Source organism: Pseudorhizobium halotolerans (genome assembly GCF_902153235.2).
GTDB lineage: Bacteria > Pseudomonadota > Alphaproteobacteria > Rhizobiales > Rhizobiaceae > Neorhizobium > Neorhizobium flavum.
This window is the reverse complement of sequence record NZ_CABFWE030000005.1, coordinates 1,335,165-1,389,865: the sequence shown is the minus strand read 5'-3', so window position 1 is coordinate 1,389,865 and position 54,701 is coordinate 1,335,165. Positions and strand designations below refer to the sequence as shown.

At 63.5% G+C, this 54,701-nt stretch carries 58 protein-coding genes and 1 tRNA gene (1 of these 59 only partly in view); 33 read left to right on the top strand and 26 right to left on the bottom strand.

Going from position 1 to position 54,701, the window contains the following annotated elements:
* The first annotated feature begins 13 nt into the window (after positions 1-13).
* Positions 14-1,576 (top strand): RNA polymerase factor sigma-54, encoded by a 1,563-nt coding sequence (rpoN, locus tag FN060_RS11790; RefSeq protein ID WP_142588183.1) that lies wholly within the window; start codon positions 14-16, stop codon positions 1,574-1,576.
* Positions 1,577-1,581: 5 nt separating this feature from the next.
* On the opposite strand, the gene FN060_RS11785 is transcribed toward rpoN, so the two are convergent.
* The 3 genes from FN060_RS11785 to FN060_RS11775 all read right to left on the bottom strand — a co-directional run bounded on the left by FN060_RS11785 (position 1,582) and on the right by FN060_RS11775 (position 3,914).
* On the bottom strand, positions 1,582-2,226 hold the full coding sequence (locus FN060_RS11785; protein WP_142588182.1) for a YitT family protein: 645 nt from the start codon (positions 2,224-2,226) through the stop codon (positions 1,582-1,584).
* On the bottom strand, positions 2,226-2,876 hold the full coding sequence (locus tag FN060_RS11780) for a YitT family protein (protein ID WP_142588181.1): 651 nt from the start codon (positions 2,874-2,876) through the stop codon (positions 2,226-2,228). The genes FN060_RS11785 and FN060_RS11780 overlap by 1 nt, the downstream gene beginning before the upstream one ends.
* A 108-nt stretch (positions 2,877-2,984) precedes the next feature.
* Complete coding sequence (locus tag FN060_RS11775) at positions 2,985-3,914, bottom strand: class I SAM-dependent DNA methyltransferase (protein WP_142588180.1); 930 nt, start codon at positions 3,912-3,914, stop codon at positions 2,985-2,987.
* Between the two features lie 146 nt (positions 3,915-4,060).
* Between FN060_RS11775 and FN060_RS11770 the strand changes: the two genes are divergently transcribed.
* The 3 genes from FN060_RS11770 to FN060_RS11760 are packed head-to-tail and all read left to right on the top strand — an operon-like array spanning position 4,061 to position 6,169.
* Positions 4,061-4,327, top strand: a complete 267-nt coding sequence (locus tag FN060_RS11770; protein WP_052641623.1) for a DUF6460 domain-containing protein — start codon at positions 4,061-4,063, stop codon at positions 4,325-4,327.
* Position 4,328: 1 nt separating this feature from the next.
* Positions 4,329-4,814, top strand: coding sequence for a CAP domain-containing protein (locus FN060_RS11765; RefSeq protein ID WP_142588179.1), 486 nt, complete (start codon positions 4,329-4,331; stop codon positions 4,812-4,814).
* Positions 4,814-6,169 (top strand): MATE family efflux transporter, encoded by a 1,356-nt coding sequence (locus FN060_RS11760; RefSeq protein ID WP_142588178.1) that lies wholly within the window; start codon positions 4,814-4,816, stop codon positions 6,167-6,169. Before FN060_RS11765 ends, FN060_RS11760 begins: the two co-directional genes overlap by 1 nt.
* On the opposite strand, the gene FN060_RS11755 is transcribed toward FN060_RS11760, so the two are convergent.
* Together FN060_RS11755 and FN060_RS11750 are read right to left on the bottom strand one after the other, a co-directional pair.
* Positions 6,145-7,236 (bottom strand): quinone-dependent dihydroorotate dehydrogenase, encoded by a 1,092-nt coding sequence (locus tag FN060_RS11755; protein WP_142588177.1) that lies wholly within the window; start codon positions 7,234-7,236, stop codon positions 6,145-6,147. The genes FN060_RS11760 and FN060_RS11755 overlap by 25 nt on opposite strands.
* Complete coding sequence (locus FN060_RS11750) at positions 7,236-7,649, bottom strand: DUF952 domain-containing protein (protein ID WP_244665758.1); 414 nt, start codon at positions 7,647-7,649, stop codon at positions 7,236-7,238. The genes FN060_RS11755 and FN060_RS11750 overlap by 1 nt, the downstream gene beginning before the upstream one ends.
* Positions 7,650-7,668: 19 nt before the next feature.
* Between FN060_RS11750 and FN060_RS11745 the strand changes: the two genes are divergently transcribed.
* The 3 genes from FN060_RS11745 (at position 7,669) to FN060_RS11735 (ending at position 9,683) form a co-directional block, all read left to right on the top strand.
* Positions 7,669-8,079: a hypothetical protein gene (locus FN060_RS11745; protein ID WP_142588176.1), complete on the top strand. Its 411-nt coding sequence runs from the start codon at positions 7,669-7,671 to the stop codon at positions 8,077-8,079.
* Positions 8,080-8,187: 108 nt separating this feature from the next.
* Positions 8,188-8,835: a response regulator transcription factor gene (locus FN060_RS11740; RefSeq protein ID WP_142588175.1), complete on the top strand. Its 648-nt coding sequence runs from the start codon at positions 8,188-8,190 to the stop codon at positions 8,833-8,835.
* Positions 8,836-9,020: 185 nt separating this feature from the next.
* Positions 9,021-9,683: a S24 family peptidase gene (locus tag FN060_RS11735; RefSeq protein ID WP_142588174.1), complete on the top strand. Its 663-nt coding sequence runs from the start codon at positions 9,021-9,023 to the stop codon at positions 9,681-9,683.
* A 16-nt stretch (positions 9,684-9,699) separates the two neighbouring features.
* Here the strand turns inward: FN060_RS11735 and FN060_RS11730 are convergent, their stop codons facing one another.
* Positions 9,700-10,575, bottom strand: coding sequence for a transporter substrate-binding domain-containing protein (locus FN060_RS11730; protein WP_142588173.1), 876 nt, complete (start codon positions 10,573-10,575; stop codon positions 9,700-9,702).
* A gap of 48 nt (positions 10,576-10,623) precedes the next feature.
* Between FN060_RS11730 and FN060_RS11725 the strand changes: the two genes are divergently transcribed.
* Complete coding sequence (locus tag FN060_RS11725) at positions 10,624-12,537, top strand: glycosyltransferase family 2 protein (RefSeq protein WP_142588172.1); 1,914 nt, start codon at positions 10,624-10,626, stop codon at positions 12,535-12,537.
* A 98-nt stretch (positions 12,538-12,635) separates the two neighbouring features.
* Here FN060_RS11725 and FN060_RS11720 read toward each other — a convergent pair whose 3' ends face one another.
* Together FN060_RS11720 and FN060_RS11715 are read right to left on the bottom strand one after the other, a co-directional pair.
* Positions 12,636-13,067: a hypothetical protein gene (locus FN060_RS11720; RefSeq protein WP_142588171.1), complete on the bottom strand. Its 432-nt coding sequence runs from the start codon at positions 13,065-13,067 to the stop codon at positions 12,636-12,638.
* A gap of 372 nt (positions 13,068-13,439) precedes the next feature.
* A complete protein-coding gene (locus FN060_RS11715; protein WP_183949864.1) occupies positions 13,440-14,111 on the bottom strand; it encodes a class I SAM-dependent methyltransferase in 672 nt (223 codons plus the stop codon).
* 326 nt (positions 14,112-14,437) lie between these two features.
* On the opposite strand from FN060_RS11715, the gene FN060_RS11710 reads away from it, so the two are divergent.
* A complete protein-coding gene (locus FN060_RS11710) occupies positions 14,438-15,625 on the top strand; it encodes an IS481 family transposase (protein ID WP_142588169.1) in 1,188 nt (395 codons plus the stop codon).
* Positions 15,626-15,668: 43 nt separating this feature from the next.
* On the opposite strand, the gene FN060_RS11705 is transcribed toward FN060_RS11710, so the two are convergent.
* A tRNA-Arg gene (locus FN060_RS11705) sits at positions 15,669-15,745 on the bottom strand.
* Between the two features lie 195 nt (positions 15,746-15,940).
* On the opposite strand from FN060_RS11705, the gene FN060_RS11700 reads away from it, so the two are divergent.
* Positions 15,941-16,651, top strand: coding sequence for an SDR family NAD(P)-dependent oxidoreductase (locus FN060_RS11700; protein WP_142588168.1), 711 nt, complete (start codon positions 15,941-15,943; stop codon positions 16,649-16,651).
* A gap of 43 nt (positions 16,652-16,694) precedes the next feature.
* Here the strand turns inward: FN060_RS11700 and FN060_RS11695 are convergent, their stop codons facing one another.
* The 3 genes from FN060_RS11695 to xylF form a co-directional block, all read right to left on the bottom strand.
* Entirely contained in the window at positions 16,695-17,480 is a 786-nt protein-coding gene (locus FN060_RS11695; protein ID WP_077546865.1) for an ATP-binding cassette domain-containing protein, read from the bottom strand.
* A 14-nt stretch (positions 17,481-17,494) separates the two neighbouring features.
* Positions 17,495-18,808, bottom strand: coding sequence for a sugar ABC transporter permease (locus FN060_RS11690; protein WP_077546864.1), 1,314 nt, complete (start codon positions 18,806-18,808; stop codon positions 17,495-17,497).
* 162 nt (positions 18,809-18,970) lie between these two features.
* Complete coding sequence (xylF, locus tag FN060_RS11685) at positions 18,971-20,011, bottom strand: D-xylose ABC transporter substrate-binding protein (protein ID WP_077546863.1); 1,041 nt, start codon at positions 20,009-20,011, stop codon at positions 18,971-18,973.
* Positions 20,012-20,215: 204 nt separating this feature from the next.
* Between xylF and FN060_RS11680 the strand changes: the two genes are divergently transcribed.
* Complete coding sequence (locus FN060_RS11680) at positions 20,216-21,436, top strand: ROK family transcriptional regulator (RefSeq protein WP_077546862.1); 1,221 nt, start codon at positions 20,216-20,218, stop codon at positions 21,434-21,436.
* Positions 21,437-21,440: 4 nt separating this feature from the next.
* Positions 21,441-21,665: a hypothetical protein gene (locus FN060_RS11675; protein ID WP_077546861.1), complete on the top strand. Its 225-nt coding sequence runs from the start codon at positions 21,441-21,443 to the stop codon at positions 21,663-21,665.
* Here FN060_RS11675 and FN060_RS11670 read toward each other — a convergent pair.
* Positions 21,647-22,141: a hypothetical protein gene (locus FN060_RS11670; protein ID WP_077546860.1), complete on the bottom strand. Its 495-nt coding sequence runs from the start codon at positions 22,139-22,141 to the stop codon at positions 21,647-21,649. The two genes, FN060_RS11675 and FN060_RS11670, sit on opposite strands and share 19 nt — an antisense overlap.
* A 170-nt stretch (positions 22,142-22,311) precedes the next feature.
* Here FN060_RS11670 and FN060_RS11665 point away from each other — a divergent pair, with 170 nt between their 5' ends.
* From FN060_RS11665 to FN060_RS11655, 3 genes are all read left to right on the top strand, one after another.
* Positions 22,312-22,638, top strand: a complete 327-nt coding sequence (locus FN060_RS11665) for a hypothetical protein (RefSeq protein WP_052639029.1) — start codon at positions 22,312-22,314, stop codon at positions 22,636-22,638.
* A 147-nt stretch (positions 22,639-22,785) separates the two neighbouring features.
* Positions 22,786-23,658 (top strand): DMT family transporter, encoded by an 873-nt coding sequence (locus FN060_RS11660; RefSeq protein WP_077546859.1) that lies wholly within the window; start codon positions 22,786-22,788, stop codon positions 23,656-23,658.
* Positions 23,659-23,737: 79 nt separating this feature from the next.
* A complete protein-coding gene (locus FN060_RS11655; RefSeq protein ID WP_142588167.1) occupies positions 23,738-24,487 on the top strand; it encodes an SDR family oxidoreductase in 750 nt (249 codons plus the stop codon).
* Positions 24,488-24,549: 62 nt separating this feature from the next.
* Here FN060_RS11655 and FN060_RS11650 read toward each other — a convergent pair whose 3' ends face one another.
* Positions 24,550-26,052 (bottom strand): DEAD/DEAH box helicase, encoded by a 1,503-nt coding sequence (locus tag FN060_RS11650; RefSeq protein ID WP_142588166.1) that lies wholly within the window; start codon positions 26,050-26,052, stop codon positions 24,550-24,552.
* A gap of 343 nt (positions 26,053-26,395) precedes the next feature.
* Positions 26,396-26,722, bottom strand: coding sequence for a hypothetical protein (locus FN060_RS11645; protein WP_052639025.1), 327 nt, complete (start codon positions 26,720-26,722; stop codon positions 26,396-26,398).
* Between the two features lie 278 nt (positions 26,723-27,000).
* On the opposite strand from FN060_RS11645, the gene FN060_RS11640 reads away from it, so the two are divergent.
* Positions 27,001-30,672: a response regulator gene (locus FN060_RS11640; protein WP_244665757.1), complete on the top strand. Its 3,672-nt coding sequence runs from the start codon at positions 27,001-27,003 to the stop codon at positions 30,670-30,672.
* Positions 30,673-31,040: 368 nt separating this feature from the next.
* Here the strand turns inward: FN060_RS11640 and mnmC2 are convergent, their stop codons facing one another.
* The gene (mnmC2, locus tag FN060_RS11635) at positions 31,041-31,745 is read right to left on the bottom strand and encodes a tRNA (5-methylaminomethyl-2-thiouridine)(34)-methyltransferase MnmC2 (protein ID WP_142588165.1); all 705 of its coding nucleotides are present in this window, start codon (positions 31,743-31,745) and stop codon (positions 31,041-31,043) included.
* On the opposite strand from mnmC2, the gene FN060_RS11630 reads away from it, so the two are divergent.
* The 10 genes from FN060_RS11630 (at position 31,744) to FN060_RS11585 (ending at position 37,685) form a co-directional block, all read left to right on the top strand.
* Entirely contained in the window at positions 31,744-32,934 is a 1,191-nt protein-coding gene (locus FN060_RS11630; protein ID WP_142588164.1) for an NAD(P)/FAD-dependent oxidoreductase, read from the top strand. The genes mnmC2 and FN060_RS11630 overlap by 2 nt on opposite strands.
* Positions 32,935-33,009: 75 nt before the next feature.
* Positions 33,010-33,936 (top strand): allantoinase PuuE, encoded by a 927-nt coding sequence (gene puuE / locus FN060_RS11625; RefSeq protein WP_077546855.1) that lies wholly within the window; start codon positions 33,010-33,012, stop codon positions 33,934-33,936.
* Positions 33,933-34,430 (top strand): 2-oxo-4-hydroxy-4-carboxy-5-ureidoimidazoline decarboxylase, encoded by a 498-nt coding sequence (gene uraD, locus FN060_RS11620; protein ID WP_142588163.1) that lies wholly within the window; start codon positions 33,933-33,935, stop codon positions 34,428-34,430. Before puuE ends, uraD begins: the two co-directional genes overlap by 4 nt.
* 58 nt (positions 34,431-34,488) lie before the next feature.
* Positions 34,489-34,782 carry a nucleotidyltransferase family protein gene (locus FN060_RS11615; protein ID WP_142588162.1) on the top strand — a complete coding sequence of 98 codons (294 nt, stop codon included), beginning with the start codon at positions 34,489-34,491 and terminating at the stop codon, positions 34,780-34,782.
* Positions 34,783-34,903: 121 nt separating this feature from the next.
* A complete protein-coding gene (locus tag FN060_RS11610; RefSeq protein ID WP_244665756.1) occupies positions 34,904-35,137 on the top strand; it encodes a HepT-like ribonuclease domain-containing protein in 234 nt (77 codons plus the stop codon).
* Positions 35,138-35,139: 2 nt separating this feature from the next.
* Complete coding sequence (locus FN060_RS11605; RefSeq protein ID WP_142588160.1) at positions 35,140-35,634, top strand: ureidoglycolate lyase; 495 nt, start codon at positions 35,140-35,142, stop codon at positions 35,632-35,634.
* Positions 35,631-35,987: a hydroxyisourate hydrolase gene (gene uraH, locus FN060_RS11600; protein ID WP_077546850.1), complete on the top strand. Its 357-nt coding sequence runs from the start codon at positions 35,631-35,633 to the stop codon at positions 35,985-35,987. Before FN060_RS11605 ends, uraH begins: the two co-directional genes overlap by 4 nt.
* Before the next feature lie 76 nt (positions 35,988-36,063).
* On the top strand, positions 36,064-36,858 hold the full coding sequence (locus FN060_RS11595; RefSeq protein WP_142588159.1) for a thermonuclease family protein: 795 nt from the start codon (positions 36,064-36,066) through the stop codon (positions 36,856-36,858).
* A gap of 123 nt (positions 36,859-36,981) precedes the next feature.
* The gene (locus FN060_RS11590) at positions 36,982-37,380 is read left to right on the top strand and encodes a DUF1622 domain-containing protein (RefSeq protein ID WP_142588158.1); all 399 of its coding nucleotides are present in this window, start codon (positions 36,982-36,984) and stop codon (positions 37,378-37,380) included.
* Between the two features lie 125 nt (positions 37,381-37,505).
* Complete coding sequence (locus FN060_RS11585; protein ID WP_142588157.1) at positions 37,506-37,685, top strand: DUF3606 domain-containing protein; 180 nt, start codon at positions 37,506-37,508, stop codon at positions 37,683-37,685.
* Positions 37,686-37,719: 34 nt separating this feature from the next.
* On the opposite strand, the gene FN060_RS11580 is transcribed toward FN060_RS11585, so the two are convergent.
* Positions 37,720-38,865 carry an alpha-hydroxy acid oxidase gene (locus tag FN060_RS11580; RefSeq protein WP_142588156.1) on the bottom strand — a complete coding sequence of 382 codons (1,146 nt, stop codon included), beginning with the start codon at positions 38,863-38,865 and terminating at the stop codon, positions 37,720-37,722.
* 203 nt (positions 38,866-39,068) lie between these two features.
* Here FN060_RS11580 and FN060_RS11575 point away from each other — a divergent pair, with 203 nt between their 5' ends.
* Together FN060_RS11575 and FN060_RS11570 are read left to right on the top strand one after the other, a co-directional pair.
* Positions 39,069-39,680, top strand: coding sequence for an RNA polymerase sigma factor (locus tag FN060_RS11575; RefSeq protein WP_244665754.1), 612 nt, complete (start codon positions 39,069-39,071; stop codon positions 39,678-39,680).
* Positions 39,655-40,263: a hypothetical protein gene (locus FN060_RS11570; protein WP_244665753.1), complete on the top strand. Its 609-nt coding sequence runs from the start codon at positions 39,655-39,657 to the stop codon at positions 40,261-40,263. Before FN060_RS11575 ends, FN060_RS11570 begins: the two co-directional genes overlap by 26 nt.
* 194 nt (positions 40,264-40,457) lie before the next feature.
* Here FN060_RS11570 and guaD read toward each other — a convergent pair whose 3' ends face one another.
* Both guaD and puuD read right to left on the bottom strand, forming a co-directional pair.
* A complete protein-coding gene (gene guaD / locus FN060_RS11565) occupies positions 40,458-41,783 on the bottom strand; it encodes a guanine deaminase (RefSeq protein WP_142588155.1) in 1,326 nt (441 codons plus the stop codon).
* Positions 41,780-43,009 (bottom strand): urate hydroxylase PuuD, encoded by a 1,230-nt coding sequence (gene puuD / locus FN060_RS11560; protein ID WP_142588154.1) that lies wholly within the window; start codon positions 43,007-43,009, stop codon positions 41,780-41,782. Before puuD ends, guaD begins: the two co-directional genes overlap by 4 nt.
* A 267-nt stretch (positions 43,010-43,276) precedes the next feature.
* On the opposite strand from puuD, the gene FN060_RS11555 reads away from it, so the two are divergent.
* Positions 43,277-43,615, top strand: coding sequence for a hypothetical protein (locus tag FN060_RS11555; protein ID WP_142588153.1), 339 nt, complete (start codon positions 43,277-43,279; stop codon positions 43,613-43,615).
* A gap of 9 nt (positions 43,616-43,624) precedes the next feature.
* Here the strand turns inward: FN060_RS11555 and FN060_RS11550 are convergent, their stop codons facing one another.
* The 3 genes from FN060_RS11550 to xdhC form a co-directional block, all read right to left on the bottom strand.
* On the bottom strand, positions 43,625-44,521 hold the full coding sequence (locus FN060_RS11550) for a LysR substrate-binding domain-containing protein (RefSeq protein WP_183949618.1): 897 nt from the start codon (positions 44,519-44,521) through the stop codon (positions 43,625-43,627).
* Positions 44,522-44,643: 122 nt separating this feature from the next.
* Complete coding sequence (locus tag FN060_RS11545) at positions 44,644-44,805, bottom strand: hypothetical protein (protein WP_183949619.1); 162 nt, start codon at positions 44,803-44,805, stop codon at positions 44,644-44,646.
* Between the two features lie 44 nt (positions 44,806-44,849).
* Positions 44,850-45,671, bottom strand: coding sequence for a xanthine dehydrogenase accessory protein XdhC (gene xdhC / locus FN060_RS11540; protein WP_142588151.1), 822 nt, complete (start codon positions 45,669-45,671; stop codon positions 44,850-44,852).
* 170 nt (positions 45,672-45,841) lie between these two features.
* Between xdhC and FN060_RS11535 the strand changes: the two genes are divergently transcribed.
* The 3 genes from FN060_RS11535 (at position 45,842) to FN060_RS11525 (ending at position 49,085) form a co-directional block, all read left to right on the top strand.
* Complete coding sequence (locus FN060_RS11535; RefSeq protein WP_142588150.1) at positions 45,842-46,789, top strand: GGDEF domain-containing protein; 948 nt, start codon at positions 45,842-45,844, stop codon at positions 46,787-46,789.
* A gap of 65 nt (positions 46,790-46,854) precedes the next feature.
* Positions 46,855-47,778 carry a hypothetical protein gene (locus tag FN060_RS11530; RefSeq protein WP_142588149.1) on the top strand — a complete coding sequence of 308 codons (924 nt, stop codon included), beginning with the start codon at positions 46,855-46,857 and terminating at the stop codon, positions 47,776-47,778.
* A 140-nt stretch (positions 47,779-47,918) separates the two neighbouring features.
* Complete coding sequence (locus FN060_RS11525) at positions 47,919-49,085, top strand: GAF domain-containing sensor histidine kinase (protein WP_244665752.1); 1,167 nt, start codon at positions 47,919-47,921, stop codon at positions 49,083-49,085.
* 9 nt (positions 49,086-49,094) lie between these two features.
* Here FN060_RS11525 and FN060_RS11520 read toward each other — a convergent pair whose 3' ends face one another.
* Genes FN060_RS11520 through FN060_RS11505 form a run of 4 tightly spaced genes read right to left on the bottom strand, consistent with a single transcriptional unit; the run spans position 49,095 to position 54,207 of the window.
* On the bottom strand, positions 49,095-49,607 hold the full coding sequence (locus tag FN060_RS11520; RefSeq protein WP_425312155.1) for a GNAT family N-acetyltransferase: 513 nt from the start codon (positions 49,605-49,607) through the stop codon (positions 49,095-49,097).
* Positions 49,607-51,943 (bottom strand): xanthine dehydrogenase molybdopterin binding subunit, encoded by a 2,337-nt coding sequence (gene xdhB, locus FN060_RS11515; RefSeq protein WP_142588147.1) that lies wholly within the window; start codon positions 51,941-51,943, stop codon positions 49,607-49,609. The genes FN060_RS11520 and xdhB overlap by 1 nt, the downstream gene beginning before the upstream one ends.
* Position 51,944: 1 nt before the next feature.
* Entirely contained in the window at positions 51,945-53,417 is a 1,473-nt protein-coding gene (gene xdhA / locus FN060_RS11510; protein WP_142588146.1) for a xanthine dehydrogenase small subunit, read from the bottom strand.
* A 13-nt stretch (positions 53,418-53,430) separates the two neighbouring features.
* Entirely contained in the window at positions 53,431-54,207 is a 777-nt protein-coding gene (locus FN060_RS11505; RefSeq protein WP_142588145.1) for a 3-hydroxybutyrate dehydrogenase, read from the bottom strand.
* A 158-nt stretch (positions 54,208-54,365) separates the two neighbouring features.
* On the opposite strand from FN060_RS11505, the gene FN060_RS11500 reads away from it, so the two are divergent.
* Positions 54,366-54,701: the 5' portion of a DUF2380 domain-containing protein gene (locus FN060_RS11500; protein WP_142588144.1), read on the top strand. It continues 204 nt past the right edge of the window; 336 of the gene's 540 nt are visible here — the first part of the coding sequence; the start codon lies at positions 54,366-54,368; the stop codon falls past the right edge of the window.

Sequence of the window (54,701 nt, the reverse complement as noted above, 5' to 3'; positions counted from 1 at the left end):
AGTTTGCGTCCGCATGGCCTTGTCCGCCAGCCTTCTTATGCGCCAGAGCCAGTCACTGGTCATGACGCCGCAATTGCTGCAGTCCATCCAACTGCTGCAGATGACGCATCTCGAACTCAACCAGTTCATCGCTACTGAAATCGAAAAGAACCCGCTCCTCGATCTCGCCTCCTCGGAGACAGATGAAACCGGCGACGCGCGATCGGCCGAACAGCGGGCTACGCGCAACGAGCAGGACGGGGCGGACGACGAGAGACCCGCAAGCTCCGACGCGGCCGATGACTGGTACGAAAGCCGGCCCGAGGTTGCTGCTGCGCGACTGCAGGAAATCGATCAGGGCTTTGAGAACGTCTTCCCAGACGACCGGCCTGCAGAGAAGGCCGATGTGCCCGAACTGCTCGGCCAGTGGAAATCGATGACGGGAGCGCAGTCCGGCGGCGACTACGACCTGGAGGATTTCGCCTCCGCTCCGGTGACGCTTGCTGAGCACCTGGGTCAGCAGGTTCCGTTCCTGCTGAAGAGCGCGACCGAGCGCCTGATTGCGGAACATCTCATCGACGCCGTCGATCAGGCGGGATATTTTGCCGGGTCCACCGCGGACATTGCCGAGCGCCTGGGCGTGGACCGGCAACAGGCGGAAGCCGTGCTGACGGCGCTGCAGACGCTCGATCCGCCCGGCGTGATGGCGCGGTCACTGCGCGAATGCCTGGCTATCCAACTGAAGCAGCGCGATCGTCTCGATCCTGCCATGAAGCTGCTTGTCGACAATCTCGATTTGCTCGCCCGCCGAGATTTCACCTCGCTCCGCCGGCTTTGCGGTGTCAGTGAGGAAGACCTTCTCGACATGCTGGCGGAGATCCGCACGCTGAACCCGAAGCCCGGCGACAGCTTCGAGCGACACGCCGCCGAACCCGTTGCACCCGACGTTGTCGTTCGACCCGGCTCGACCGGAGGCTGGATGGTCGAACTTAATCCGGACACCCTGCCCCGCGTACTGGTCAACCGGCAGTACTTCCAGTCGGTCTCGAAATCTTGCGCCAAGCACGGACAAGAGCAGGACTTCCTCGCCGAATGCCTGCAGAATGCGAACTGGCTGACCCGTAGCCTCGACCAGCGGGCAAAGACCATCCTGAAGGTGGCAACGGAAATCGTGCGGCAGCAGGACGCCTTCCTCGTGCATGGCGTGGACCACCTGCGACCGCTCACCCTCAAGGCGGTCGCAGAGGCGATCAAGATGCACGAGTCCACAGTCAGCCGGGTGACCTCGAACAAATACATGCTGACGCCGCGAGGCATGTTCGAGCTGAAGTATTTCTTCTCCGTATCGATCGGCTCCACCGAGGATGGCGGCGACGCCCATTCCGCGGAGGCTGTGCGCCACCGCATCCGGGCGCTGATCGATCAGGAGAGCGCCGATGCCATTCTCTCGGACGACGACATCGTGATTTCCCTCAAGAAGGGTGGCGTCGACCTCGCACGGCGCACCGTCGCCAAGTACAGGGAGGCGATGAACATTCCCTCCTCAGTACAGCGGCGGCGCGAAAAGCGGGCAATGGCGAGGCTGGCTGCCATCTAGGCAGATCACCGGACGATGTAGCGGTCCGTGCGATGGTTGATCGCCAGCGTAAGATTCAGGGTCGCGGCCGCCACGATGGAGCAGACGATCACGAAGGGCGTGGCGACGAAGAAGGAGAGTGCCAGAACCAGAAGGTCGAGCGCCAGCTGCACGAACCCTGCCCTCCACCCGGCACGCTCCTGCAGGTAGAGAGCGAGTATGCCGAAGCCGCCGAGCGACGCCCGATGGCGAAACAGCGCCAGCATCCCTGTCCCGATCAGAAGACCGCCGAACAAGGCCGCGACCACGGGATGCAGGGTCTCGAAGGTGATGAAGGCCGGCAGCACTTCCGTGAGAACCGATGTGAGGGCAACCGCCGAGAACGTCTTGACCGTAAAGGCGAGACCCAGCCGGCGATAGGCAAGCCAGTAGAAGGGAAGGTTGAGCGAGAAGAAGACGAGGCCGAAGCTCAAGCCCGTGGAATAGCGCAGGAGGAACCCGAGCCCGGCCGTGCCGCCGATCAGCAGTTGCGCCGACGCGAGCATGGTGACGCCGAGGGCCGCCAGCATCGAACCGGCTGCGATCCCCTGGATGTCCTCCGCTATCGAGTGGCGATCGGAGGCCGATGCCCAGAACCCCACCGGTGTCTTCTGCCCGTCAGCATTTGCCATCAGCGCACCACGATATACCGGTCGGAGCGATGGTTGATCGTCAGGAAGACGTTGAGCACCACCGCACCAAGGATCGACCATGCCACGGTTGCAGGGGAAACGACAGCAAAGGCACAGATCATGACGCAGAGATCGAAGGCGAGTTGCACCAGCCCGGCCTGAATGCCGAAACGATCCTGAATGTAGATCGCCAGGATTCCGACCCCACCGAGCGAGGCCCGGTGCCTGTAAAGGGCGAGCAGTCCGTATCCTAACAGGAGCCCTCCAAGCATGGCTGCCCAGCCGGGATGGAGGTATTCGATCAGCAGGAAGCGATGCTCGATCTCCGTGACCACCGAGACGAGGCCAATGGCGATGAAGGTCTTCAACGAGAAGCCGAGGCCGAGACGCCGGAAGGAGAGATAATAGAACGGCAGGTTGACGATGAAGAACAGCAGGCCGAACGAGATGCCGAACGCATAGTGGAGCAGGAAGGCCACTCCCGCCGTACCTCCCGTCAGCAGGCCGACATGATTGAGCAGATAGAAGCCAAGGCCGGCGACGAGGGCGCCGGTGGCCAAGCCCTGGCTATCCTCCAGCAGCGTATGCTGCGAAGGGTCTGCGCTGTAGAAGCCGAGGCTTCGCCTCTGCGCCTGCTTCTGCTGAGCCAATCCTGGACCTCTGGAATGCGTGGATGCTGCAATGCAATAAATCGTTGGCGCACCCTGTTCAACGGCTGCAGCAGTGAACACCGCAAAACGAAAGAAAATGTTGGTTCGTTACTGCTTCTGCGACAGAAACAGCATGCCGCCCACCGGCTTGCCGCGATCGTGACGAAGGTCGATGCGCTGGATCTCAAGCAGGCGGAGGTGATGGAGGTCCAAAAGCTGACGGATGTAGTCTTCCGAATGCGCATAGCGAAGGGAGTCGCGCAGCACGAAGCCTTCATCGACTCCGGCGTCTTCGATCGAGAAGGCAAAGAGGCCCCCCGGAGCAAGCAATTCCGTAACGAGCGGAAAGACAGTCTGGAGCGAGCCCAGATAGATGAGGACATCGGCCGCCATGACGAGATCGGCGCGATGACGGGCGAGAACATCCGAAAAGAGTGTCGTCCGGTCCGCCAGGAGGCTGATATCTGCCTGGGCGAGGTGGTCGTATATGTGCTTCTGCCGCGCCTTCTCGATCATGTTAAGGGACAGATCAAAGCCTTCCAGACGCCTGGTCATGGGGCGAGCCTCAAGGCCCATCAGGCCGGTGCCGCAGCCAAGGTCCACGGCCAGCCGATAGGGCGCCGCAGTCACCAGCATCTCCGCAAGCCTTGCCGGGACGCTGTAACCGAGCTTTTCCACAAGAGCGGTCTCGAAGCGGTCCGCATACCCGTCGAACAGGCTTTCGACATAGCGGCTGGGCGGATGTTCAGGAACCTCCTCGGCCCCCAGAAGTGCCAGCTTCAGGCGTGCGCCAAAGATATCCTGCGGCTCGATCGCGAGGACCTTCCGGAAGGCCTCCACCGCATGTTCGACGAGGCTTGCCTTCTCCCGGTACTCACCAAGACGAAACCAGCCAGCAGCCCAGGCAGGCACCAGTTCGACAGCCTGCTCCACCAGTTCGAGCGCCGCCTGCAGGTCGCCACCGTCGAATAGCATCCGGGCATAGTCCATGCGCCGATCTGCGATGGCATCACCGGAAGAAAGCTGGGCGGGCGGCATGGGTGCTCCTGGAGGGGTGCGGGTTATTGGCCGAAGTCACAAAAAAACTCAAGTTCTATTTGAAGGGGCGGCATCGGGCGGTGGAGAACGGGCTTGCGACGCGCGTCGATGCCGCCTATTCCTGCCGCCAAACGGAGACTGAAAGCATGTCGGACGGGGTCAACCGGCTTCTCGGCGATACGCCGGGGCGCACGATCGTCAAACTCATCGTCGTATCACTCATCGTGGGTTTCGTGATGGCCATATTCGGCGTCGACCCGTGGGATATCGTCTACGGAATCCGCAATTTCGTGCTCGACCTCTGGTACCAGGGCTTCCATGCGCTCGGGCGCGTCGGCGACTACCTGATCCTCGGTGCCACGATCGTCATCCCGGCCTTCATCATCCTGCGGCTCCTCAGCTACAGGCGCTGACATGACACTGGAAAATTCGCTTCCGAGACGGAGCTTCCTGGTGCTCGCGGGCTGCGGCCTCCTCGCAACCGGATGCTCCAGCGTTCTGAAACCCGACTCAGTCGCCGGCGTCGAGGACGAGACAGATGCGGCCCTGCCGCTGGTCAACCGCGTGCGCGCCCAGCAGGGGCTTCCGGCGCTATCTGCCAAGGCGCCTGCGCGCGCCGCCGCCGCCGAGCAGGCCGTGCGCATGGCGAAGGCAGAGCAGATGACGCACCTGATCGGCATGGGCGACAACTTCGCCAGCCGGATGAAGCGCCGCAACGTGCCGCTTCCTGCGGCAGAGAACATCGCAAGCGGCCAGAGGTCGGTGGATGACGCCGTGCAGGCCTGGATCGATTCCCAGCGCCACCTGAAGAACATGCTGGGCTCCTTCAGCGGCGTCGGTGTCGCGGTCGCGCAATCCCCCTCATCCCGGCCCTATTGGGCAATGGTGTTGTCGGCCTGATGGAGCCGGCCTCGAGGCCTCAGCCCGCCGTGTCGCGACCCTTCGAGGTCACGCATGGGCTGGTGCTTTCGATCGCGGTGCCGATGACGCTCGGCTTCCTGACCACGCCGCTGCTCGGGCTGACCGATACCGCAGTCGTCGGCCGCCTTGGCCAGGCTGAAGCGCTGGCCGGCCTCGCGATCGGCGCGATCCTCTTCGATCTCATCTATGGCAGCCTCAGCTTCTTCCGGACCGCGACGACGGGACTGGCCGCACAGGCGTTCGGACGCGCCGACGAGCGCGAACTGCAGGCGGTGTTCTGGCGGGCCACACTCAGCGCGCTTTCGCTCGGCGCCCTGATGCTGGCGCTTGCGCCGGTTATCCTCTGGGCAGCGCCCGACCTAATGACGGACGATCGGTCAGTCCAGGCGGTCGTCCGGGACTATTTCGCCATCCGCGTCATCTCCAGCCCGGCGACCTTTCTCAACTACGCCATCCTCGGCTTCGTCTTCGGCCGCGGCCAGCCAAAGTTCGGCCTGGCGCTGCAGATCCTGTTGAACGGCACGAACATCCTGCTTTCGATCATCCTGGGCCTGTGGCTTGGCTGGGGCGTTGCGGGGGTGGCATGGGGAACGGCTGCGGCCGAAGTGCTGGCGGCCGCCGTCGGCCTGGCGCTGGTAATACGCAGGTTCTCGCCTGGTTCGCGGCCGACCAAGGCAGACCTCCTCGACCGGTACAAGCTGAAGCAGCTCTTCCAGCTCAATGCCGACATCCTGATCCGCTCGCTGGTCCTCAACGGCGCCTTCGCGCTCCTGACGAAGGTCGGTTCAAGCTTCGGTGCGGTGACGCTCGCCGCCAACGCCGTGCTGATGAACATCTTCATGCTCTCGTCATTCTTCCTGGACGGGCTCGCGGGCGCTGCAGAGCAACTGTCCGGGCGGGCCGTCGGCGCCAATTATCGCCCGTCGTTCCGCCGTGCCATCAAGCTCACGGCCGTCTGGTCCTTCGCCATGGCAGGCGTCCTTGCTGCCTTCTTCCTGCTGTTCGGCCAGCCGATCATCCAGTTGCTGACGACATCGCCGGAGGTGCGGGAAATCGCAATCGCCTATCTTCCCTGGGCCGCGATGACCGGCCTTGCCGGAGCGCTCGCCTTCCAGATGGACGGTGTCTTCATCGGCGCCACCTGGTCGCGGGAGATGCGCAACATGATGCTGATGTCATTCGCCGCCTATTGCCTGGCGCTGCTGACACTGGTGCCGGCCTATGCCAATCACGGCCTGTGGGCGGCCCTCAACCTGTTCCTGCTGATGCGAGGGGTGTTTCTCGCCGCCATGGTGCCGCGCAAGACGGCTCAGAGCTTCATCGCCGCCCAGTGATCCACCCGGCTATCACGCAGGTCGCGGATGGAGCCGGCCCCGTCACGATCGAGCAGGTCGGACAGGCCGCGCAGGATGCGAGCCGGCAGGGCGGGACCTTCGTAGATCATGCAGGAATAGAGCTGCACAAGGTCCGCACCGGCACGGATCTTCTCCATGGCATCTTCGGCACTTCCGACGCCCCCGACCCCCACCAGCGGGAGTGCCGCTCCCACGCGCTGCCGCATCTTCGCGAGGACGGCCGTGGACAGGCGAAAGAGCGGGGCGCCCGACAGCCCGCCTGATTCCGCGGCATGTCGACGATCGGTCAGACCATCGCGGGAGAGCGTCGTGTTGGAGATGATCAGGCCATCTAGATCGTGTGCCAGGGCTTCGGCCGCAACATCATCGAGCCCTTCCTCGGTCAGATCGGGAGCGATCTTCAGGAATACGGGCAGCGAGCGACCGACCCTGGATGCCTCCTCCGCGCGGGCCGCAAGGACGGCTTCGAGCAGCGCCTTCAGGCTGCCGCGGGCCTGCAGGTCGCGCAGGCCGGGTGTGTTGGGCGAGGAGATGTTGACCGTGAAATAGCTCGCGACCGGATAGAAGCGCCTGATGCCGGCGACATAGTCCGCCACGCGATCGGCGCTGTCCTTGTTCGCGCCGATATTGACGCCGACGATGCCGCCGGACCCATTGCGTGCGGAAAGGCGTGCGAAGGCCGCCTCATGCCCCTCGTTGTTGAAGCCGAGCCGATTGATCACCGCCCGGTCGTCAGCGAGGCGGAAGATGCGCGGCTTTTCGTTGCCTGCCTGCGGCTTCGGTGTCACGGTCCCGACCTCCGCAAAACCGAAGCCGAGCTTCAACAGCGCGTCCGGCACTTCGGCATTCTTGTCGTAGCCGGCCGCCATTCCAAGCGGATTGGGGAAGCCTATTCCGGCAACCGTCACGGCGAGGCGCGGGTCCTCCGGAACGCGACAGGAGGGGACGACCCCGCTTTTCAGTGCCGCGATCGACATGCCGTGGGCCGTTTCCGGATCAAGAAGGAAGAGCGCCTGACGTGCCAGGTCGGTAACGGGGCCGAACATCAGACGACCTCCTCAGGAAAAATATGCAGCCCATCGTCGCCGACCGGCAGGGAGCGCTCCCACAATACGGCATCCATCGGAAGCCGGGCGTAGAGGTGCGGGAAAAGATCACCACCGCGGGAAGGCTCGAACTTCAACGCCTCCCCAAACGCATCACCATCGATGGCGACGAGCAGCAGGTCGTCCATGCCGGAAAAATGACGCCGGGCGGTTTCGCGGCATTGCGAGGCCGTGGAGAAATGGATGAAGCCGTCCTGCAGATCGACGGGTGCGCCTTCAAAAACGCCTGTTTGCCTGGCTTGCTGCCAAAGCGCTCGCGGAACGATCTTATAGACGATAGTGTTCATGGGCCGCTTTCGGAAACGCGTCGATTGCTGACCGGCGGTTTGCCGCAAAGAGACCGGCTTGTCCACCGCAGGAAAGGGAAGCTAAATGAAAAGACTGTTCTGGATCCTTCTGCCCCTGGCCCTGCCCGCATACGCCTATGCCCAGGACACGGACCCATCGCGCTTCCAGCTGGAGCGAACCGAGAGCGGCTTCATCCGGCTCGACCGGGAAACCGGTGCGGTGTCGCTCTGCCGCGAGGCGGAAGGCAACCTGGTCTGCCGGATGGCGGCCGACGAGCGGGCCGCCTACGAAAAGGAACTCGACCTGCTCGGCGAGCGGGTGACCGCGCTGGAGAAGCGGCTTGACGCCCAGCCTTCCCAGAATGCCCTGCCGGGAGAGGCCGAGATCGAGCAGAGCCTTTCCATCATGGAGCGCTTCATGCGACGCTTCATGGAGATCATCGAGGAGTTCACGACGGAGCGCGACAATGCCGAGCAAACGCCCCAGAGGACCTGAGCGCCGCACCCAGATTCTCCACCACAAGAAGAGGGCTATTGTTTCCGGAGCCCGGCCCGCGTAAACTGTATGCAAATATGCGACTAGGCTCTTGGGAGGGGGCGTGGAATGCAGACACTGACGATCCTCATAGCCGACGACCATCCGCTCTTCCGGGGCGCGCTGAAACAGGCGGTCCACGACCTAGGCGAAGAGCGCCGGATCATCGAGGCCGGGGACTTCGAGGCAGCCCGCAAGGCCGCACGCGACAATCCCGAGGCGGATGTAATGCTTCTCGACCTCGCCATGCCGGGTGTGAGCGGCTTTTCCGGGCTGATGTCGCTCCGGGCAGAGTTTCCGGCACTGCCGATCGTCATCGTATCGGCGACCGACGATGGAAACACGGTCCGGCGGGCGCTCGAACTGGGCGCCTCGGGTTTCATCTCCAAGTCCTCCGGCCTCGACGACATTCGTGCCGGCATCAATGCGGTGCTGGAGGGCGACATATGGGCACCTGACGTTCCGCTCCCGGTCTCGGATGAGGATCCGGGCGTGAGCGAACTGCTCGAGCGGTTGAGGACACTGACCCCGCAGCAGAGCCGCGTGCTGGCCATGCTGGGAGAAGGCCTCCTCAACAAACAGATCGCCTATGAACTCGGCGTCTCGGAGGCGACGATCAAGGCGCATGTCTCTGCCATCCTCCTGAAGCTCAATGTCGACAGCCGGACCCAGGCGGTGATCAAGCTCAGCAGGATCAACATGCCGATGGTGGCCTAGGGAAAGGATTTTATTCCTTCCTTCCCTTTACCCGGGACTTCCGTTTCGCTAATCTGTTGTCAGTGGCCGTATGGCTGCCTGCGCCGGGATGTGCTCCGAAAAGGCATCCCGGTGCGCCATGCCTTTGGATGGCGAGACGGTTCGGGGCGCAAGGCCCACGACGATCCGCCGGAGTATGTATCGTCATGCTGTCACACGACACGATCTGGGGTGCGATCGATGCACTCGCCGCCCGTCACAAGCTGACGCCTTCGGGTCTGGCGCGCCGGGCAGGCCTGGATCCGACATCGTTCAACAAGTCCAAACGACTGGGGCCCGACGGGCGGCTGCGATGGCCTTCGACCGAGTCGATCGCCAAGGTGCTGGAGGCCACGGGCGCCACGATCGACCAGTTTCTGAGTTCGCTGCCAGGCCAGGCACGATCCGACGTCCCGACGGGTAGCTTTCCGCCGCAGGCCGGTTCGATCCCCCTGCTCGGCTTCGCGCAGGCCGGCGCCGGCGGCTTCTTCGACGATGGCGGCTTTCCAGCCGGCCAGGGATGGGACGTGGTGGATTTCCCCGCCTCCCCGTCGCGAAAGGCCGGTGTCTATGCTCTGGAGGTCCAGGGCGATTCCATGGTGCCGCTCTACCGCGACGGGGACGTGCTGATCGTCGAGCCGGGTGCGCAGGTTCGCCGCGGAGACCGCGTCGTGGTGAAGACCCGGGACGGCGAGGTGATGGCCAAGGTGCTGCTGCGGCAGACGCCGCGCAGCATCGAGCTGACCTCGCTCAATCCCGACCATCCGAACCGCACCTTCGAGATGGCGGAGATCGAATGGGTGGCCAGGATCATCTGGGCAAGCCAGTAGGAATATACTCCGGCGCTCAGTAAAGCCCGTGCGGGAAGTAGCGCAGGTAGATGTCCTGCAGGCGGCCGTTGCGGGATAGCGTTGCCAGCGCGTGATCGAAGGCATCCCGCAGGGTGTCGTCGTCCTTCTTCAGCATCACCGTCACTCCTTCCCCCAGGAAGGTCTCCGACAAGTAGGATCCGCCGTAGAGGCGGCAGCAGTTTGCGGAGGCCTCACCGGCAATCCAGAAGGGCAGCCTCAGACCGTCGGAAAAGACGGCGGCGACCTTGTTATCCTTCAGGGCGTCGAGCAGCGCATTCTGGTCGGCGAACAGCACGGGGATAGCGCGCGGGAAGAAGGCCTTGAGCATGGCTTCATGGGCCGATCCGTTCACCACGCCGACGGTCCGCGCGGCAAGCGCGTTCCCGTCCAATTCCCCCAGATCGCGGTCAGCATGGCGGGCGAAACGCGCCGGGATCATCAGATAGGGACGCGAGAAGGAGAATGACTCGCGGCGTTCCGCCGTCACCGCTACCCCGGCCATGACCGCATCGCCGTTACCGTTCGCCAAAGCCTCTTCCAGCTCCTCAAAAGGCAGTGCCTGGATCTGGCAGCGGCTTTCGATCTTCAGTTCGAGACAGATTTCACGGGCAAGATCGACGTTGAAGCCGGTAAGGCGGCCGGTCTGATCGGCGAAATTGAAGGGCGGAAAATCGGCAGTCGTCAGGATCCGCAGCCGCAGCAGGCTAGAGAGATCCGGGCGCGGCAGGCGTTCGCGCGCATCGAAGAGCACCGGCAGTTCCGTATCCTGCGCCGCTGCCTCGTGCGCGGGGGCAAAGGCGAGGCCACACCCCAGGACAACCCAAAGGAGAAATATCCCCTGCCTTCTGAGGGATGTAAGCAATGCGGGCATGTCTATGATCCATTTCGGGACAGGGCGGCAGGACGGTGTAACAGAGTCATGCGTCTGGGGGAATATTCGCAAGCGCCTTCGCTTCGGGGCGGAGACGCCGGCCATGACGGCCGGGTGCCGGAGACGGCGGCGCAACGGGATCTTGACGCGGCGCCGGCGCCAGCCGGCGAAGCGGCCGCACTGCAGTCCCTCGGTTTCTCCAAGCCACTGGTAGAAGCCATTGCCGCCAAGGCACGAAACCACGGAACCAGCCTTGAGCAGGAACTCCTCCACCATCCGGGCATAGAGGAGAACGCCTATTATGGCGCGATGGCGCGGTTCCTGCGACTCCCCTTCCTGGAGAGGATCGACAGCGCGATCGTCGTCGACAGCGAGCATGCCGACACGCAATTGCGTCGCCCCACCATGATCCGGCTGCAGCATCAACGACAGGCGCCGCAGATGGCAGTGATCCCCCGGGCGGCACGCCTCGGCGATCTCGCAGCGACCCTCGCGCACCGGCCATCGCTGCGAGAGGGGCTTGTCGTCACCACACCAACCGCCCTGCGCGCCGCGGTATGGGAGGCGGGAGCGCTCAGGAGGATTCGTCACACCGTCGGAGAGCTATTCGATCAGCGGCAGGACCTTTCGGCGCGGATCGTCCTGATGGGAGGACAGGGTTTTGTTGCTGGACTGCTGACCGCGACGCTCGTCGCCTGCGCCCTGACTGCGCCGGGACTATTCTTTTCGTCCCTCCACCCGGCGCTTTCCTATCTCTACCTCCTCGGGCTCATCCTGAGGATCATGGCGCTTCTGCACCACAGGCAGAGACACGAAACTCAGGTGCGCGACGTCACCGGTCCCCTGCCCTGCTACACCATCCTGGTCGCCCTCTACCGGGAGGCGGCCATCGCCCGGCAGTTGGTGGACGGCCTGAAGCGGATTGACTGGCCGTCTCCGCTGCTCGACATCAAGCTTGTCTGCGAAGCGGATGATCGGGAAACGATCGACGCGCTGCGAGCCCAGACGCTGCCGGCGAACTTCGAGATCGTCGAGGTTCCACCGGCGGCACCACGCACCAAGCCGAAGGCGCTCAGCTATGCTCTGAACGGTGTCAGTGGCGACTTCCTGGTGATCTACGACGCGGAGGACCGGCCGCACCCCGGCCAGTTGCGCGAAGCCTACTCCCGCTTCTGCGAACTTCCCGCCGAGGTCGTCTGCCTGCAGGCACCGCTCGTGATCAGTAATGCGAAGGCGTCGTGGATCAGTGCACTTTTCGCGCTCGAATACTCGGCCCTCTTTCGCGCCCTCCTGCCATGGCTTGCCAGTCACCGTATGCCCATCCCGCTCGGCGGGACTTCCAATCACTTCCGCGTCGCGGCATTGCGAGAGGTCGGCGGATGGGACCCGTTCAATGTGACCGAGGATGCCGATCTCGGGCTGCGGCTGTTTCGCCTCGGCTATCGCGCCAATGTGCTTCAACGGCCGACGCAGGAGGATGCGCCGACCACGCGTGCGGTATGGATGGGGCAGCGGACGCGCTGGTTCAAGGGGTGGGTGCAGACCTGGCTGGTGTTGATGCGCCAGCCCGGCAGGCTCGTTGCGCAGATGGGCCTGCGCAACGTCCTCATCTTCCAGCTGCTGATCGGCGGCATGCTCCTGTCATCCCTCCTGCATCCGCTGATCTTCGTCTTCCTGGTCGAGGGTGCGTTTGCCATGCTAGCGGCGCCCGCAGAGGACATCCCTGCACGGGTGCTGATGCTCTTCGTGGTCGATGCGGTCAACATCTTCGGCAGCTACCTGATCTTCGTCACGCTCGGCATCAAGGCGATGACGGATGACGAGCAGCGACAAGTCGGCATGCGCTGGACAGGTGTTCCGCTCTACTGGCTGCTGACCTCCATCGCCTCGTGGAAAGCGGTCATGGAATTGCGGGCGAAACCCTTCTTCTGGCAGAAGACACCACACCAGCCGAGCAGCTGAGAGCCAGATCGAAGCGGCGCCATATGAGGAAGTCCGTAGTGCACGCCACCCGAGGCATTAAACAATCTCCGGCTACTGCCTTGAGACACGCGCCGGCGCTATTGGAAAAGTGTCTGGCAGGCTTCGCCGGCGTTTCTCGCCAGGGCGAGAATGGTAAGGTAATCGCCAGCCAGCGGTGAAGGCGACCTGTTGATGTCGAGTACATCCGCCCGGCCTGCATCTGTCGTCACGTAGGCACCTTGCCGCCCTGCCTTTTCGTTGAGTGCATAGAATACCCCATCGATGTAGGCCAGGAGGGGCCCGGACAGGCCGACGCAAAAGAGCTGTGTCTCCCTTACCTGCGGATAGCGCTCCTCCATCCGAAGGGCCGCTGCTTCGCCGATCTCCGACTCCGTGACATTGGTGAACCTTTCGAAGCGTCCATGGGCATAGGGAAAGCCGAAGCTCTCCACCTCCACTGCCCCAGCGCTGGCCGCGCCACAGACGAGCAGACACGCCGCCAAGGTAACGCGGGCACGCTTTCTGTTCATTCCTACTCCCATTCGACCCGCATGCGTCCGACCCTAGACATCAGGATGGAAGTAGTGGTCATGGCGCCCGTTATCAATGGAGGCCAGTCCGCGCCCGCCCGCACGCCGCCTAGCCTGCAGCGAGCCAGGCCGCTGAACTGCCGGCGCTCTCGCCTTGCCGAACGCTGCGGGATCTCGGCGGAAAATGGATCGAGCAGGTGCATACCGCCGCTTGACGAGAGTGAGGCAGAGGGAACAACGAAAGGTCCTGCCAATCGGTGGGACACGATATTGAATGCCCCGCTCCCTTCCATAGCCGAGATACTCGATCTCTAGCTTCTTCGCTGCACGAAAACGAAAAGGTGTGGCAGCAGGAATGTGGCACGAGGTAATTTAGGCCCTGATAATTCGCGCCAGCGTCATCGACCTTCCGAAATATCCCGGCCCGGGATCGTAGTAGTAGCTGTGGTGAGAGAAGTCAGGTGCCGGGAAATGTCGTTCCAACGCCGCCAGCGTGTTGAGCTTGTAGACTGTTTCGAAGCCATCCTCGGCCTTCTTATGCGGCACCAGCCGCCTGAGAAAAGTCCCATGAAGCCGCTCCGGGATCAGCCGGGCACCAACGGAGAAGTAGCCCCACTTGTTGGGCGTCACTGCACAGAGCCACCCGCCGGGCTTGAGAATTCGGCCCAGTTCGCTGGCGTAGAAGTCGGGATCGGTAATGTGCTCCAGGACCATCCAGGCGAGGACGATATCGAAACTATCGTCTTCGAAAGGCAGGCTCTCGCCGACGGCTGCGACATGTCGATCCTCGCTTGTCGGGTTCTCAAGTACAACGGGATCGACATCAAACAGTGCATACCGTGCGGGAATCCGGCTGATGTCCGTGATCCGCTTGAGGGGATCGCTTTCAAGATAATGGAACTTGCCGCGACCGGCGCCAAATTCCAGAACATGGTGATTGGGCTCGAGCAATGCCCGCACGCGAGAATAGAACTGGATCCTCGCCTCCATGCGAGTAAATCCGCCCGCGGCCACCTCGGGAAACAAGCCTTCCAGGACCGACACTCGCTGTCCTCCAAATAAAGGACAGAGTATCACGCAGTTTATAGTACGCAATCCACCCGGCATGCCTGCGAAACGTCATGCTCGTCCGTGCCGGTCGCTTTCCGACACCTGCGTGCCTCGCAACTCTCAAAGCATCGGCAAAGGTGATGAGGGCTCATCGAGGATCACATGCATCGCCGGATTCAGGTCGGACGCTCAACCCGCGCGGTAGAGCTTCGCTAAACGCAGCTTAACCGGAGGATGTTCGAATGCCCGACCTGAGAGATAGGTGACGTTTTGTACCGGAGACATGGGTAACACTTTCCGCTTTTTCGCGGGAGGTGTTGATGCCGTGGAAAGAGACTTCGATGATGGAGGAACGTCTACGCTTTGTCGCCCGGCTGCTGGAGGGCGAAGGTATGAGCGATGTGTGCCGGGAGTTCGGCATCTCGCGCAAGACCGGCTACAAAATCTTCAACCGCTACAAGGAAGACGGCCTGGAGGCGCTGACGGATCGATCGCGTCGGCCGGTGCGTTACGCCAATCAGTTGCCCGAACCAGTCGAGGCGATGATCGTGCGCCTCAAGAAGGAGAAACCGCACTGGGGCGCACGCAAGATCCGAGAGTTGCTGGTAAAGCGCCTGGCCGGCGACGTGCGGGTGCCGGCCAAAAGCACTGTCCATGCCGTTCTCGACCGGCACGGACTGGTCGCGCACGCCCGCAAACGGCAACGCTGCCGGGCCGGAGGAACGGCTTTGTCCCAGGCATTGCTGCCGAACGATCTCTGGTGCGCCGACTTCAAGGGCGAGTTCAAGCTCGGCAACGGCCAATACTGTTACCCGCTGACGGTGACCGACCAGGCCTCGCGCTACCTCCTCGCCTGCGAAGCCTTTGAATCGACGCGCGAACCAGCGGTCTTCGATGCCTTCCGCCGGCTGTTTGTCGAATACGGTCTGCCGAGAGCGATCCGGAGCGACAATGGTTTGCCTTTCGCCAGTCCCAATGGGCTCTACAATCTCTCGAAGCTGTCGGTCTGGTGGTTGCGGCTCGGCATCGCGCTCGAGCGCATCAGGCCGGGCTGTCCCCAACAGAACGGTCGGCATGAGCGCATGCACCTGACGCTGAAGAAGGAAGCCACCCGTCCGCCCGGCAAAAACATTCTCCAGCAGCAAGCGCGCTTCGATGCATTCGTCAGCGAATTCAATACCGAACGGCCGCATGAGGCGCTGGCAATGAAGGCTCCCGCCGAGCTCTACACGGGGTCATCGCGCAGCTATACCGGCCTGCCGGAGATCGACTATCCTCTCCATGACAGAGAGGCCCTGGTCACCAATTGCGGCCGCATCTGCATCTATCGCAAGAAGATAAATATCTCGACCGTGCTGGCCGGCCAAAAACTCGGAATCAAGGAAGTCGACGACGGCATTTGGCTCGTCAGCTTCATGCATTATGATCTGGGATACATCGACCTGGAGCAGAGGACCTTGCAAACCATCGACAACCCGTTCGGCACGAGGTTGTCACCCATGTCTTAGGAACAATCTGTTACCGATGTCTCCAGGCTGAACAAAACGTAAATGGCGCACCCGACAGGATTCGAACCTGTGACCTTTGGAATCGGAATCCAACACTCTATCCAGCTGAGCTACGGGTGCTAACCGCCGGCGAGTCTCGCTCGCCGCTCCGATGGCTGGTACTTAACCCAGGATGCGGCCGGCATCAATGCCCATGATTGGTTGGCGCGGAAAATAGATCGCGCGCCTGAACCGGTGGCCGGAGCGCCTCGTACAGGGTCATGATAAGGCCGGTCAGGCGGCCGCAGCCGCGTCTGCGGTCAAGGCGAGCGGGCAATGCCAAGGGGAAGGATAAAGTCTCTGCCATCGGGATACCGTGCCTTGGTCGTCGGCGCGAGCGGCGGGATTGGTGCGGCCGCGGCGGAGCTGCTGCGGGACGAGCCCGGCTGCGGCGGCGTCGAGACGTTGTCGCGCCGCGACGACGGTCTCGACCTGACGGAGGAGGGCACCATTGCCGCTGCCGCTGAAAGGCTGCGTGACGGCACGCCGTTCGATCTCGTGTTCGACGCGACGGGCGCTCTGACGATCGACGGCATCGGGCCCGAAAAAACCATCCGCGTGCTCGATCCGCAGGCGATGGCGAAGCAGTTTGCCGTCAACGCGATCGGGCCGGCGCTCATCTTCAAGCACTTCCTGCCGCTCCTGCGCCGCGATCGCCGGGCGGTCTTCGCGACCCTGTCTGCCCGGGTCGGCTCGATCGGCGACAACCGGCTCGGCGGCTGGATCTCCTACAGGGCCTCGAAGGCGGCGCTCAACCAGATCGTCCGGACCACCGCCATCGAGGCGGCGCGGACGCATCCGCAGGCGGTGATTGCGGCGCTTCATCCCGGTACGGTGACGACGCCGTTGTCGGAGCCTTACAGCGCGGGGCGCGAGCGCCTGTCCCCCGATCATTCGGCGCGGATGCTGCTCGACGTGCTGGACGGTTTGCAGCCGGCCCAGAGCGGGCGGTTCTTCGCCTATGACGGCAGCGCGATCGAGTGGTGACACGAGCGGGCAGAAAGGGAAGGGGCTCCGAAGAGCCCCCCATTCATGCCATCATCATTGCACCCGGCCCAGGCGTGGCGCCGGGCGGGCACTTGCCGAGGATGATCATGCCGAGCACCTCGTCCTTGGTCACGTCCTCTGTGCGGGCATGGCCCACCACCTGTCCGTTCTTCATGACGAAGACGCGGTCGGCGAGGTCGAAGACGTCGTGGATGTCGTGGCTGATCAGGAAGATGCCGATGCCTTCCTTCTTCAACTGCTTGATGAGGTCGCCCACCTGCGCCGTCTCATGCGGCCCGAGCGCTGCCGTCGGCTCGTCCATGATGAGGATGCGGGCGTCGAAGAGGATCGCACGTGCGATCGCCACCGACTGCCGCTGGCCGCCCGAAAGCGCCTTCACCGGTTCCTTGAAGCGCTTGAAGTTGGGGTTGAGACGCCCCATCACCTTGCGCGCATTGGCTTCCATGGCGACATCGTCGAGCGTGCCCCAGGCCGTCTGCAGTTCGCGGCCGAGATAAAGGTTGGCGGCGGCATCGACGTTATCGGCAACGGCGAGCGTCTGGTAGATCGTCTCAATGCCGAATTTCTTGGCGTCTCGCGGGTTCTTGATGTCGGCAGGCTCGCCGTTGATCAGAATCTCGCCAGCATCGCGGCGATAGGCGCCCGACAGGATCTTGATCAGGGTCGACTTGCCGGCGCCGTTGTGGCCGAGCAGGGCGACGACCTCGCCCGGATAAAGGTCGATGCTCGCGTTCTCAACGGCATGGATCCCGCCGAATGAGATGGAAATATTCCGCATTTCCACGAGCGGAGTGTGTTGGTCCGTCACGATGAAAACTCCTGTTACTTGGCGCGGGCGCGGTAGACGGTGTCGAGCCAGACGGCGAGCACCAGGACCGCACCGACGACGATGCGCTGCAGCGGCGTGTCGATGCCGAGCAACACCATGCCGGACTGAAGGGACTGCATGACCAGCGCGCCGAGCATGGCGCCGGCGATCGTGCCCATGCCGCCCGAGAGCGAGGTTCCGCCGATCACGGCGGCCGCGATCGTGTAGAGTTCGTCCAGTTCACCTTGCGCATTCGTCGCCGCGTTCAGGCGGGCCGTGGAGATGGCGGCGGCGATGGCGCAGAGCATGCCCATCAGCGCGAAGATGCGGACGGTCACCCAGCGGGTCTTGATGCCGGCCAGCTCTGCCGCCTCCGGATTGCCGCCGATGGCAAAGACGTAGCGGCCGAACCGCAGGCGGGTGGCGATGAAGGTCATGACGATGCCGACGCCGATCGCGATCAGCACGGGAATGGCGATGCCGTGCGAGATCAGGAGGCCGCCCTCCGGCCAGTCGATGCCGCTGGCTTCCGCGTATCGGCGGGCAATGGCGACGGGCCAGTAGTAGCTGTTGGCCACCTGCACCACACCCAGAACGACCAGACAGCTGATGGCACCGATCACGTACTCGGCCCAGACAGGCTTGCGGGGGAAGGCAAAGCGTTTGCGCTGCCGGCGCGCGTTGATGATGGCCGCGATGATGGCAAGGCAGGCGACGAGGCCGACGATCCAGCTCCAGGTGGCGCCGATCGAGCCCTCCGTGCCCCCGCCCATCAGTCGGAATGTCGGGTTCATCGGCGCGACCGTCTGGCCACTGGTGACGAACCATGTGGCGCCACGCCAGATGAGCAGCCCGCCCAGCGTGACGATGAAGGAGGGGACGCCGAGGAAGGCAATGATCGATCCCTGCAATGCACCGATCATTGCGCCCACCAGCAGGCCCGTCGCAAGCGCTACGATCCAGATGGCGGGATGATTGAAACCGAGCAGCTGCGGGAGGATCTGCGCCTGCATCACGCCCATGATCATGCCGGTGAAGCCGAGGATGGAGCCCACCGAAAGGTCGATGTTGCGAGTGACGATGACGAGCACCATGCCGGTGGCCATGACCGCCACCGACGATGTCTGTACGGTCAGGTTCCACAGGTTGCGGGGCGTCAGGAACAGCCCGCCCGTCAGGAAGTGAAAGCCCAGCCAGATGATCAGCAGCGCACCGATCATGCCGAGAAGGCGTGTGTCGATCTCGGTGGCGCGGAAGAAGCGCGTTACCGGGTTGGCATCCGCATGGCGCGGCCCGCCGGTTGTCGTAGAATGCATCGTATCGGCCATTCCTGCCGTTCCCCACCTCTTGAGCGCATCCGGGACGTCTTGCATCCAATCGGGAGTGCGCCGTCTGCGGGCGGATCGTCGAGAACCGCCCCTTCAATGACAAATCCCGGCGTTACGGCGATGGGCTGTAACGCCGGGACTTCCCTGGCTATCGGCTGGCGATTAGTCGCAGGCGGCGACCGAGCCGGCCTTCACGCCCTGGCAAGCCTCTTCCTTGCTGATCCAGCCGGCTTCGATGACAACATTGAGGTTGTCCTTGGTGACCGGAAGCGGAGCGAGGAAGACGGACTTCATCTCGGCACCCTTCGGGCCGCCCGTGAAGGTCTCGACATTCGGGATCTCGTCCATGGTCTTGCCACCGGCGAGAGCCAGAGCGATCTCGGCCGCATTCTTGCCGAGTTCACGGCTGTCCTTCCAGACAGACACCGTTTGGGTGCCGAGCGCGACGCGGTTCAGAGCTGCCTTGTCAGCATCCTGGCCGGACACCGGCACGGAACCGGCAAGGCCCTGGGCGTCGAGAGCGGAGATCGCGCCGCCGGCGGTGCCGTCGTTCGATGCGACGACTGCATCCACCTCGTTATTGTTGGCCGTCAGGAACTGCTCCATGTTCTTCTGGGCGTTCTCCGGCTTCCAGCCGTCCGTATAGGCTTCGCCGACGTTCTTGATCTTGCCGGAGTCCATGGCTTCCTTCAGCACTTCCATCTGGCCGGAGAACAGGAAGTCCGCGTTCGGATCGGAGGAGGAGCCCTTGATGAAGACGTAGTTGCCTTCGGGTGCCACCTTGAAGACCTCGCGGGCCTGCATGCGGCCGACTTCCTTGTTGTCGAAGGTGATGTAGAAGGCTTCCGGGTTCTCGATCAGGCGGTCATAGCCGACAACCGGAATACCTTCCGCGGTCGCCTTCTCGATGGCCGGGCCGATCGCGTCGCTGTCCTGCGCCAGGACGATCAGCGCGTTTGCGCCCTGCGAGATCAGCGACTCGACGTCGGTAAGCTGCTTTGCAGCGGACGACTGGGCATCGGCGGAAATGTACTTCGCGCCGGCTGCCTCGAGGGCGGTCTTGATCGCGGCTTCATCGGTCTTCCAGCGTTCTTCCTGGAAGTTCGACCAGGAAACGCCGACGACGAGTTCCTGCGCCAGAGCGGCGGTCTGCATTGTGACGACGATGGCTGCACCAGCCATCAGCTTGACGATTGACTTCATGATGTCCTCCCGAATGACGGCGGATGGCCAAAGCCTTCCGTGCTCTCCCCCCGCCAGATTAGCTGCCAGTCAAAGCAGGATCGCTTTTTTCTCGACAGTCGAGAAATTAACTGTCAGAGATTTTCCGGGGAGTCAATGAGGTGGATTGAGTGAAGTCGCCTCTTCGACTATCGGAGGATGAACCCGAGGGAGATGCAGGCGTAGATGCTGGGCAAGTCGAGTACCGAACTGGTCCGGCACCAGAACAGCGCGCTGGTCCTTTCCGCTCTGCGGCGCAGCGGCAGGCTCTCCCACACGCAGCTTGCCGAAGCGACCCGCCTTTCCTCGGCCACCGTCTCCGCCATCACCGCCGAACTCGAGCGCAGCGCGATCATCGAGAAGAGCGAGCAGCAGGCGGCTACGGGGCGCGGCCGCCCGCGGGTGCTCTTCAGCCAGACGCGCGGTTGCGGCTACGTCATCACCGTCATCGTCTCCTCCGATTTGATCCAGTATTCGCTCGTCGACTATGCCGGCACACTGCTCGATCGGTTCGCCGAGGCAAGGCGAGGGGCGGCTCCGGAATTCATTGCGGCCATCAACGCCGGGCTGGAGCGTGCGGTGGAGCGTTCGTCTATCGGCCGCGAGCAGGTGCTCCTCGTGTCGATCAGCAGCAAGGGTCTCGTCAGCGCCGATGCGCCGGTGCTCGTCTGGTCTCCCGTGCTTGGTGCCGATCCCGTCGATTTCCGGCTGGCTCTTGGCGACGAGTGGGGCGGCAAGGTCATCCTCAACAACGAAACCCTGCTGGTTGCAAAGGCGCTGCAGCAGCGTCTCGCCCGCAAGGGCGAGGCCCCCGCGTCGCTGGCGGCGCTTTCGCTCGGCCACAGTATCGGCCTCGGCATCGCACGCATCACCCGCGACGGGGAGACGGAAATCTCGGCGCCGAATTTCGGGCATATGCTGCATATTCCCGGTGGTGCGCTCTGTCGCTGCGGGGCACGCGGCTGCATCGAGGCCTATGCGGGGTCTTATGCCGTTCTGCGGACGGCGTTCGAGGTGCCGGTGGACACCGTGCCGGCGAAGTTCGTTCCGCTGCCGGAGGTGGACAAGATCGCCCAGCAGGCGCGACAGGGACATCGGATGGCGGGCTTCGCTTTCCGGCAGGCGGGTATTGCGCTCGGCAACGGCCTGTCGCGTCTCCTCAGCCTGCACGGCCACATGCCGGTCCACATCACCGGGCCGGGAATGCGCTACTACGACCTGATGCGGGCGGGCGTCGAGGAAGGACTGGCGCAGACCCACGTGGTGCGCCTGTCCGGCATGCCCCAGCTCGACGTAGTGCCCGATGAGCCGGCACTGGTCTTCGAGGGGCATCTGGGGCTTGCGTTTCAGCGCATAGATCAGGATATCCTCTCCCTGCGTGCACCAATCCAGGCGGCCGGAGAATGACGACATGATCGACCTCGACCATCCCTTCTACAAGCCCCTCTGGGCCCGGTTGCTGATCGTCGGCGTCTGTGCCGGCTGGGCCGGCCTGGAATTCTGGAGCGGGGCGCCGGTCTGGGGAATGATCGTCGGCGCGCTCGGGATCTATTCCGCCTACAAGCTCTTCTACGAATTCAACCGCAGGCCATCCGCAGATGCGGCCCAGAAGTCTGCTCAGGAGGAGCGCCAGTAGAGGTCCTTCATGGCGCGGTCGATCAAGAGGTTCGCGGTCTTCATCCTCAGCGTCGCATTGTCCCGCAGCGCCTCCGGCACCCGGTCCGGATGATTGTCCTTGGCAAACCGCCTCCGCTTTTCCGCCAGCGTCTCGGCCGTGTCCGTTTCGCTGACGGCCAGTTCCTCGGCAATCTCTGCTTCGGCAAGCCGGAGCAGGTGCGGTGGTGTCGGTTCTTCGACCGGCTGCTCCGTCACCTGTTCACCCCTCGGCTCCGTTTCGGGTTCCGGGATGTCGGCCAGCAGGTCGAGATAGGCGTCTCGGGCGGCGTGGCCCGTCGCCTCCGAATCGGTATCGGCCTCCGTCGTGGCGGCGACGAAAGCCGTCTTCAGCCCAGCCTGCCGGAAGGCGGGCTGGTACGTCTCGTCCTCATCCTGTTTGCCTTCCTCGTCCAGCCGGGTCAGTACCGACTGGAACAGCGATTGCCCGACCAGCATGCCGTTTCCCCATTTCGGGGAGACAGGATCACACGGAGTTGGCGCCGGGCTTGCGGGCGGGCGCTCGTCACGGCGGATGGCAACTCCCGAACGTGTTTCTTTAACGGCCTGTATACTGGTTCGCTTCTACTGTTCGCGCGTCTGGGTCTGTCTTTGAGTACGGGGGCATTATGAGTGAAATACAGAATCGGGCTGTCCAACTTCTGCAGCTTCAGCATCCCTCGCTCGACAACAAGGCCGCCGATTTTCGCTTCCAGATGCTGAAGGCGTCGCTTCTCCTCTACCGCAGTATCGGTGGCTCGCCGAGCGTCGGCCACGAGCTCGTTCGCGAAGCCTTTGAGACCGATCCCGGCGATGTGGCCGATTGTGTCGGCGAACTGATGAAAGCGATTGCCGCCGTCAGCCATCTGCAGGATCTCGACATGATGCAGGCTGCCTACAACACGCTCGACGTCAGCTTCCGCCGCGTGCTCTCGCTGCAGGCGAAGGTCGCCTGAGGGCCGGTACCTCCGGCGCTGCTCCGCGCCCTCCGGTTCTTCCTGCTCAACCGGACTGATCCTCGCTGTCAGCATTTCTGCTTTGACGTGCCGCCGGTCGGCGACTAGGAAGGCCGTTCCCTCCTTGCCGTCTGCCGGGACTCCTTCATGCTCGACCGCCTGGCTCCGGCCCTCTTCGTCCTTCTCTGGTCCACCGGCTGGCTGGTCGCCAAGTTCGCGGTCGCGCATGCCGATCCGCTGACCTTCATGGCGGCCCGCCATGCGCTGGCGGCGATCGCGTTTACCGGCCTCTGCCTCGCCGTCGGCGCGACCTGGCCTTCAAGCCGCAGGGTGGCCGGGTATGCGATGCTCTCCGGCGTCTTCCTGCATGGCCTCTATCTGGCCGGCGTCTGGTGGGCGATCGGGCAGGGGGTGCCGGCGGGGCTGTCCGGGATCATCGCCGGGCTGCAGCCGCTGCTGACGGCTGCCATGGCGCCGTTGCTGATCAGCGAACGGCTTCGCCCCCGCCAGAAGATCGGCATCGTCGTCGGCTTCGTCGGCATCCTGATCGCCATCTCGCCGCAACTTCTCGACACGTTTGAGAAGGGACTGGCAGGACTGGGCTTCCCCGTGATGGTCAACCTTCTCGCGATGTTTTCGGTCACCTATGGCACGCTCTACCAGAAGCGCCACCTGCAGCAGGGCGACCTCCTGACGATCGCTGTCTTGCAGTTTGTCGGCGCTTTTCTGGTGACGCTGCCACTGGCGCTTGCGTTCGAGGACCTGCGCTTCGACTGGACGGGGGAGGCGATCTTCGCCATGGCCTGGTCGGTCTTCGGCATTTCCATGGGCGCCGTTGGGCTGCTGCTCTACCTGATCCGTCGTGGCCAGGTATCGCGTGCCGCTTCGCTCATCTACCTGATGCCGCCGGTGGTGGCGATCGAGGCCTTCTTCCTGTTCGGCGAACCGATGACGCTGCCGATGATCGTCGGAACGGTCATCGTCGTCGCAGGCGTTTACATGGTGAACCGCAAGGCATAGCGGGACTGTTTTCGGGTCAGGGAACGGGTGTCGACACAAGCCGGCACTGGCTAGGCAATGGGTCTCAACAGGGAAGGAGATCCAGATGCTTGAGAACAAGGTTGCCATCATCACCGGTGCGTCCAGCGGAATTGGGCTTGCCGCCGCAAGGCTGTTCGCGGCCGAAGGCGCGGCGCTCGTCCTCAACGCCCGCCGCCAGGAGAACCTCCAGGTGGTGGTCGAGGAGATCACTGCTGCCGGCGGGCGTGCCTATGCCGTTGCCGGCGACGTGGGCGAGGACGAGACGCACCGAAGAATGATCGAGGCGGCGGGCGACATGTTCGGCGGCCTCGACATCGCGTTCAACAACGCCGGCTCGGTCGGACCGTACAAGCCGCTTGCCGAGGTGATGCCGGAGGAATGGGGAGAGGCTCTCGCCGTCAACCTCACCGGCGCCTTCCTCGGCGCAAGACGGCAGATACCCGCCATGCTCGAAGGGGGAGGCGGGTCGATTGTCTTCACCTCCACCTTCGTCGGAACAAGCGTGGGCATTCCCAATATGGGAGCCTATGCATCTGCCAAGGCCGGCCTGATGGGATTGGTGAAGGCGATCACGGCCGATTACGGCTCCCGCGGCATCCGGGCCAATGCGCTGCTGCCCGGCGGCGTGGATACCCCGGCCGCTGGCGATGCGGCACAGAAGGAATGGGCGGCCGGCCTGCACGCGCTGAAGCGAATCGCGCAGCCGGAGGAGATTGCGCGCGCGGCGCTCTTCCTTGCCGGACCGATGGCGAGCTTCGTTGCGGGCACGGCACTGTTTGCCGATGGAGGCAATGCAGCGGTCAAGTAGCCGAAACAGAAAGAGGCCGCGATGGCGGCCTCTTTCGTATCCGGTCTGGCCGAGCGAACCGCTCAGGCCGGACGGCGGCTGCGGCCTTCGTTGCCGCCGCCGAAGCGGACCGGGCCGGGATTGCCGCTGGCCTTCTGGGCCGGGCGGCCATGGCCGTTGCGGCTGCGCTGGTTGCCGCTCTCGTGGGCGCCGTGAGCTGCCGGGCCATTACCCTTGCGATGCTCCTTGCGCGCCGGCCGGCTGCCGTTCGCGTGCGCCGGGCGTTCTCCAGCTTCACCGCGACCTTCGCCGCCTTCCGCTGCAAAGAACGGCTTGCGGGCCGGACGCTTGCGCTGCTGCGGGCGTCCTTCACCACCGGCCGGCTGGCCGTTGCCGCGACCGCGATTACCGCCGCGGCTGTTGTTGTTGCCGCGTGCCGGGCGATTGAGCCCCTCCGGGCGCTCGCCAGAGGCCGTGGCGATCTCGATCCCCATCAGCTTCTCGATGTCGCGCAGCAGCCCGGTTTCTTCTGACGTGCAGAAGGCGATCGCGATGCCGTCGCGACCGGCGCGTGCTGTACGACCAATCCGGTGGATATAGGCATCCGGGACTTCCGGCAGGTCGTAGTTGAAGACGTGGGTGACATCGGGGATGTCGATGCCGCGGGCAGCGACGTCGGTCGCGATCAGCGTCTGGATCTCCCCGTCACGGAAACCCTTCAGTGCCCGCTCGCGCTGGCCCTGGCTCTTGTTGCCGTGGATGGAGGCAACCGAATAGCCCACCTGGTCGAGATGCTTCATCAGCTTCTCGGCTGTATGCTTGGTGCGCATGAAGACGATCGCCCGGCCACCGGCATTGGCGGTCAGCGTCTTCTTCAGGAGCTCGGTCTTGTCGTTCTTGCCGCCGACGAAGTGCACGTACTGCTCGACCTTGTCGGCAGCCTTGCCCGGAGGCGTCACCGACACCTGGATCGGATCCGTCAGGTAGTCGCCAGCCAGTTCGGCAATCGCCTTCGGCATGGTCGCCGAGAAGAGCAGGGTCTGGCGCTTCTTCGGCACCATCTTGGAGATCTTGCGAAGGTCGTGGATGAAGCCGAGGTCGAGCATCTGGTCGGCCTCGTCGAGGACGAGATAGCGGACGGTGGTCAGGCCGATCGCCTTGCGGGCAATGAGGTCCAGCAGGCGGCCGGGCGTTGCGACGAGGATGTCGGTGCCCTTTTCCAGCATCTGCTGTTGCTTGTTGATGGATGCGCCGCCGACCACCGAATTGACCTTCAGCGGCATGCCACGGACATAAGCCTTCAGGTTGACGGCGATCTGGTTCACCAGTTCGCGAGTCGGTGCGAGGATCAGAGTACGCGTCGTGCGGTTGTCGGGACGCTTGGGGTCCTTCGACAGCATCTCGATGAGCGGCAGGCCGAAGGCGGCCGTCTTGCCGGTGCCGGTCTGGGCGAGACCAATGAGGTCGCGGCCCTGGAGAAGATGCGGGATAGCCTCAGCCTGGATCGGCGTCGGAGTGTCGTAGCCCAGGGTGGAAAGGTTGGCTACGAGCTGCTTGGCGAGGCCAAGCTCATGGAAATTCGTCAAGTCGAATACCTTTTCGGGGCGCCAAAAGCGCACGACCGGCTACGGCACCATGCCGTCCGGTTTGCCCTTGGCGTCAAGAACCCCGCGTGAAGTGGGAACTTGTGTGTTGGAAATTGCTTCCCAGCGCGTAAACCCTCGGGAGCGAGGGCGATCTGTCTGTGCGCCTTGTTCCTTCTTCGCGAACCTGTGTCGCAGGGCCAGCTCACGCGGCGGCCGGAAGGTGAAAGCTGAGCCTCATTTGGTGGATGAGTGGTCGAAAGTCAAGCTGCGATTTCGCAACCGCAAAAAGAAGGGCCCGCACCGGAGTACCGGATGCGGGCCTTTCGAACTGCTGATGAATGGATCAGTAGCAGACGCGGGCGCGATAGGCTTCGCCCCATTCATTCTCCACCCATTCGTAATGGCAGCGTGGTGCCGCGCGATAATAGGTGCGGCGGTAGACGGGTCGCGGAGGGGGCGCGTATTCGTATTCCGGCTCGACGTAGACGCGGCGCGGCTGGGATGCGATGGCGCCGCCGATGATCCCGCCGGCCAGGCCTGCCGCGACACCAACCCAGACGTCGTCATTGTGGCGCCCGCCGGCCTGGGCCGCAGGCGCCGTCGAAATCATCGCGCCGGCCAATGTCAGCGCGACCAGACCCGCAGAAGCACTTTTCTTCAGTATCGACATTTCTCGTTCCTCTCCCTTTCCGGGCACGTCAGGAGCCTCAACTATGATGGTGGCAGTTTGATGGAATTCTAATGAACGCAGGCTGAACGGCTGGTTCAGCAACATCTACCGTTCGCTCCGAATTGGCCCTCCGGCATCGGTGGCGGTCGTGAAGGCGCTGGAGTTGACAAAAAGCAACGAAAATTGCCCCGCCAGCCGGCGCGGGAAGAGGTTGTTAACCCTAACCGTGATGAGATTGCCGAATCGGAGGATAGAGAGATCGCTGCGGCGCCGGCCGGATGCGGTTGGAGCGGAAGACGGTGGAGATGCATGGCGAACTCCTGATGACGGCCTGCGCGCGGATCGAGGATCTGCGCGAACCGGCGTTCATCAAGGACAGCACGCTCAATTATGTTGCCGTCAACAGCGCCTATGCGGCGCTGTCCGCGATGATTCCCGAGGATTTCGTCGGACAGTCCACCCGCGATGACATGGCGGGTCTCTCTCAGCCGGATCGCAAGGAGCGGGAGTGCCGGGCGCTCATCTTCGGCACCGAGGAGATTGTTCACTGTTTCGATGCGTCAGGTGCGCTGCGCCACGAGATCATGATCGAGCGTTTCGTGACGGAAGACGACCGGACCTATCTCTTCGGGACCTTCCTGCCGGCGGGGGAGCCGGGCAGGGTGCCGATGCCTGAACCGAAATCTGGGGGAGGAAAGACGATGAGCCAAGGCGGGGATGAGCAGGACCTGCAGCTGGAGGATGCGCTGGACCTTCTCGATGTGGGGATCGGCATCTACGACGAGACGGACACTCTGGTCTACTACAACGCCCAGCTGATCGACTTCTTCGATTCGTTCGACGTGCGTCTCCAGATCGGCGTGACGTTCACGCAGATCTGCGAGCAGGTCTACGACAAGAGCGTTCGCAACAGCCCCCGCCTTGCCGGACGCGAGCCCCCGGAGCGGACCGCATGGGTGCGCGACAGGGTTGCGACATTCCGTTCTCCCTATTCGGAAAGCATCGAACAGCTTGCCGACGGCCGCTGGCTGAAGAGCGTCAACAAGCGCCTCGACAACGGCCTCGTCATCACACTCCGGTCGGATGTCAGCGATTTCAAGGAGCAGGAGCACCTCCTGCGCAAGAACATTGGCGAAACGGAAATCCTGCGGGCCGTTCTCGAAGACCTGCCCGTAGCGGTCTTCATGCGCGACAGCGAGCAGCGGCTCGAATTCGTCAACGCGGCCTATGAGCGGATGTTCGGCGACAAGCGTGAGAACATTCTCGGCAAGACCGACGCGGAAATGTTCCCCTGGAAAGCCGAACGCAGCCAGAGCGAGAACGACAGGATTCTGGCCGATGGCGAGGTCGCCGAGAAGGCGGAAGACAAGGCCTTTCCCGACGGGCGCGTCATTCCGGTCATCACGCGGCAGATGCGGGTCGTGGATGCCGACGGCCATCCGCACCTGGTCGGTTCGATTACAGACATAACGCCCTACAAGGAAGCCAAGGAGCACGCCGAGAAGCTTCGGGAGGATATGCAGACGATCCTGCACGGCATTCCCGTCGGCATCGGCATCCTCGACAAGGACTTCGTCTTCGAATCCGCCAATCCCGCCTTCTACGGCTTCTGGGATGCCGGCGAGCAGTTCGATCTCGTGGGCCGTTCCTACCGGGACTTCCTGAAGGTCAATTACGACCACGGCATCTACGGGGATACCGACAAGAGCTTCGAGGAAATCTACGAGCAGCGCATCGCCAACTTGACGAAGGATGGCGAGCGGCCGCCGATCGAGGTCCGTAGCGCCCAGGGCCGCGTAATCCTGATTTCCGGCACGAAACTGTCCGGCGACAAGCTGCTGCTCAGCTATACGGACATCACCGCTATCCGCAAACGCGATGAGGAGGTGCGCGCGGCTCAGCAGGCGCTCGACCGGCAGGGCGCGCTCATGCGCGAGGCCACGGGGGCGATGTCGCAGGGCCTGCTCATCCTGCATGACGGCGTGATCATGTTCTCCAACAAGTCACTGCCGGCGATGCTGGAAATCCCGGAAAGCCTCGGCTCGCCGGGGTCGCTCTGGCGCGATGTCTTCCGCTACTGCGTCAAGCGCGGCGACCTGGGCCCGACCGACGAGGCGATGGAGATCCTGCGGCTCTGGGAGGAGAATGTCAGCCAGGGCAATTCCGTGGAGGCAACCTTCCGGATCGAGGGCCGCAAGTGGATCAATGTCGAGGCCAATCTCAGTGGCGACGACCATTGGCTGGCCGTCTTCACCGATGTCACCGACGTGAAGGAACGCGAGGCAGAACTGACCCGCCTGGTCGAACGCGCCGAAGCCGCCGATCGCGCCAAATCGGAATTCCTTGCCAATATGAGCCACGAGATCCGCACGCCGATGAACGGCGTGCTCGGCATGGCCGAACTGCTGGCGAAATCTGACCTCGACACGCGCCAGAAGACCTTCATCGACATCATCGTCAAGTCCGGCAATGCGCTCTTGACGATCATCAACGACATCCTCGACTTCTCCAAGATCGACGCCGGCCAGATGAAGCTCCGCAAGGCGCCCTTCGATCCGGTCGAGGCGATCGAGGATGTGGCGACGCTCCTGTCGTCTTCCGCCGCGGAGAAGGATATCGAGCTCATCGTTCGTGGTGACGCCTCGGTGAAGGAGACGGTGCTCGGCGATGCCGGCCGCTTCCGGCAGATCATCACCAACCTCGTCGGCAATGCGGTAAAGTTCACCGAGAAGGGGCACGTCTTCATCGACCTCCACTCGGAAGCCGTCAGCGATACCGACATGATGCTGACCGTGCGGATCGAGGATACCGGCCTGGGCATTCCCGACGAAAAGCTGAAGTCGGTCTTCGAGAAGTTCTCGCAGGTCGATACCTCCTCGACCCGCCGTCACGAGGGAACGGGGCTCGGCCTTGCCATTACCGCCGGCCTTGTCGAACTCTTCGGCGGCCATATCGAGGTGACGAGCGAGGTCGGCAGGGGATCGGTCTTCACGGTACACCTGCCGTTCCCCGTCGTCAGCGAGCGCGGCACCAACACGGTTCTGCCGATCAACACTGCCGGCGCACGGGTGCTGGTGATCGACGACAACGCCGTCAACCGTCGCATCCTGACGGAACAGCTGACCATGTGGGGCTTTGATACCGTGGCCGCCGATGGCGGTGCCGAGGGACTTGCCTTCATGAACGAGGCATCACGCCTCGGGCTCGTCATCGATGCCGTCGTGCTCGACTACCACATGCCGGAGATGAACGGCCTGGATGCCGCCCGCCATATCCGCGCCGACCGCAGGTTCGACGACCTGGGGATCATCTTCCTCACCTCCATGGACATGGCCGGCGACGAAAACCTCTTCGCGGAACTGAACATCCAGGCGCACCTCATGAAGCCGGCGCGTGCCAACCTCCTGCGCGCAACGATCATCGACGTCGTGCGCTCCGTACGGATGAAGCGCCGCACCGCGCCCGTTACGGCTGCCGCGCAGGCAGTTGCCGCACCGCAGCTGGTCCTGCCTGTCGAAGGCGCGGCGTCCACGCCCGTCGTCCGCTCGCTGCCCGCGCTCGACGTGCTCGTGGCCGAAGACAACGAGGTCAACCAGATCGTCTTTACACAGATCCTGCAGGGTACCGGCTGGCGGTTCGAGATTGTCGAGAACGGTGCCAAGGCCGTCGAGGCGTGGCAGGAAAAGGATCCGGCGCTTATCCTCATGGACGTCTCCATGCCGGTCATGAACGGCCACCAGGCTACGCAGAAGATCCGCGAGCTCGAGAAGCAGGTGGGTGGCCACGTCCCGATCATCGGCGTAACGGCCCATGCGCTTGAAAGCGACAAGGAACTCTGCCTAGCAGCCGGCATGGACGACTACATGTCCAAGCCGATCAGCCCGGAACTGCTAGAGCAGAAGATCAAGGCCTGGCTGGGGGAGACATCCACCTCGGCTTCTTCCGGATGACGGGTGGCGGCACCGGATGATCCACAACGAGCGTACGAAGCTTACCGCGAACTGGTTGAATTCCATGGCATCCGGCGTGATCATAACCGGTGTGGTCGCGCCCTCAATCGCGGTGCTGTTTCAGCTCAGCATGGGATCGGGGTTAGCCCGTTGCTGCTGGTTGCGGCCAGCGGCGTTTGGCTTTCCTCCGGAATTGCACTACATTTGCTTGGGCGAAAAGTTCTCGGGAGGCTCATGTGAGCTGGTTCACTGCCTACGCTTTCTTTGGCATGCCGCTGATTGCCCTGGCAGTCGGTGTCGGCGTTTATTACCTCACCGCTCCCAGCAATCGTCAGGGCGTGCATCCCGGCGAATAGAACTGCGCCTTCCTACTTCCGCCCGCACAGCATTTCGCGCTTCCCTGCGAAACCCGGCCGTCGCTCGACCGCGAAGCCCGCTGCCTGCAGGTTGCGGCGGACGAAGCCTGCCGCGGCATAGGTGGCGAAGCTTCCGCCTTCGACGGTGCGGTCGTAGACCGCCTGCATCAGCTCCGGCGACCACATGTCGGGATTGCGCGACGGCGCGAAGCCATCGAGGAACCAGGCGTCGAACTGCGCTGGCGCAGCCATTACGCCCTCCAGCGCGGGACCGACGACGACCGTCAGGCGCGTCTGGGCATCGGCGGCAATCTCCACCCGTCCCTGCGGCGCCGCGGGCCATGCCGCCGCCAGCGCCTGCCGCTCCGCATCGATCTCCGGCCAGTGCGACAGTGCCCGGTCGATCTCCTGCGCCTGCATCGGGTAGAGCTCGAACGAGATGAAATGCAGGAAGGAACCGGGGCGTCGGGCGAGCTGCCACTGCCGCCACGTCTCGCAGAAGTTTAAGCCCGTGCCGAAGCCGAGTTCGCCGATCCGAAAGTCGCCGCCCGCCTGCCATCGATCCGGCAGCCCGTTGCCGGCGAGGAAGACGTGGCCGCATTCGAGCCGCCCGTCGCTGCGGCAATAAAAGTGGTCGCCAAACTGGGTGGAAAAGGGCATATCGCCCTCGTGCCACTGAAGGCCCTCGTCATCATTTTCTGAAATGTCGTCGCTCATGGCTAATGCCGATAGTCTCGCCGCCGGGGCCGGTCAATCGCTTCCCGCCTCTGCCGATCTGCTCATCCTCGGAGCAGGAGTCATGGGACTGTGGGCGGCGGTCAAGGCGGACAGGCTGGGCCTCCGGACGCTCCTCCTCGATGCAGGTCGGACTGGTGGCGGGGCGAGCGGCGGGCTCCTCGGTGCGCTGATGCCGCATACGCCGGACCGCTGGAACGACAAGAAGCAGTTCCAGCTCGAAGCGCTTGTGTCGCTGGAGGAGGAGGTCGCCCGGCTCGAATCAGAGACGGGTCTTTCGACCGGCTATCGCCGCTGCGGTCGCCTGATCCCGCTGCCGAAGCCCCACCTGCGGGATATCGCCGTCCGCAATGCCGAGGAGGCGCGGGAGAACTGGGCCACCGCTGGGCGGAGTTTTAGCTGGCAGGTCCTGGACAACGCGCCCGACGCCGGGTGGCCTGACGCGGCGGCCTGTGAGGCCGGCCTCGTGCACGAGACCCTTTCCGGCCGCATCTCGCCACGCCTCCTGACAAGGGCGCTGCGGGCCCGGCTGGAACTGTCGGATCACGTACAGGTCGCAGAGAATGCCGCTGCTGCGCGGATCGATCCAAGGGCGCGGTTGGTGCATCTTTCGGGCGGGTCAAGCATCGCCTTCGGTCACTGCATTGTCGCAGCGGGTCACCAGTCGTTTCCGCTCCTGCAGGCCATCGAACCGGCCGCGATTCGTCCGCTCGGGCGTCCGGTAAAGGGGCAGGCGGCGCTCCTGCGGGCCGACATCGATCCGGGCCAGCCGGTGATCTTCCTCAACGGCCTCTATGTCGTGCCGCATGACGACGGAAGGGTCGCGATCGGCAGTACGAGCGAAGAGGAGTTTGCCGATTCCGCCACCACCGACGTCAAGCTCGACGACCTGCTGGAGCGTGCGCGCCAACTGGTACCCGACCTGCAGCAAGCCCAGGTGCTCGAGCGCTGGGCGGGTCTGCGCCCGAAGGCGATCGGCCGCGAGCCCATGGTCGGCCCGCATCCGGACCATCCCTCCCTCGTTGCGCTGACGGGCGGCTTCAAGGTGAGCTTCGGGCTCGCCCACCGGTTGGCCGATGCCGCACTCGCGGGTGTGGCTGGCAACCCTATGTCGTTGCCGCCGCCCTTCGTGTTTGCGGATCATCTGCGGCTGGCGCGGGACCCATCCTGAGGCTCAGGAATCTGCCATCTCGACAGAGGGTGGAGGGCTGGCTACCGTCAGACTTCTTTTTCGTAAGGTGATTTGATGTCGTCGAAGGACTACCCTCGCAATCTCGTCGGTTATGGTCGCAACCCTCCCGATCCGAAATGGCCTGGCGGCGCCCATGTCGCCGTCCAGTTCGTGATCAACTACGAGGAGGGCGGCGAAAGCTGCATTCTCGACGGCGATCCGGCCTCGGAAAATCTGCTGTCCGAGATCGTCGGCGCGCAACCCTGGCCAAACCAGCGCAACCTCAACATGGAATCGATTTACGAATACGGTTCCCGCGCCGGCTTCTGGCGGCTATGGCGCATGTTCACCGAACTCAAGGTGCAGACGACGGTCTACGGCGTGACGCTTGCCATGGCCCGCAATCCGGAAGCGGTCGCGGCGATGAAGGAAGCCGGCTGGGAAATCGCCAGCCACGGCTACCGCTGGCTCGAATACAAGGACTTCCCGGAGGACAGGGAGCGCGAGCATATACGCGAGGCGGTCCGCCTCCACACGGAGCTGACGGGCGAGCGCCCTCTCGGCATGTACCAAGGCAAACCGTCTGACAACACGCTCAGGCTCGTCATGGAGGAGGGCGGTTTCCTCTACTCGTCCGACAGCTATGCCGACGACCTGCCCTACTGGGTGCCGGGGGTTGACGGGAAGTCGTTCCTGATCGTCCCCTATACGCTCGAAACCAACGACATGCGTTTCGCAACGCCCCAGGGCTTCAATTCCGGCGACCAGTTCTTCACTTACCTCAAGGACGCCTTCGACGTGCTCTATCGGGAGGGCCAGGAGGGCGCGCCGAAGATGATGTCGGTTGGCCTCCACTGCCGCCTCGTCGGACGTCCGGGTCGGGCCGCAGCCCTTCGCCGGTTCATCGAATACGTGCTCTCCCACGACAAGGTCTGGATCCCGCAGCGGATCGAGATCGCCCGCCACTGGCACGAACACCACAAGCCGGGAGATGCCGCATGAGCGCCCGTGAGGATTTCATCGCCCGCTTCGGCGGCGTCTTCGAACACTCCGCCTTCATCGCCGAGCGCGCCTATGACCGCGGGCTGATCTTCGTGCCGCTGACGGCGAGGGGCGTGCATCAGGCAATGGTGTCGGTCTTCCGCGAGGCTTCGCAGGAAGAGCGGCTCGCGGTCCTGCGGGCGCATCCGGATCTCGCGGGGAAGCTCGCCATCGCCGGTGAACTCACCGAGGACAGCCGCCAGGAACAGGCGGGCGCCGGCCTTGATCGCCTGAGCCCGCAGGAGCATGCGCGCTTCACCGACCTCAACACCGCCTATACGGAAAAGTTCGGCTTCCCCTTTATCATCGCCGTGAAGGGGCTCGACAAGGATGACATCCTCGGCGCCTTCGAGCGCCGCATCGGCAACAGCCTCGAGGAAGAGTTTGAGACGGCCTGCGCCCAGGTGGAACGCATCGCCAGCCTTCGGCTTGCGGCCCTCCTGCCGGAGGGTTGATCGGCTTCCCTCAATTCGCTTCCCTGCCTATATTGAGGAGGCATATCGAGGTGATGCCATGAGACCGTCCGAAGTCCTGGAGAAGAATCGCGAGGCGATCCGCGAAGCGACAAAGCGCTTCAACGCGGCGAACCCGCGCGTCTTCGGTTCCGTGGCGCGGGGGGAGGACAAGGATGGCAGCGATCTCGATATTCTCGTCGACGCGCTGCCGGGGTCGACTCTCTTTACGCTGGGCGGGCTGCATTCGGAGCTCGCGATGATCATGAGGGATGTAAAGGTCGATCTCCTCACTCCTGGCGAACTGCCGGAGAGCATCCGCAGCCGCGTCCTTGCCGAAGCCAAGACTATATGAGCGAACGGCTGCAGTTCTACCTTGAACAGATGGAGCAAGCGGCGCGGGAGGCCTGCGAGTTCACGCACGGCATGGATGCGAGGCCTTTCTCAATGACACCAGAACCCAGAAGGCGGTTGGAATGACGCTCATTATCCTTGGCGAGGGGGTGACGCGTCTTGAGCGCGACTATCCGGCTGTGGTTCGCGACCATCCGGAAATTGAATGGCAGCAAATCATTGGTATGCGTGACCGTGCGGCTCATGGATACCTGACGCTTGACATGAACATCATCTGGGAAACGGTGCAGAGCTCGATCCCCGACCTGCTTGACCGGCTCCAAACCCTCCGCCACTGGCGCCCGCAAGGCGAATGACTATGCCGCAGCATCTCCCGATCCAACCGCTTACCAAAATCGCCTTCGCCCCTTTCGGTGATGTCATCGAGGCCGATCCTGCCACCGTCCGCCTCATCAACAATGGCACAACGGAGCGCTTTCACCGCCTCGGCACAGTCGAGACGGAAGGCGAGGGCGCCATCATCAGTCTGTTCCGTGGCCAGCCGCGGCAGTTCCCCTATGCAATCGACATGATGGAGCGGCATCCGTTCGGGAGCCAGAGCTTCACGGCTCTCTCCGGGCGCCCCTTTCTCGTGGCGGTGGCGGAGGATGTCGGGAGCCGCCCTGGCGAACCTAAGATATTCCTCGCCCGCGGCGACCAAGGGGTCAACTACCGCCGCAATGTTTGGCACCATCCCCTGATGGTGATCGGATCGCCCAGCGATTTCCTGGTCGTCGACCGCGACCGACCGGAAAACAATCTCGAGGAATTCTTCTACGATACGCCTTACTTGATCTCGGAGCCAATCCCATGACCGGCCTTACCACCCATGTCCTCGACACTGCCCGCGGCGTTCCAGCCAAGGGTCTTAAGATCGATCTCTATCGTGTTTCGGGGGACGTCCGCGAGAAGGTGAAGAGCGTCAGCACCAATGCCGACGGCCGCGTCGACGACGGCCCGATCCTGGCCGACGAGACGTTCAAGGCGGGGGAATACGAACTCGTCTTCCATGCCGGCGACTATCTGCGCATGACGGGCCACTCCCTGCCGGAGCCTGCTTTCCTGGACGTGATCCCGATCCGCTTCGGCATCGCCGATACGACGGCGCACTACCACGTGCCGCTGCTGCTTTCGCCCTTCGGCTATTCCACCTACCGGGGGAGTTGAGTCTCTTCCAGTGGCGGCGGAAACCTTTCGGAAACCATAGACGAGGATACTGCGCCGGAATCGATGAGAGGTTCTGATGGCCAGTTCCAGACGAAAGCCGCAGCGCAGAAGCGGCGGCAGGAAGAAGCGTACCGCAAGCGGCCGCGGCGGGTCCACATGGCTTTGGGGTGGAGCGCTGATCGCGCTCGTCGGAGGGATCGCCGCTTACGACAACTCTGCTGATCTGAGGCGCTTTGCAAGCAACCTGACGGGCGGCGTGGAGCAGAAGGTTGCAGCCCGACCATCGCCGCTGAAGGCGCAGCAGAAGCCGGCGTCGAAGGACGCCGCCACTGTTCGGCCGGTTGCACCCGTTCCACCGCGCGACCTAGCCTCGAAGGAAGAGAAGCGGCAGGGTGCGCCCCGGCGCCAGGATGCGCTGCAGACGGCAGCCATCACCCCACCGGCGCCGATCGGTCGTCCGGCTCCGCTACGTCCGGTGCCCGCTGCCATCAAGCCCGATGCGCCTTCCGCCGCTCTCGGCCGCCACCAGACCAAGTTCTACCTTTGCGGCACCGCCAAGCAGGATGACTGCGTCATCGCTGGCGACAGCTTCATGTTCCATGGCGAGAAGATCCGCCTTGCGGGGATAGAGGTGCCCGATATCGACAAGCCCCGCTGCGAGGCGGAGCGGATCAAGGCGAGCGATGCTGAACTGCGGGTTCGCGCCTTCCTCGACTCCGGTCCCTTCGAACTGGTCACTGCCGGAGCCGATGATGCCGATAGCAAGGGCCGCAAGGTACGCGCCGTGATGCGCAATGGTGTGTCGCTCTCCGACGTGCTGGTGCGCGAGGGGTTGGCCCGGAAACCCGGTGCGCCCGGCGGCTGGTGCTAGCGACATTCGTGTGCTTTGCTTCGCGGCGGGCGTGATTCAGGCGGAGCGGGAGCCAGGCCTGTTGTGGCTGTCCTGCAGTTTCGCAGTACGGTAGCGGTTCAACCGCCGTGAAAGGGCTGCTCCATGGATGCCGCATTTGGTCAGTTGCTGCATGTTACCACCCGCGCCATCGAGGTCGCAGGCGTGGCGGTGATCGTCATCGGAATGTTCTTCGCGGCCTTCAACTTCCTCAGGGAGAGGTCGCGCGAGGGTGCCTATCATGAGCTGCGCGCCACACTCGGCAGAGCCATCCTGCTGGGCCTGGAGCTTCTCGTGGCGGCGGACATCATCAACACCGTGGCCATCGAGCCGACTCTCGACAGCCTCGCAGTGCTGGCGGGCATCGTGCTGATCAGGACCTTCCTGAGCTTCTCCCTTGAGGTGGAGATCGAAGGAAAATGGCCGTGGCAGCAAGCCAGGCCCACATCCGGTCACTCTTCGGAAAACAGCGCGCGCACCGAGCTTGTCGATCGTCCGCACTGAGACCTTCCGGGCAACCTCCACCGACCCCCGCCAGACTGGTCTTTCCCCTGCTGATCCCGGTACTTCAGGAACCTTTTGATTCCTCATGGATTCTGCAGGCAATGCAGTCTCAGGAGGAACGCGAGATGAGCCAGACAAACCGTGGACGTGCACAGGACCGGGCCCGGGTCGCCGCCGGCCAGGATCATGAACTGCGCTACGAAGCCGACAAGGAAGGCGTGTCGAAAGCCGACGTCAAGGACGCCGTGCATGAGGTGGGCAACAGCCGAACCAAGGTGGAGCAGAAGCTGGAAGAAGGCCGCTGAGGCAGCCCTCTCTCATCATGCGGTTCTGGCGTCGTCAGAACCGCGTCTCGGCGATCACGCTGCGGTCCACCGTCTGGATATCCCGCTTGCCGCAGAGCGCCATGGTGACATCCATCTCCTTGCGGATGATCTCAAGCGCCGTCGTCACGCCCGCCTTGCCCATGGCCCCTAGGCCATAGAGATAGGGGCGGCCGATATAGGTGCCGCGGGCGCCGAGCGCCACCGCCTTCAGGACGTCCTGGCCGGAACGGATGCCGCCATCGACATGCACCTCGATCTTGTCGCCGACAGCGTCTACGATGCGCGGCAGCATGCTGATCGATGACAGCGCACCGTCCAGCTGCCGGCCGCCGTGATTGGAGACGACGATCGCGTCCGCGCCGCTCTCGGCCGCCGCCCGCGCATCCTCCTCGTCGAGGATGCCTTTCAGGATTAGCTTGCCGCCCCAACGCTCCTTGATCCACGCCACGTCCTTCCAGGACAGCTGGGGATCGAACTGTTCCGCCGTCCAGGACGAGAGCGAGGAGAGGTCGGAGACGTTCTTGGCGTGCCCGACAATATTGCCGAAGCCGCGGCGCTTGGTGCGCAGCATGTCCATGCACCAGAAGGGCTTGGTGGCCAGCTGGATGCCATGATGGACGGTCCACTTCGGCGGTGCGGAGAGACCGTTGCGCAGGTCCTTGTGGCGCTGGCCGAGAATCTGCAGGTCGAGCGTCAGCATCAGCGCCGAGCAGTTCGCGGCCTTGGCGCGGTCGATCAGGTTGTTGATGAAGTCGCGGTCCTTCATCACGTAGAGCTGGAACCAGAAGGGCTTGGAGGTGACGGAGGCCACGTCCTCGATCGAGCAGATCGACATGGTCGAAAGCGTGAACGGCACGCCGAATTCTTCCGCCGCCTTGGCAGCCAGCATCTCCCCGTCGGCATGCTGCATGCCGCACAGCCCGGTTGGCGCGAGTGCCACGGGCATGGAAGCGTCCTGGCCGACCATGGTCGTTGCCAGCGACCTGTTTGTCATATCCACCAGCACTCGCTGGCGAAGCTTCACCTTCGAGAAGTCTTCCTCGTTGGCACGGTAGGTGCCTTCCGTCCAGGAGCCGCTGTCGGCATAGTCGAAGAACATCTTCGGTACCCGGCGCCGCGCGCGCGTCTTCAGGTCGGCAATGGTCAGCGGCTTGGGCATGGTCGGTCACTCTCCCGGGGCATGGACGTTTTGCCAGCTAACACGAGTCATTCCGGGGCGTCAGCAAAAAAGACGCGCCAGAGACCGCAGAATGGCCAGTGTATGCAGTGTCCGTCCCGGTCGCGGCACCGGCGGTCGCCGGATGGCCGGATTTTCCATGTAAGAAATCTGCGGAAGCGGCGACTGATGAAAGCATGATCCCGATGCGTAGACCGATGCCGGCCGAATTCGACGCCATCCGCGACAGTGCGGACGACCGCTATGCGGTCGCCGTCGAACTGCTGGGGCCCGCGATGGCACGCCTTGCGGCCTCCGTCGAGGGGAATCCGGCGGAGCGGCAGGATCTGCTGCAGGCGATCCATGTGGAGCTTTGGCGAAGCCTCGCCCGCTTCGATGGGCGCTGTTCCCTGAAGACCTGGGTCTACAGGGTGGCCCACAATGTCGCTGCCGATCATGTCTCCCGCGCCGTCCGCCGGCAGGCGGCCACCGTCAGCCTTGAGGATGCCGATCCTCGTCGGGCCGGCGCCAGGCCGTCGCATGAAGCCGAAGTGTCCGATCGGCTCGTGCTGGAGAGGGTGCAGGATCTTCTTCGGGACCTTGGCGCTCTCGATCGCCAGGTCATGCTTCTCTACCTGGAGGACGAGAGTGCTGCGACGATCGCGAAGGTGTCCGGGCTGTCGCCCGGAGCGGTCGCGAGCGTATCCACCGCCTCAAGCGGCTTCTGGCCGAAAGGTTCGATGCGGGAGGCGACACATGAACAGGATCAAGAACCTCTGGAAGGAGCAGGCCATGACGACCCATTCCTTTTCCCTTGAAGACATCCGGTCGCGGCAGGCCGAGCTGGACCGACTGATCTACCGGCGCAACCGGATGGAGTACCTGACGGGTGGACTGGCGGCCGCGTTTCTGCTGGTGATCGGGCTCATCGCCCTGTCGGGTGCCGATACCGCCGCCGATCTGGCGCGGGCGGCGGGATTCCTTCTGCTGACGGCCGGCCTCGGCATTGCCGGAATCCGGCTGTTCCGCGGCAGCCGTCCGGGGTCGGACGGGGATCTTGCCGCCACCGGGCGCGAGCATCTGCTGTCAAGGCGGGAGCGGGAGCGCCGGCTCCTGGCTTCCGCATGGCTCTGGTATGTGCTGCCGCTGGTGCCAGGCTTCGTCCTCGTCTACCTCGGCACGTGGATGGCCGATCCCGCCCGGCCGGCCTTCCCGCTCGTCGCCGGCGCCGCAACCTTCGTGTTCCTGGTCGGGGTGGGACTGGTCAACCGGGCGGCAGCCCGCAGGCTGTTGCGGGAACGCGAGGAGATGATGAACGAACTGGACGACCAGGCGCTCGTGGATATCGCCAGGGCGCGGGCGGTGGAGAAGGGCGTCCGGATCGATCTCGACGACTGCTAGGCGGCAGCCTTTGCCGGGCGGATGGGCTGGATCATGGCTTTAGCCGGAATGTCAAGGGAGAGAGGATGTTTGCGCTTTGGGATGTCCGCGACCCGCCTGCTCACCTGATGCATCGAGCCCAGCGCTGCACTCAAGGCCGCGCTGCCTCTCTGGCCCTTCGAGCTTTCCACAAATGATCTCGATGTACGGCGGGATCACGCTCCCAAATTGGGTTCAAGCCCCTGCTTCATCGCCTTGCCCGCGACATAGGTCTCCGCCACCGCCCGGTCGTCCCCCATGGTCTGCAGCAGGAAAAGCTCCTCCGGCAGGGTGGTGACCGTCTCCAGCCTCAGCGCCATGGCCGGCGTCGCGGCTGCGTTGAGCACCACGAGGTCGGCGTCCGTTCCGACGTCCAGCGTACCGATCCTGTCGACGAGTGACAGCGCCTCGGCATTGCCGCGCGTCATCAGGTGGAAGCTGTCCAGCGGGTTCAGCCGCTGCCCAAGGACCTGCTGGATCTTGTAGGCCTCGTCCAGCGTGCGCAGCATGGAATAGCTCGAGCCGCCGCCGATATCGGTTGCCACCGCCACCCGCACCGGCTTGTTGCGCCGGCGGATGGCGTTCAGTGGGAAGAGGCCCGAGCCGATGAAGAGGTTGGAGGTCGGGCAGTGGACGGCGACCGATCCCGTCTCGCTCAGGACGTCCGCTTCTCGGTCGGAGAGGTGGATGGCGTGGCCGAGCAGGGTCTTTTCGCCCAGCAGCCCGTAGCCGGCGTAGATATCGGTGTAGTCCTTGGCCTGCGGATAGAGTTCGCAAGTGTAACGGATCTCGTCGAGGTTCTCGGAGAGATGCGTCTGGATGTGGAGGTCCGGAAATTCTTGTGCCAGCGCCTGAGCGGCCTGCATCTGCTCCGGCGTGGAGGTGATGGCGAAGCGCGGCGTGATCGCGACGTGGTTGCGCCCCTTGCCATGCCATTCACCGATCACCGCGCGCGTCTCGTCATAGCTCATCTGCGGCGTGTCGAGCAGCCCCTGCGGGGCGTTGCGGTCCATCATCACCTTGCCGCCGACCATGCACATGCCGCGCTTCATCGCCTCGGCGAAATAGGCGTCGGCAGAGGCCTTGTGGACCGAACAATAGGCCGCAGCCGTCGTCGTGCCGTGGCGGATCATCTCGTCGTAGAAGCGGGTGGCGATGCGCGCTGCATGATCGCTTTCGACGAAGCGGCATTCCTCATGGAAGGTATAGGTGTTGAGCCATTCCAGAAGGCTGCCGGCATAGGAGGCGATCACCTGCATCTGCGGAAAGTGCAGATGCGTGTCGATCAATCCGGGCAGGATGAGGTGCGGCCGGTGGTCGATCTGATGTATGTCCTCGGCCGCCTGCGCCTTGATCTCCGCATAATCTCCGATGGCGGCGATGATGCCGTCCTCGATCAGCAGCCCGCCGTCGTGTTCGTACGCGTAGCTGTCCGCATCTGTGAGGCTCTGCGGCGCGCGCTTGAAGGAGAGCAGTCGGCCGCGGATCAGGGTCTTCGTCATTCGGAAACTGTGCTTTCATACCAGGCGGCGAGCAACTGGCGCTCCCCGGCCGAAATCTCTGTGATGTTGCCGGGCGGCATGGCGTGGCTCCGGCCGGCCTGGATGTATATTTCGCGGGCGTGTGCGGCAATCTCCCGGTCGGTCTCCAGCTTCACGGCTTTCGGCGGGAAGTTCACGCCGTCCCAGACGGGTTCAGCCGCGTGGCACATGGAACAGCGGGACAGCACAACGTCCCGGGCGGCATCGAAATGGGCGTTCGAGGCGAATTTCTGCTGCACCGGGGAAAGGGCTGCATCCTCGGTTCCGCCGGTCAGCATCTTCGGCACGGTCGAAAGCCACATGATGGCGATGAAGATGAGCAGCGTCACCAGCCAGGTCCAGGTCGGCTTGCCCTTCCTTGCATGGGTCGTGTTGAACCAGTGCCGAATCGTCACCCCCATCAGGAAGACCAGCGCCGCGATGATCCAGTTGAACTCCGTCGCAAACGCCAGCGGATAGTGGTTCGACAGCATGAAGAAGATGACGGGAAGCGTCAGGTAGTTGTTGTGCAACGAGCGCTGCTTGGCGATGACGCCGTATTTCGGGTCCGGCGTCCGTCCGGCGATCAGGTCGGCCACAACGATCTTCTGGTTCGGGATGATGATGAAGAAGACGTTCGCCGACATGATGGTGGCGGTGAAGGCGCCGAGATGGAGGAAGGCGGCGCGGCCGGTAAAGACTTGGGTATAGCCCCAGGCCATGGCGACGAGTACCGCGTAGAGGATCGCCATCAGGCCCCAAGTATTCCGGCCGACAGGCGACTTGCAGAGCTGGTCATAGATGATCCAGCCGACCGCCAGTGAAGCGACGGAAATGCCGATCGCCTGCCACTGGGAAAGCTCCATCACATGGCTGTCGATCAGGAAGAGGTCGGCCCCGGCATAGTAGACGATCGCCAGCATCAGGAAGCCGGAAAGCCACGTCATGTAGCTTTCCCACTTGAACCACGTTAGGTGCTCCGGCATCTGCGCCGGCGCCACCAGGTATTTCTGGATGTGGTAGAAGCCGCCGCCATGCACCTGCCACTCCTCGCCATAGGCGCCGACCGGCAGATGCGGCCGCTTCACCAGGCCGAGATCGAGCGCGATGAAGTAGAAGGACGAACCGATCCAGGCGATGGCGGTGATCACGTGCAGCCAGCGTGCGGCAAACGACAGCCATTCCCAGGCCACGGCATATTCATACATTCGGCAATCCTCTGGAACCCCTGTTCTCCGACTCGCCACATTGCGAAAAAACAGCGGGTGAGGGAAGGGGCGAGGCAGAGGGATAAAATCTCGTGGCCGGAACTTCCTCCGCGACCTCCGGTTAGCGCGAGCACGCTGCGCTGGAAGATTCGCGGCGCGCGGACCCGGCGCGACAGACGCCCGGTCACAACCAGTGCATGCCAGCCGGTGACAAGGGTAGGTAGGGGCTCGCCGGCTGTTGATCATTCGTCAACGGAGAATGAGCAGATGCGCAACCTACCACTGACCCTGCTTGTGGTCTTCCTCTTGTCCGCCCCGGCCGTTGCCCACGATGCCCATACGGGCTGGGATTATGACAAGTTCTGCTGCAATGGCGACAACCACAGCGGTGACTGCCAGATGATCTCGACGAAAAACGTTCGGATCATCAATGGCGGCTATCAGATCTCGCTCGGTCCGGGCGACCACAGGCTGGTGACCCGCCCGCACAATTTCAGCCTCCGACAGGACGAGGCGCGGCGGTCGCAGGACGAGGAATACCACATCTGCCTCTACCCGACGGAGGATACGCTGCGTTGCTTCTATGCGCCGGACATGACGTTCTGAGACAACGCTCTACGTCTGGAAATCCGGCATCATCTTGCGCATGAACTCGCGGAAGGCGCGGATCTTGCGGGAATTGCGGCGTGACTCCGGGTAGACGAGCCAGTAGTCGGAGCCATCGCTGGCGAGCAGGTCGAACGGTTGATAAAGCCGTCCGAGGGCAACGTCGTCGCCATAGAATTCCGGCCTTAGGATCGCCACACCCTGTCCCGCAATCGCTGCGGCTGCATGAAAGTACTGTGCACCGTACTGCGTCGCGGGAAAGCGCGAGAAGTCGGCGTCCTTCAGCCCGACCCGGGAAAACCACAGCGGCCACCACTCGTCCTGCGGGTCGATGATAGGGAGTTTCAGCAGGTCCGCGGGCTCATGCACACCGCCGATGGTTGCCGCCAGCGTTGGGCTCAGCATCGGCGTGAAGTGACTCTTCATCAGGAAGTGTGACTTCAGCCCCGGCCAGACGCCCTTGCCGGAGCGGATCGCCACGTCTCCCTCCGTGCGCGCGAAGTCGATAACGGACTGTGAGGTTTCCAGCCGAACGGCGATCCCCGGGTTTTCGACTTGGAATGTGCCCAGGTGATGGGCGAGCCAATGGGAAGCAAAAGTTGCGGTCGTGTGGATTGTCAGCGTCGCTTCCGATTGATCGCGGATGCCGCCCAAGGCTTCTGCCAGCATGTCGAAGGCTTCACCAACTTTCGGGGCCAGTCGCTCGCCCACCTCGGTCAGCGCCACCTGTCGCGGGCGTCGCAGGAAGAGAGGTTCCCCCAGCGTGTCTTCCAGCAGCTTGATCTGGTAGCTGACCGCCGTCTGAGTCATCCCGAGTTCCTCGCCGGCCCGCGTGAAGCTCTTCAGGCGCGCGGTTGCCTCGAAGACGCGCAGGGCATTGAGCGGAAACTGTCTCGATAGCTTCATGGATAAGTTCTCTTGATCCATCCAGACGATTGTTCGATTGGATCATGGCTGCAAGGAGGCTCATTCTAAACCCACCAGACGAACCAATGGAAGTGGGGGTTTCGATGTCTTTCGCCCTGAATTCAAGCTGTGATGAACATTGCCCGCCAGAAAGCGGCCGTCTCCTGTCGAACATATGGAACCGCTTTTCCTTGCGACGCCGAAGCATCAGCCAGATTGATGTCGGCGACCTGCAGGAGGATGTTCTGCGCGACATAGGGCTGCGGGACGGAAAGGCCGCTCATCGGCACGTCTGCGGCGGTTCTGCCTGGCGGGACGCGATGCTCAGCTATCCGCCACGCAGCCTCTGAGCGGTTGCCGAGGACAGGACCGTCAACAGTTCCGCGGCAACCATGGCGGCGATCACTTCCGGGCGCTTGTCCTTAACGGCGCTTCCGCCGATCGGCAGCACCAGCCGTTCCGCCATCTCCGCTGCCATGCCTTCGCGCCGGGCCCAGCTGGCAAATGTGGCCCGCTTCGTCGCCGATCCGATCATCCCGACATAGGCGAGATCGGTACGGGCGAGTGCCTGGCGGGCGATCAGGAAATCCAGCGCATGGTCGTGGGTGAGGATGACCGCGGCGCCGCCTGCGGGAATATCTGCCACCAGCGATTCCGGCATGGCCACATACCGCCCGGTTACCTCAGGAGGTAACCCCTCGAGGGTTTCAGAACGCGTCTCCACAACCGTGACCGAGAGCGGCAACGGAGCAAGGGCACGGGCCAGCGCCAAACCGACATGGCCGGCACCGAACAGGAAAACCCCAGGGTTCGTCCGCGCGTCCCTGTCCAGCCGATCCGCAAGTTCGGCTGCCAGTGCAGCTGTTATCGGCCTGAACAGCAGCCGCGTGCGACCGCCGCAACATTGCCCGATCTCGGGACCGAGCGGGATGTCCATGCACGGCTGACCGCCCCCCTTCAGCATGGTGCGGGCATTGTCGATCGCCATGAACTCGAACTGCCCGCCTCCTATTGTCCCCCAGATCGCATTTTCCGCCACCAGCATGAATGCGCCCTGCTCGCGGGGGGTGGAGCCCCTTGCCTCGGCGATCTCGACAAGGGTGGAGCTGGGATGCGCGGCAATGAAGGCGGGGAGGGCGAGATCAGGCATGGCGAGCGACGATATCACGAGGCAGGACGCGATGCACCGCGCCGCGGAGGATTTCTCACGAAAGCCATGGCGGATTCATCATGAATTTACAGTTGCTTGAATAACTATGCGTTTCTCCGGACAGGGCATGCTGGATCAAGCGCCTACAACGATACAACGCACTCAATCCAATGGCTCCGATTGCTTCACTCTTGCCCGTGTCGCAGGATATCTACCGCAAGATAGTCTTCGAGATCGACGATGGCGTTATCGGCATCGATAAAACGGGGATCATTCGCCTCTGCAATCCGTCGGCGGAGCGCATCTTCGGTTGGGAGCCCGGAGGTCTTCTCGAAAAGCACCTCAATGTCATGCTTCCCGAGCATCTCCACGCCTTTCACGCGAGGCTTGTCTCCGGTTTCTTTTCCGGGGTCGATGAGGCGCGCTACATGGGCGCCAGGACTGCGGAGATCGTCGGGCGGCGCGCCGATGGTTCTGACATTCACTTGGGCATCACGATCCTCAAGACATCGACCGCTTCAGTGCCGATGATGATCGCCGTCATCCGGGATATCTCCGAGCGCATTTCCTATCAGCGGGAGTTGCTGCGACTGGCGCAGACGGACCCGCTCACGGGCCTTCTCAACCGGCGGGCCTTTTATGAAAGTTTCGCCGCACGGATGGCCCTTGGCGAGCCCGCGATATCGTCGGTGGCGCTGCTGGACCTCGACGAGTTCAAGGCCCTGAATGACCGCTACGGCCACGACGCCGGTGACGAGACCATCATTCGTTTCGCGGATATCCTCCGGCAGACTATCCGTAGCGCGGATCTGGCAGCGCGCTGGGGTGGAGAGGAATTCATCCTCTTCCTCCCCGATACCTCGTCGCAATCCGCCGTGGCCGTGGTCGAGCGGGTGCGGGCGGCCTTTGCCGACGCTGTCTTCGACTGGCGGCGGGGCGGCTCCGGCAGCCTGACGGTTAGCGCCGGCATCGTCACCGACCGGATCGGCAAGGGCGGGCTGGATGCGGCCGTCGCGCGCGCCGATATCGCGCTCTATGACGCCAAGAGGGGCGGGCGGAACAGGATCGTTCGCATTCGCGACCCGCAGGATACCGTGGCAATGTCTGCCGATCACTGAACCGTTCTTGTCCCGTCACGTCGATGCTGTGCTAGGCTTGGCACGACCAACCGGACGGACATCCCATGACCAGACGCGCGCATTCCCTTGCATGGCTGCTTGTCGCTCTCCTTGCAGCCGCGATGTTCCTTGTCAATCCTCTGGCCGAGACGGCGGCCGGCTTCAGCCGTGAGGTGACGCTCGGCAGCGGCGCGCTCTATGGCACGCTGCGCATCGCCAATTCGCTGATGAGCGTGGCCAAGGATGCCGACGTTACGGGCGGGGTCGGCGTGGCCTCCGTCACCGCAAGCCCCGGCCAGCTGCTGCAGCCCGTGACCAACACGATCGACCGCATGGCCGATCTTCTCTTCTACCTCGCCATCGCGTCGGGCGTGCTGTCGCTGGTGCTGGTTCCGGTCGCCAAGGTCGCTTCGGCGGTGCTGGCGGTCGGTGCCGGCCTCATCGCCATTCTGCTCTTTACGGCGCGGCCGGTTCCATCGGTGCTGGACCGTCTTTCGCGCTCCGCCGCGGCGATCGGTCTCCTCGGCGCCGTTCTGCTGCCGGCCTCCTATTCGCTCGCCTTCCATGCCGGCAATGCCATCACCGAGGAGGCTTGGTCGGAGGCGAGCGCGATCTTCCAGCGCATGGACGCACAATACGAGGCCACGGCGGTGGAGAGCCAGGTGGAAGCGTTGCGCGAGGGATTGCCGGCAGAAGGGGCCGCTCCTCCACCTGTCGAGGACGAAGGACTTCTCGACCGCCTCGGCTCCGCCGTCGATGCCTCGCGCTCGGCCCTTTCCGGTACGCTCGACGCCGCCTCGGGGCTTGCCCAGTCGGTAACGGGCGGCGTTACCGCCAATGCCCGGGTCATCACCGACGGTCTGGCGCTATCAGCAGACCTCTTCACCGCCTCGATCGGCATCGCCGTGGCCTATCTGGTGAAACTCCTCGTCCTGCCCATGCTGATCCTCGGGGCGCTGATCTATCTGATGCGGGCCCTCGTCCGCTGAAGGCGCCGGGCTTGGATTTCTCATCGGGTGCTCTAGGTTTGCTGCGTGGTAACGGTTGCGCCGGTAGGCGTATTGGGCTGTCTGCGAGATAAAAAATTCCGCTTCTTATGGCACACGACATTCAGAATGACATTGACACGATGCAGGGTATCGCAGCGATCCCTGCCATCCTGGAAATGGTTTGCCGGACCACCGGAATGGGGTTTGCCGCCGTCGCGCGCGTGACCGAGGAGCGCTGGGTAGCCTGCCAGGTGCTGGACAATATCGGCTTCGGCCTTCCCGCCGGCGGCGAGCTGGATGTCCAGACGACGCTCTGCCATGAGGTGCGCCAGCTTCGCGAGGTGATCGTCATCGACAATGTGGCGGAAGACCCCGTCTATTGTCAGCACCACACCCCTCGGCTCTACGGCCTGCAAAGCTACATTTCCGTCCCGGTCATCCTGCCCGACGGCCGTTTCTTCGGCACGTTGTGTGCGATTGACGCCAAGCCGGCAAAACTCAGCGACCCGCAGACGGTGACCATGTTCAAGCTGTTCACCGACCTCATCGGCTTCCAGTTCGATGCGGCCGAGAAGCTGAATTCAACCCGTGCCAGCCTGATCGATGCAAAGACGGCCTCGGAACTGCGTGAGCAGTTCATCGCCGTGCTTGGCCATGATCTGCGCAACCCCGTGGCGTCGATCACCGGGGGAATCAGCATTCTCTCGCGGGAGCCGCAGAGCGACAAGTCCACGCGGGTGCTGAGCATGATGCGCGGCAGCGTGCTGCGCATGTCGGCCCTGATCGACAACGTGATGGATTTCGCACGCGGACGTCTCGGGGGCGGTATCGCACTGCAGAGAGAGCAGGAGACGTCACTACAGCCAACGCTGGAGCAGGTCGTCTCGGAAATACTCTCGGGGCATCCCGAGCGCAGGATCGAGGCGAACTTTCAGCTGTCCGGGGTGGTTCCAGTCGACCACCAGCGGATCGCACAGATGTTGTCCAACCTCCTCGGCAATGCCGTGACCCATGGCTCCCCCGGTCACCCGATCCGCGTAGATGCAGCGATCGTCGATGGCGAGTTGCGCCTGTCGGTCGCCAATTCCGGTTCTCCAATCCCCGAGCAATCCTTGCAGAAGCTGTTCCAGCCGTTCAAGCGCGGCGAGGGCAGTTCCAGCCTGCAGGGTCTCGGGCTTGGCCTCTACATTGCTTCGCAGATCGCCGAAGCGCATGCCGGGCAACTGGACGTGCATTCCGACGAAACGGAGACGAGGTTCACGTTCCGGATGCCGGTAGAGCCGCAGCACGGTCAGGCGGCAGGGTAACGAAAAGCTCTACGGCGTTTTGACGTCGAATGCAGGCGAAAAGGCAAGACGGCCGTTGGGCTCTTCGGCGGAGAATGCGATCCACTGGACATATTTCCTGTCGACACCCTCGTAGACGAGGGCGCCGTCGCTCGTGAAGCCGGAACTGCGATACACGTCCGGATCGCCAACCAAGGCGCATCCCTTCGCACTTCGTTCCTTCAGCCGGTCGAGCCCTTCACGGATCAGCAGCTTGCCGATGCCACGCTTTTGCAGTTCCGGCAGTACGGAGATGGGGCCGAGCCCGAACCAGCCGCTAGAGACGTCGCCGACCCTGACGGGAGAGAAGGCGACGTGGCCGACGACCCGGCCGTCCTGTTCGGCGACCAGCGACAAGGCAAGATTGCCGGAGCCGCGCAGCGCCCGGATGATGGCCGGTTCGGTGCCGCTGCTGTATGGCATGGTCTCGAAAGCCTGCGCCGTCAGGTCATGGATGGCCTCCTCGTCGCCCGGCCGCTCCGGGCGAATGTGCAACTCCGACATCAAAGCACCTTCAGCCGTTCCACCGCCATCAGCACCCGTTCCGGCGTTGCCGGAGCATCCAGGCGCGGGCATTCGCGGTAGTCGGCAATGCTGGCGACAGCCATGGAGATCGCCTCCAGCACCGAGATCGCCAGCATGAAGGGCGGTTCTCCGACGGCCTTGGACCGGCCGATGGTCGGTTCGGCATTCTCGGACCATTCCGCGAGCTTCACGTTGAAGACCTTCGGTCGGTCGGAGGCGAGCGGAATCTTGTAGGTGGAGGGTGCATGGGTGCGGAGCCGGCCCTTGTCGTCCCACCACAGTTCCTCGGTCGTCAGCCAGCCCATGCCCTGCACGAAGCCGCCCTCGATCTGTCCGATGTCGATCGCCGGATTGAGCGACCTGCCGACGTCGTGGAGGATATCGGTGCGATCCACCATGTATTCGCCGGTCAGGGTGTCGATCGAGACTTCCGAACAGGCGGCGCCATAGGCGTAGTAGTAGAAGGGCCGGCCGCGGCCCGCTTCGCGATCCCAGTGGATCTTCGGGGTCTTGTAGAAGCCGGCGGCGGAGAGTTGGACCCGGTCGTAATAGGCGGCGCGTACCAGCGTGTCGAAAGGCACCACTTCCGTCCCCACGCGGACCCGGTTAGGCAGAAACTCGACCTCCTCCCGCGCTACCTCGAACTGGCGCATGGCAAAGTCGATCAGCCGTTCCTTGATCTGGCGCGCGGCATCATAGGCGGCCATGCCGTTGAGATCCGAGCCGGAGGAGGCCGCCGTTGCCGAAGTGTTCGGCACCTTGGCGGTCGTCGTCGCGGTGATCTTCACCCGCTCGATGTCGACGTTGAAGGTATCGGCCACCACCTGCGCCACCTTGACGTAGAGGCCCTGGCCCATCTCGGTGCCGCCGTGGTTCAGGTGGATCGAACCGTCCTGGTAGATATGCACCAGCGCGCCGGCCTGGTTGTAAGCGGTCATCGTGAAGGAGATGCCGAACTTCACCGGGGTCAGCGCAATGCCCTTGCGGATGACGGGACTGTTCCCGTTGAACTGAATAATCGCCTGGCGCCGCGCCTGGTAATCGGAGGAGCGCTCCAGTACCTCCACCACGCGGGCAATGACATTGTCCTCGACCTCCTGGTGGTAGGGCGTCAGTGTGCGCCCGGATCCCGGCTGGCCGTAGAAGTTCAGCTTGCGGATCTCCAGCGGGTCCTTGCCGACAGTATAGGCGATCTCCTCGATGATGCGCTCGGCGCCGAGCATGCCCTGCGGCCCGCCGAAGCCGCGGAAGGCGGTATTCGAGACGGTATGGGTCTTCAGCGGCTGCGAGGTGAGGTTCACATGCGGATAGAAGTAACTTGAATCGGCATGGAAGAGTGCGCGGTCGGTCACCGGGCCGGACAGGTCCGCGCACCAGCCGCAGCGGGCGGCATAGTTGGCATTTACTGCGTGGATGCGGCCCTCGTCGTCGAAGGCGACGTCGTAGTCGACGCGGAAATCGTGGCGCTTGCCGGTGACGGCCATGTCCTCGTCGCGGTCCGGCCGGAATTTTACCGCGCGGCCGAGTTTCTTGGCGGCCACCGCCGCAAGGCAGGCGAAGTGGTTACCCTGTGTTTCCTTGCCGCCGAAGCCGCCGCCCATGCGCCGCGTGTTGATCGTCACGGCATGGTTCGGGATGCCCAGCACATGCGCCACCATGTGCTGCACCTCGCTCGGATGCTGGGTGGAGGACCAGACGGTGACGTCGTCGTCCTCGCCGGGAATGGCCATGGCGATCTGGCCTTCCAGGTAGAAGTGCTCCTGGCCGCCAATCTCCATCCGGCCCTGCAGGCGGCGTGGCGCCTTGCCGATCTCCGCCTCCGGCTCGCCGCGCTGCAGCGTCATCGGCTTGACGACCAGAGGTGCGCCGTTGGTAACCGCGCCTTCGATATCGGTCCAGTGCGGCAGGTCGCGATATTCGATTTTCGCCAGCCGTGCGGCCCGACGGGCCTGGTCGCGCGTCTCAGCGATCACCGCGAAGATCGGCTGGCCGTGGAACTCCACCTTGTTCGTTGCCAGCAGCGGCTCGTCGTGCTGGCCGGTGGAGCCGACGTCGTTGAAGCCCGGAATGTCGTCGGCCGTCATCACCCAGAGGACGCCCGGTGCCGCCTTCACCGCATCGAGGTTGACCGACAGGATCTCCGCATGGGCCCGGTCCGCCATGCCGAGTGCTGCGTGCAGCGTATCTGCAGGCTCGCGAATATCGTCGATATATTCGGCGGTTCCAGTCACATGCTTATGCGCCGAATCATGCCGGAGCGACGCGTGCATGGGGCCGTTGATGGTGTTCTTCGTTTCGAAGGTCGTCTTGTCCATCTTACGCCTCCTCCAGTTCGTGCCGCTGAAGCTCGGTCGGCGCGCCGGCGGTTTCCAGGAAGAAGCGGGTCAGCAGGTTCTTGGCCGTCAGCGAACGGTACTCGGCCGTCGCCCGCCAGTCGGAGAGCGGCTGGTAGTCCTGGTCGAAAAGTTCGCGAACGGCGGAAACCGTCGCCCAGTTCCAGTCCTGCCCGGTCAGGGCCTCTTCCACATGGCGCGCCCGCTTCGGCGTCGCCGCCATGCCGCCGAAGGCGATGCGGGCGCTTGCCACGCGACCTTCCATATCGAGCTCGACGTGGAAGGCGCCGCACAGGGCGGAAATGTCCTCGTCGCGCCGCTTGGAGATCTTGTAGACGGCAAAATAGGCGTCTTCCCGCGGGCGCGGCACGAAGACCTTCTCGACGAACTCGCCGGCCATGCGATCCTGCCTGCCGTAGGCGAGGAAGTAATCCTCCAGCGGCATGGTCCGCTTGCCGCTGTGGGAGCGCAGGGTGAGTTCAGCGCCGAGCGCAATCAGGGGAGGCGGCGTGTCGCCGATCGGCGAGCCGTTGGCGATATTGCCGCCGATCGTGCCCATGTTGCGCACCTGGCCGCCGCCGATCCGGTCGATCAGCCGTGCCATCTGAGGGATTTCTTCGGACAATACCTCGAAGGCCTGCGTATAGGTGACGCCGGCGCCGATGGTAATGCCCTTCTCGTCCGCGCTGATCGACTGCAGTTCCGTCAGGTGATTGATGAAGACGACCGGGTCGAGCAGGCGCATCTGCTTCGTCACCCAGAGTCCGACATCGGTGGAGCCCGCGACGATCGTCGCCTTCGGCTCGTCGGCGATGAAATCCGCAAAGGCCTGGAGGTTTGCCGGGATGACGGATCGGGCCCCGTCCTTCTCGACGACGATGGTCTCAGGATGGGCGCGAATGTCCCAGAGCCTCGCGGAAATCTCCGTGCGGTCGCGCTCCAGCGGGTCGAAGAGGGAGCTTGGACGTTCCGCTGCCACCTGTTCGGCGGCCTTCACGATGGGCTCGTAGCCGGTGCAACGACAGAGGTTACCCTGCAGCGCACTCTCGATCTCGGCCCGCGATGGCGCGTCGTTGGAGAGCCACAGGCCATAGAGCGACATGACGAAACCCGGCGTGCAGAAGCCGCATTGCGATCCGTGCTGGTCCACCATCGCCTGCTGCACCGGATGGAGCGTGCCATCCTTGGCGGCCAGATGCTCCACCGTCACCACATGTGTTCCGTGCAGCGAGCCGAGGAAGCGGATGCAGGCGTTCACCGTCTCGTAGCGCAGGATACCGTCGATCAGCCGGCCCACGAGCACGGTGCAGGCGCCGCAATCGCCGTCGGCGCAGCCTTCCTTCGTGCCGGTCAGCCGGCGCCTCAGTCGCAGGTAGTCGAGAAGCGTCTCGGTCGGGCCGAAATCGCCCAGGGTCACGTCTTCGCCGTTGAGGATGAAGCGGATCGCATCCGTCATGCCATTGTTCTCTTTATTGGGCGGTCCAACCGCCATCGATCGAAATATGGGTGCCGGTGATCTGCCGTGCCGCGTCGCTCGCCAGGAAGACGGCCGTCGCGGCCACTTCCTCGATCGACACGAACTCCTTCGTCGCCTGCAGCCTCAGCATCACGTCCGTCTTAACCTGCTCTTCCGAAATGCCGCGCTCACGGGCCGTGTCCGGGATCTGCTTCTCGACCAGCGGCGTCAGCACGTAGCCAGGGCAGATCGCGTTGACCGTAATCCCGAATTCGGCAAGTTCCAAGGCAGCTGTCTTCGTAAGTCCTAAAATACCATGTTTTGCCGCGACATAGGCGGATTTGAAGGGCGAGGCTGTCAGCGCGTGGGCGGAGGCGACGTTGATGATCCGGCCCTTGCCCTTCTCCTTCATCAGCGGGATCGCCGCGCGCATGGTGTGGAAGGAGCTCGTGAGGTTGATGGCGATGATCTGGTCCCATTTTTCCGTCGGAAAGTCCTCGATCTTCGCCACATGCTGGATGCCGGCATTGTTGACGAGGACATCGACGGAACCGAATGTTTCCTTCGCCGTCCTGATCAGGTCGGCGATCTCGTCCGGTTGCGTCATGTCGGCAGCGTGGTAGATCACCCGGCCGCCGCCGAGCATTTCCATCTCGCGCCTGGCCGCCTCGATTTCGTCGGGCCTTCCGAAGCCGTTGATGACGACGTGACAGCCCTCGGCCGCAAAGGCCTTCGCGATACCGAGCCCGATCCCGCTGGTGGAACCGGTGACGACGACTGTTCTGGACATGCCCGACCTCCCAATCCGTGGCTGTTGTGCACTGCACTGATTTGGTGAGGTTATGCGCAAATGCCCGGCGCTGGCAATGAGGGTAGGCGCCTGCTGCGATTGTTGGCCTCAAAGCCGAGAAATGCTATCTTCCGCCAGGAGGAGAAGGAGATGCAGGCATGCGACAGGCATCGAATGCAGTATTCCACGGGCTTCCCACAATCTTCCGGTCGACGGTCGTCACCGCAATAGGAGTGGCTGTCACGGTAGCCATGCCCGTCTGGGCCGCAGAGCCCGTCACCGTTGCCACGGCAGGCTTTGACTTCATCGACACCTCGGGCGAAACGCGGGATCAGACCGCCGAGCACGAACAGCGCCTTCAGGCGCTGGACCGGACCATCCTCGACAGCCTTGCTGCGGAGAAGAACCTGAGGACGGTTCCGCTGGGTTGCGTAGACAAATGTACTGTCGGAAGCGCCGGCGTCGAAGCGCTCTCCAGGCAGGCGGTAGAGGCT

Bases quoted from the DNA above. Each gene is read 5' to 3' on its own strand.
- rpoN (WP_142588183.1), top strand. From the start codon at position 14: ATGGCCTTGTCCGCCAGCCTTCTTATGCGCCAGAGCCAGTCACTGGTC.
- FN060_RS11785 (WP_142588182.1), bottom strand. From the start codon at position 2,226: ATGGCAAATGCTGACGGGCAGAAGACACCGGTGGGGTTCTGGGCATCG.
- FN060_RS11775 (WP_142588180.1), bottom strand. From the start codon at position 3,914: ATGCCGCCCGCCCAGCTTTCTTCCGGTGATGCCATCGCAGATCGGCGC.
- FN060_RS11770 (WP_052641623.1), top strand. From the start codon at position 4,061: ATGTCGGACGGGGTCAACCGGCTTCTCGGCGATACGCCGGGGCGCACG.
- FN060_RS11765 (WP_142588179.1), top strand. From the start codon at position 4,329: ATGACACTGGAAAATTCGCTTCCGAGACGGAGCTTCCTGGTGCTCGCG.
- FN060_RS11760 (WP_142588178.1), top strand. From the start codon at position 4,814: ATGGAGCCGGCCTCGAGGCCTCAGCCCGCCGTGTCGCGACCCTTCGAG.
- FN060_RS11755 (WP_142588177.1), bottom strand. From the start codon at position 7,236: ATGTTCGGCCCCGTTACCGACCTGGCACGTCAGGCGCTCTTCCTTCTT.
- FN060_RS11745 (WP_142588176.1), top strand. From the start codon at position 7,669: ATGAAAAGACTGTTCTGGATCCTTCTGCCCCTGGCCCTGCCCGCATAC.
- FN060_RS11740 (WP_142588175.1), top strand. From the start codon at position 8,188: ATGCAGACACTGACGATCCTCATAGCCGACGACCATCCGCTCTTCCGG.
- FN060_RS11735 (WP_142588174.1), top strand. From the start codon at position 9,021: ATGCTGTCACACGACACGATCTGGGGTGCGATCGATGCACTCGCCGCC.
- FN060_RS11730 (WP_142588173.1), bottom strand. From the start codon at position 10,575: ATGCCCGCATTGCTTACATCCCTCAGAAGGCAGGGGATATTTCTCCTT.
- FN060_RS11725 (WP_142588172.1), top strand. From the start codon at position 10,624: ATGCGTCTGGGGGAATATTCGCAAGCGCCTTCGCTTCGGGGCGGAGAC.
- FN060_RS11720 (WP_142588171.1), bottom strand. From the start codon at position 13,067: ATGAACAGAAAGCGTGCCCGCGTTACCTTGGCGGCGTGTCTGCTCGTC.
- FN060_RS11710 (WP_142588169.1), top strand. From the start codon at position 14,438: ATGCCGTGGAAAGAGACTTCGATGATGGAGGAACGTCTACGCTTTGTC.
- FN060_RS11700 (WP_142588168.1), top strand. From the start codon at position 15,941: ATGCCAAGGGGAAGGATAAAGTCTCTGCCATCGGGATACCGTGCCTTG.
- FN060_RS11690 (WP_077546864.1), bottom strand. From the start codon at position 18,808: ATGGCCGATACGATGCATTCTACGACAACCGGCGGGCCGCGCCATGCG.
- xylF (WP_077546863.1), bottom strand. From the start codon at position 20,011: ATGAAGTCAATCGTCAAGCTGATGGCTGGTGCAGCCATCGTCGTCACA.
- FN060_RS11680 (WP_077546862.1), top strand. From the start codon at position 20,216: ATGCTGGGCAAGTCGAGTACCGAACTGGTCCGGCACCAGAACAGCGCG.
- FN060_RS11675 (WP_077546861.1), top strand. From the start codon at position 21,441: ATGATCGACCTCGACCATCCCTTCTACAAGCCCCTCTGGGCCCGGTTG.
- FN060_RS11670 (WP_077546860.1), bottom strand. From the start codon at position 22,141: ATGCTGGTCGGGCAATCGCTGTTCCAGTCGGTACTGACCCGGCTGGAC.
- FN060_RS11665 (WP_052639029.1), top strand. From the start codon at position 22,312: ATGAGTGAAATACAGAATCGGGCTGTCCAACTTCTGCAGCTTCAGCAT.
- FN060_RS11660 (WP_077546859.1), top strand. From the start codon at position 22,786: ATGCTCGACCGCCTGGCTCCGGCCCTCTTCGTCCTTCTCTGGTCCACC.
- FN060_RS11645 (WP_052639025.1), bottom strand. From the start codon at position 26,722: ATGTCGATACTGAAGAAAAGTGCTTCTGCGGGTCTGGTCGCGCTGACA.
- FN060_RS11640 (WP_244665757.1), top strand. From the start codon at position 27,001: ATGCGGTTGGAGCGGAAGACGGTGGAGATGCATGGCGAACTCCTGATG.
- FN060_RS11630 (WP_142588164.1), top strand. From the start codon at position 31,744: ATGGCTAATGCCGATAGTCTCGCCGCCGGGGCCGGTCAATCGCTTCCC.
- mnmC2 (WP_142588165.1), bottom strand. From the start codon at position 31,745: ATGAGCGACGACATTTCAGAAAATGATGACGAGGGCCTTCAGTGGCAC.
- puuE (WP_077546855.1), top strand. From the start codon at position 33,010: ATGTCGTCGAAGGACTACCCTCGCAATCTCGTCGGTTATGGTCGCAAC.
- uraD (WP_142588163.1), top strand. From the start codon at position 33,933: ATGAGCGCCCGTGAGGATTTCATCGCCCGCTTCGGCGGCGTCTTCGAA.
- FN060_RS11615 (WP_142588162.1), top strand. From the start codon at position 34,489: ATGAGACCGTCCGAAGTCCTGGAGAAGAATCGCGAGGCGATCCGCGAA.
- FN060_RS11610 (WP_244665756.1), top strand. From the start codon at position 34,904: ATGACGCTCATTATCCTTGGCGAGGGGGTGACGCGTCTTGAGCGCGAC.
- FN060_RS11605 (WP_142588160.1), top strand. From the start codon at position 35,140: ATGCCGCAGCATCTCCCGATCCAACCGCTTACCAAAATCGCCTTCGCC.
- uraH (WP_077546850.1), top strand. From the start codon at position 35,631: ATGACCGGCCTTACCACCCATGTCCTCGACACTGCCCGCGGCGTTCCA.
- FN060_RS11595 (WP_142588159.1), top strand. From the start codon at position 36,064: ATGGCCAGTTCCAGACGAAAGCCGCAGCGCAGAAGCGGCGGCAGGAAG.
- FN060_RS11590 (WP_142588158.1), top strand. From the start codon at position 36,982: ATGGATGCCGCATTTGGTCAGTTGCTGCATGTTACCACCCGCGCCATC.
- FN060_RS11585 (WP_142588157.1), top strand. From the start codon at position 37,506: ATGAGCCAGACAAACCGTGGACGTGCACAGGACCGGGCCCGGGTCGCC.
- FN060_RS11580 (WP_142588156.1), bottom strand. From the start codon at position 38,865: ATGCCCAAGCCGCTGACCATTGCCGACCTGAAGACGCGCGCGCGGCGC.
- FN060_RS11575 (WP_244665754.1), top strand. From the start codon at position 39,069: ATGCGTAGACCGATGCCGGCCGAATTCGACGCCATCCGCGACAGTGCG.
- FN060_RS11570 (WP_244665753.1), top strand. From the start codon at position 39,655: ATGACGACCCATTCCTTTTCCCTTGAAGACATCCGGTCGCGGCAGGCC.
- guaD (WP_142588155.1), bottom strand. From the start codon at position 41,783: ATGACGAAGACCCTGATCCGCGGCCGACTGCTCTCCTTCAAGCGCGCG.
- puuD (WP_142588154.1), bottom strand. From the start codon at position 43,009: ATGTATGAATATGCCGTGGCCTGGGAATGGCTGTCGTTTGCCGCACGC.
- FN060_RS11555 (WP_142588153.1), top strand. From the start codon at position 43,277: ATGCGCAACCTACCACTGACCCTGCTTGTGGTCTTCCTCTTGTCCGCC.
- FN060_RS11550 (WP_183949618.1), bottom strand. From the start codon at position 44,521: ATGAAGCTATCGAGACAGTTTCCGCTCAATGCCCTGCGCGTCTTCGAG.
- FN060_RS11545 (WP_183949619.1), bottom strand. From the start codon at position 44,805: ATGAGCGGCCTTTCCGTCCCGCAGCCCTATGTCGCGCAGAACATCCTC.
- xdhC (WP_142588151.1), bottom strand. From the start codon at position 45,671: ATGCCTGATCTCGCCCTCCCCGCCTTCATTGCCGCGCATCCCAGCTCC.
- FN060_RS11535 (WP_142588150.1), top strand. From the start codon at position 45,842: ATGGCTCCGATTGCTTCACTCTTGCCCGTGTCGCAGGATATCTACCGC.
- FN060_RS11530 (WP_142588149.1), top strand. From the start codon at position 46,855: ATGACCAGACGCGCGCATTCCCTTGCATGGCTGCTTGTCGCTCTCCTT.
- FN060_RS11525 (WP_244665752.1), top strand. From the start codon at position 47,919: ATGCAGGGTATCGCAGCGATCCCTGCCATCCTGGAAATGGTTTGCCGG.
- FN060_RS11520 (WP_425312155.1), bottom strand. From the start codon at position 49,607: ATGTCGGAGTTGCACATTCGCCCGGAGCGGCCGGGCGACGAGGAGGCC.
- xdhB (WP_142588147.1), bottom strand. From the start codon at position 51,943: ATGGACAAGACGACCTTCGAAACGAAGAACACCATCAACGGCCCCATG.
- xdhA (WP_142588146.1), bottom strand. From the start codon at position 53,417: ATGACGGATGCGATCCGCTTCATCCTCAACGGCGAAGACGTGACCCTG.
- FN060_RS11505 (WP_142588145.1), bottom strand. From the start codon at position 54,207: ATGTCCAGAACAGTCGTCGTCACCGGTTCCACCAGCGGGATCGGGCTC.